The organism is Hyphomicrobium sulfonivorans, from assembly GCF_013306565.1.
GTDB classification, from domain to species: Bacteria; Pseudomonadota; Alphaproteobacteria; order Rhizobiales; family Hyphomicrobiaceae; genus Hyphomicrobium_A; species Hyphomicrobium_A sulfonivorans.
Genome location: NZ_PZPO01000004.1, coordinates 514,987 through 572,657 on the forward strand (window position 1 = coordinate 514,987; position 57,671 = coordinate 572,657).

The 57,671-nt window shown below is 62.1% G+C and carries 48 protein-coding genes (2 of these 48 only partly in view); 19 read left to right on the top strand and 29 right to left on the bottom strand.

Features of this window, described 5'->3' with window-relative positions:
• Window positions 1-509: the end of a long-chain-fatty-acid--CoA ligase gene (locus tag C6Y62_RS10655; protein ID WP_246274567.1), read on the top strand. It extends 1,219 nt beyond the left edge of the window; the window shows 509 of its 1,728 coding nt (coding positions 1,220-1,728); the start codon falls outside the window, past its left edge; the stop codon is at window positions 507-509.
• 60 nt (window positions 510-569) lie between these two features.
• On the opposite strand, the gene C6Y62_RS10660 is transcribed toward C6Y62_RS10655, so the two are convergent.
• The 7 genes from C6Y62_RS10660 to C6Y62_RS10690 all read right to left on the bottom strand — a co-directional run bounded on the left by C6Y62_RS10660 (window position 570) and on the right by C6Y62_RS10690 (window position 11,414).
• Window positions 570-1,472, bottom strand: a complete 903-nt coding sequence (locus tag C6Y62_RS10660) for an NAD(P)/FAD-dependent oxidoreductase (RefSeq protein ID WP_173953888.1) — start codon at window positions 1,470-1,472, stop codon at window positions 570-572.
• A complete protein-coding gene (locus C6Y62_RS10665; RefSeq protein ID WP_173953889.1) occupies window positions 1,462-1,932 on the bottom strand; it encodes an RrF2 family transcriptional regulator in 471 nt (156 codons plus the stop codon). The genes C6Y62_RS10660 and C6Y62_RS10665 overlap by 11 nt, the downstream gene beginning before the upstream one ends.
• A gap of 114 nt (window positions 1,933-2,046) precedes the next feature.
• Window positions 2,047-3,588 (bottom strand): diguanylate cyclase domain-containing protein, encoded by a 1,542-nt coding sequence (locus C6Y62_RS10670; RefSeq protein ID WP_173953890.1) that lies wholly within the window; start codon window positions 3,586-3,588, stop codon window positions 2,047-2,049.
• Between the two features lie 250 nt (window positions 3,589-3,838).
• Entirely contained in the window at window positions 3,839-5,158 is a 1,320-nt protein-coding gene (locus tag C6Y62_RS10675) for an SAM-dependent methyltransferase (RefSeq protein WP_068458934.1), read from the bottom strand.
• A gap of 277 nt (window positions 5,159-5,435) precedes the next feature.
• Window positions 5,436-6,740, bottom strand: a complete 1,305-nt coding sequence (locus C6Y62_RS10680; RefSeq protein WP_173953891.1) for an acetyl-CoA C-acetyltransferase — start codon at window positions 6,738-6,740, stop codon at window positions 5,436-5,438.
• Between the two features lie 16 nt (window positions 6,741-6,756).
• Window positions 6,757-8,757, bottom strand: coding sequence for a 3-hydroxyacyl-CoA dehydrogenase NAD-binding domain-containing protein (locus C6Y62_RS10685; RefSeq protein ID WP_173953892.1), 2,001 nt, complete (start codon window positions 8,755-8,757; stop codon window positions 6,757-6,759).
• A 113-nt stretch (window positions 8,758-8,870) separates the two neighbouring features.
• A complete protein-coding gene (locus C6Y62_RS10690) occupies window positions 8,871-11,414 on the bottom strand; it encodes an acyl-CoA dehydrogenase (RefSeq protein ID WP_173953893.1) in 2,544 nt (847 codons plus the stop codon).
• Between the two features lie 781 nt (window positions 11,415-12,195).
• On the opposite strand from C6Y62_RS10690, the gene C6Y62_RS10695 reads away from it, so the two are divergent.
• On the top strand, window positions 12,196-13,425 hold the full coding sequence (locus tag C6Y62_RS10695; protein ID WP_068458937.1) for a pyridoxal-phosphate-dependent aminotransferase family protein: 1,230 nt from the start codon (window positions 12,196-12,198) through the stop codon (window positions 13,423-13,425).
• Window positions 13,426-13,789: 364 nt separating this feature from the next.
• Here C6Y62_RS10695 and C6Y62_RS10700 read toward each other — a convergent pair whose 3' ends face one another.
• Window positions 13,790-15,085: an NAD(P)/FAD-dependent oxidoreductase gene (locus C6Y62_RS10700; protein WP_338074476.1), complete on the bottom strand. Its 1,296-nt coding sequence runs from the start codon at window positions 15,083-15,085 to the stop codon at window positions 13,790-13,792.
• Window positions 15,086-15,321: 236 nt separating this feature from the next.
• Here C6Y62_RS10700 and C6Y62_RS10705 point away from each other — a divergent pair, with 236 nt between their 5' ends.
• Both C6Y62_RS10705 and soxZ read left to right on the top strand, forming a co-directional pair.
• Window positions 15,322-15,792: a thiosulfate oxidation carrier protein SoxY gene (locus tag C6Y62_RS10705; RefSeq protein ID WP_173953895.1), complete on the top strand. Its 471-nt coding sequence runs from the start codon at window positions 15,322-15,324 to the stop codon at window positions 15,790-15,792.
• Window positions 15,793-15,805: 13 nt separating this feature from the next.
• Window positions 15,806-16,129 carry a thiosulfate oxidation carrier complex protein SoxZ gene (gene soxZ / locus C6Y62_RS10710; RefSeq protein WP_173953896.1) on the top strand — a complete coding sequence of 108 codons (324 nt, stop codon included), beginning with the start codon at window positions 15,806-15,808 and terminating at the stop codon, window positions 16,127-16,129.
• 13 nt (window positions 16,130-16,142) lie between these two features.
• Here soxZ and C6Y62_RS10715 read toward each other — a convergent pair whose 3' ends face one another.
• A complete protein-coding gene (locus C6Y62_RS10715) occupies window positions 16,143-16,916 on the bottom strand; it encodes a hypothetical protein (protein ID WP_173953897.1) in 774 nt (257 codons plus the stop codon).
• 292 nt (window positions 16,917-17,208) lie between these two features.
• Here C6Y62_RS10715 and C6Y62_RS10720 point away from each other — a divergent pair, with 292 nt between their 5' ends.
• Window positions 17,209-17,649, top strand: coding sequence for a pseudoazurin (locus C6Y62_RS10720; protein ID WP_068459169.1), 441 nt, complete (start codon window positions 17,209-17,211; stop codon window positions 17,647-17,649).
• Between the two features lie 162 nt (window positions 17,650-17,811).
• Here C6Y62_RS10720 and C6Y62_RS10725 read toward each other — a convergent pair whose 3' ends face one another.
• Both C6Y62_RS10725 and C6Y62_RS10730 read right to left on the bottom strand, forming a co-directional pair.
• A complete protein-coding gene (locus tag C6Y62_RS10725) occupies window positions 17,812-19,752 on the bottom strand; it encodes an ABCB family ABC transporter ATP-binding protein/permease (RefSeq protein ID WP_173953898.1) in 1,941 nt (646 codons plus the stop codon).
• A gap of 256 nt (window positions 19,753-20,008) precedes the next feature.
• On the bottom strand, window positions 20,009-22,753 hold the full coding sequence (locus tag C6Y62_RS10730; protein WP_173953899.1) for a hypothetical protein: 2,745 nt from the start codon (window positions 22,751-22,753) through the stop codon (window positions 20,009-20,011).
• Between the two features lie 236 nt (window positions 22,754-22,989).
• Here C6Y62_RS10730 and C6Y62_RS10735 point away from each other — a divergent pair, with 236 nt between their 5' ends.
• A complete protein-coding gene (locus tag C6Y62_RS10735; protein WP_173953900.1) occupies window positions 22,990-23,622 on the top strand; it encodes an LOG family protein in 633 nt (210 codons plus the stop codon).
• A 47-nt stretch (window positions 23,623-23,669) separates the two neighbouring features.
• Here C6Y62_RS10735 and C6Y62_RS10740 read toward each other — a convergent pair whose 3' ends face one another.
• Together C6Y62_RS10740 and C6Y62_RS10745 are read right to left on the bottom strand one after the other, a co-directional pair.
• Complete coding sequence (locus tag C6Y62_RS10740) at window positions 23,670-24,227, bottom strand: disulfide bond formation protein B (protein WP_210258037.1); 558 nt, start codon at window positions 24,225-24,227, stop codon at window positions 23,670-23,672.
• Between the two features lie 120 nt (window positions 24,228-24,347).
• Window positions 24,348-24,506: a DUF5993 family protein gene (locus C6Y62_RS10745; RefSeq protein ID WP_173953901.1), complete on the bottom strand. Its 159-nt coding sequence runs from the start codon at window positions 24,504-24,506 to the stop codon at window positions 24,348-24,350.
• A 160-nt stretch (window positions 24,507-24,666) separates the two neighbouring features.
• On the opposite strand from C6Y62_RS10745, the gene C6Y62_RS10750 reads away from it, so the two are divergent.
• Entirely contained in the window at window positions 24,667-25,650 is a 984-nt protein-coding gene (locus tag C6Y62_RS10750) for a zinc metalloprotease HtpX (protein ID WP_173953902.1), read from the top strand.
• Window positions 25,651-25,767: 117 nt separating this feature from the next.
• A complete protein-coding gene (meaB, locus tag C6Y62_RS10755; protein ID WP_246274569.1) occupies window positions 25,768-26,736 on the top strand; it encodes a methylmalonyl Co-A mutase-associated GTPase MeaB in 969 nt (322 codons plus the stop codon).
• Between the two features lie 91 nt (window positions 26,737-26,827).
• On the opposite strand, the gene C6Y62_RS10760 is transcribed toward meaB, so the two are convergent.
• On the bottom strand, window positions 26,828-27,124 hold the full coding sequence (locus tag C6Y62_RS10760) for a hypothetical protein (RefSeq protein ID WP_068459145.1): 297 nt from the start codon (window positions 27,122-27,124) through the stop codon (window positions 26,828-26,830).
• Between the two features lie 223 nt (window positions 27,125-27,347).
• Here C6Y62_RS10760 and C6Y62_RS10765 point away from each other — a divergent pair, with 223 nt between their 5' ends.
• Window positions 27,348-28,871 carry a peptide MFS transporter gene (locus C6Y62_RS10765; protein ID WP_173953904.1) on the top strand — a complete coding sequence of 508 codons (1,524 nt, stop codon included), beginning with the start codon at window positions 27,348-27,350 and terminating at the stop codon, window positions 28,869-28,871.
• Between the two features lie 53 nt (window positions 28,872-28,924).
• Here the strand turns inward: C6Y62_RS10765 and cimA are convergent, their stop codons facing one another.
• The 4 genes from cimA to cysS are packed head-to-tail and all read right to left on the bottom strand — an operon-like array spanning window position 28,925 to window position 32,605.
• Window positions 28,925-30,559: a citramalate synthase gene (cimA, locus tag C6Y62_RS10770; RefSeq protein ID WP_173953905.1), complete on the bottom strand. Its 1,635-nt coding sequence runs from the start codon at window positions 30,557-30,559 to the stop codon at window positions 28,925-28,927.
• 4 nt (window positions 30,560-30,563) lie between these two features.
• Entirely contained in the window at window positions 30,564-31,058 is a 495-nt protein-coding gene (locus tag C6Y62_RS10775; RefSeq protein ID WP_173953906.1) for a GNAT family N-acetyltransferase, read from the bottom strand.
• A 9-nt stretch (window positions 31,059-31,067) separates the two neighbouring features.
• Window positions 31,068-31,190: a hypothetical protein gene (locus C6Y62_RS16635; protein ID WP_272481811.1), complete on the bottom strand. Its 123-nt coding sequence runs from the start codon at window positions 31,188-31,190 to the stop codon at window positions 31,068-31,070.
• Entirely contained in the window at window positions 31,187-32,605 is a 1,419-nt protein-coding gene (cysS, locus tag C6Y62_RS10780; protein ID WP_173953907.1) for a cysteine--tRNA ligase, read from the bottom strand. The genes C6Y62_RS16635 and cysS overlap by 4 nt, the downstream gene beginning before the upstream one ends.
• A gap of 363 nt (window positions 32,606-32,968) precedes the next feature.
• Here cysS and C6Y62_RS10785 point away from each other — a divergent pair, with 363 nt between their 5' ends.
• From C6Y62_RS10785 to ada, 3 genes are all read left to right on the top strand, one after another.
• On the top strand, window positions 32,969-34,075 hold the full coding sequence (locus tag C6Y62_RS10785; RefSeq protein WP_173953908.1) for a DUF2865 domain-containing protein: 1,107 nt from the start codon (window positions 32,969-32,971) through the stop codon (window positions 34,073-34,075).
• Window positions 34,076-34,161: 86 nt separating this feature from the next.
• The gene (locus C6Y62_RS10790; RefSeq protein ID WP_173953909.1) at window positions 34,162-34,704 is read left to right on the top strand and encodes a GNAT family N-acetyltransferase; all 543 of its coding nucleotides are present in this window, start codon (window positions 34,162-34,164) and stop codon (window positions 34,702-34,704) included.
• Between the two features lie 167 nt (window positions 34,705-34,871).
• Window positions 34,872-35,948: a bifunctional DNA-binding transcriptional regulator/O6-methylguanine-DNA methyltransferase Ada gene (ada, locus tag C6Y62_RS10795; protein ID WP_173953910.1), complete on the top strand. Its 1,077-nt coding sequence runs from the start codon at window positions 34,872-34,874 to the stop codon at window positions 35,946-35,948.
• A gap of 230 nt (window positions 35,949-36,178) precedes the next feature.
• Here the strand turns inward: ada and dksA are convergent, their stop codons facing one another.
• Window positions 36,179-36,616: an RNA polymerase-binding protein DksA gene (gene dksA, locus C6Y62_RS16750; RefSeq protein WP_068459166.1), complete on the bottom strand. Its 438-nt coding sequence runs from the start codon at window positions 36,614-36,616 to the stop codon at window positions 36,179-36,181.
• A gap of 671 nt (window positions 36,617-37,287) precedes the next feature.
• On the opposite strand from dksA, the gene C6Y62_RS10805 reads away from it, so the two are divergent.
• The gene (locus tag C6Y62_RS10805; protein ID WP_068459137.1) at window positions 37,288-38,133 is read left to right on the top strand and encodes an AAA family ATPase; all 846 of its coding nucleotides are present in this window, start codon (window positions 37,288-37,290) and stop codon (window positions 38,131-38,133) included.
• Between the two features lie 314 nt (window positions 38,134-38,447).
• Here the strand turns inward: C6Y62_RS10805 and C6Y62_RS10810 are convergent, their stop codons facing one another.
• On the bottom strand, window positions 38,448-39,251 hold the full coding sequence (locus tag C6Y62_RS10810; RefSeq protein WP_068459136.1) for a DUF2189 domain-containing protein: 804 nt from the start codon (window positions 39,249-39,251) through the stop codon (window positions 38,448-38,450).
• A gap of 155 nt (window positions 39,252-39,406) precedes the next feature.
• On the opposite strand from C6Y62_RS10810, the gene C6Y62_RS10815 reads away from it, so the two are divergent.
• The 3 genes from C6Y62_RS10815 (at window position 39,407) to C6Y62_RS10825 (ending at window position 43,241) form a co-directional block, all read left to right on the top strand.
• Entirely contained in the window at window positions 39,407-40,153 is a 747-nt protein-coding gene (locus tag C6Y62_RS10815; protein WP_173953911.1) for a hypothetical protein, read from the top strand.
• Between the two features lie 542 nt (window positions 40,154-40,695).
• Window positions 40,696-42,174: a YcjX family GTP-binding protein gene (locus C6Y62_RS10820; protein WP_246274573.1), complete on the top strand. Its 1,479-nt coding sequence runs from the start codon at window positions 40,696-40,698 to the stop codon at window positions 42,172-42,174.
• Window positions 42,171-43,241: a YcjF family protein gene (locus C6Y62_RS10825; protein ID WP_173953912.1), complete on the top strand. Its 1,071-nt coding sequence runs from the start codon at window positions 42,171-42,173 to the stop codon at window positions 43,239-43,241. Before C6Y62_RS10820 ends, C6Y62_RS10825 begins: the two co-directional genes overlap by 4 nt.
• A gap of 57 nt (window positions 43,242-43,298) precedes the next feature.
• On the opposite strand, the gene mdoH is transcribed toward C6Y62_RS10825, so the two are convergent.
• Together mdoH and C6Y62_RS10835 are read right to left on the bottom strand one after the other, a co-directional pair.
• Window positions 43,299-45,251: a glucans biosynthesis glucosyltransferase MdoH gene (gene mdoH, locus C6Y62_RS10830; protein ID WP_245281774.1), complete on the bottom strand. Its 1,953-nt coding sequence runs from the start codon at window positions 45,249-45,251 to the stop codon at window positions 43,299-43,301.
• Complete coding sequence (locus C6Y62_RS10835) at window positions 45,248-46,705, bottom strand: OpgD/OpgG family glucan biosynthesis protein (protein WP_338074356.1); 1,458 nt, start codon at window positions 46,703-46,705, stop codon at window positions 45,248-45,250. The genes mdoH and C6Y62_RS10835 overlap by 4 nt, the downstream gene beginning before the upstream one ends.
• A gap of 912 nt (window positions 46,706-47,617) precedes the next feature.
• Between C6Y62_RS10835 and C6Y62_RS10840 the strand changes: the two genes are divergently transcribed.
• A complete protein-coding gene (locus C6Y62_RS10840) occupies window positions 47,618-48,874 on the top strand; it encodes a porin (protein ID WP_173953915.1) in 1,257 nt (418 codons plus the stop codon).
• A gap of 1,398 nt (window positions 48,875-50,272) precedes the next feature.
• Here the strand turns inward: C6Y62_RS10840 and C6Y62_RS10845 are convergent.
• From C6Y62_RS10845 to C6Y62_RS10865, 5 genes are all read right to left on the bottom strand, one after another.
• Window positions 50,273-50,590 carry a hypothetical protein gene (locus tag C6Y62_RS10845; protein WP_173953568.1) on the bottom strand — a complete coding sequence of 106 codons (318 nt, stop codon included), beginning with the start codon at window positions 50,588-50,590 and terminating at the stop codon, window positions 50,273-50,275.
• A gap of 424 nt (window positions 50,591-51,014) precedes the next feature.
• Window positions 51,015-51,245, bottom strand: coding sequence for a hypothetical protein (locus tag C6Y62_RS10850; protein WP_173953916.1), 231 nt, complete (start codon window positions 51,243-51,245; stop codon window positions 51,015-51,017).
• A gap of 89 nt (window positions 51,246-51,334) precedes the next feature.
• Window positions 51,335-52,315: a KPN_02809 family neutral zinc metallopeptidase gene (ypfJ, locus tag C6Y62_RS10855; RefSeq protein ID WP_173953917.1), complete on the bottom strand. Its 981-nt coding sequence runs from the start codon at window positions 52,313-52,315 to the stop codon at window positions 51,335-51,337.
• Window positions 52,316-52,565: 250 nt separating this feature from the next.
• The gene (locus C6Y62_RS10860; RefSeq protein WP_173953918.1) at window positions 52,566-54,041 is read right to left on the bottom strand and encodes a malonyl-CoA decarboxylase; all 1,476 of its coding nucleotides are present in this window, start codon (window positions 54,039-54,041) and stop codon (window positions 52,566-52,568) included.
• A gap of 123 nt (window positions 54,042-54,164) precedes the next feature.
• A complete protein-coding gene (locus C6Y62_RS10865; RefSeq protein ID WP_173953919.1) occupies window positions 54,165-54,467 on the bottom strand; it encodes a putative quinol monooxygenase in 303 nt (100 codons plus the stop codon).
• Window positions 54,468-54,556: 89 nt separating this feature from the next.
• Between C6Y62_RS10865 and C6Y62_RS10870 the strand changes: the two genes are divergently transcribed.
• Window positions 54,557-55,051 carry a hypothetical protein gene (locus C6Y62_RS10870; protein ID WP_173953920.1) on the top strand — a complete coding sequence of 165 codons (495 nt, stop codon included), beginning with the start codon at window positions 54,557-54,559 and terminating at the stop codon, window positions 55,049-55,051.
• 91 nt (window positions 55,052-55,142) lie between these two features.
• Here C6Y62_RS10870 and C6Y62_RS10875 read toward each other — a convergent pair whose 3' ends face one another.
• Window positions 55,143-56,894: an outer membrane beta-barrel protein gene (locus C6Y62_RS10875; RefSeq protein WP_173953921.1), complete on the bottom strand. Its 1,752-nt coding sequence runs from the start codon at window positions 56,892-56,894 to the stop codon at window positions 55,143-55,145.
• Window positions 56,895-57,023: 129 nt separating this feature from the next.
• On the opposite strand from C6Y62_RS10875, the gene C6Y62_RS10880 reads away from it, so the two are divergent.
• Window positions 57,024-57,503, top strand: a complete 480-nt coding sequence (locus C6Y62_RS10880; RefSeq protein ID WP_173953922.1) for a lysozyme inhibitor LprI family protein — start codon at window positions 57,024-57,026, stop codon at window positions 57,501-57,503.
• 8 nt (window positions 57,504-57,511) lie between these two features.
• Here the strand turns inward: C6Y62_RS10880 and efp are convergent, their stop codons facing one another.
• Window positions 57,512-57,671, bottom strand: the 3' end of a protein-coding gene (efp, locus tag C6Y62_RS10885; protein ID WP_068459164.1) for an elongation factor P. It continues 410 nt past the right edge of the window; only the last 160 of its 570 coding nucleotides appear in the window; its start codon lies off the right edge, out of view; the stop codon is at window positions 57,512-57,514.

A 57,671-nucleotide genomic window follows, 5' to 3' on the forward strand; every position in this document is an offset into this window, starting at 1 on the left:
TGAATAACCCGGAACTGGAAGTGCCACTGGGGGAAAAAGGCGAGATCTGCGTCAAGGGTCCGCAGGTGATGAAGGGCTATTACAAGCGCCCCGAGGATACCGCAGCCCAGATGGTGGGCGAGTACCTGCGCACGGGCGACGTCGCGTGCATGGACGCCGACGGCTTCTTCTATATCAAGGACCGCATCAAGGATCTCATCATCTCCTCAGGCTTCAACGTCTATCCGCGCCGGGTGGAAGAAGCGCTTTATGAACACCCGGCGGTGGCGGAAGTGACCGTCATCGGCATAAGGGACAAAAAGCGCGGTGAGGCGCCCAAGGCGTTCGTGCGCCTGAAAACCGACACCACGGTCACGGTGGCGGAGCTGATGGAACACCTGCAGGCCCGCATTTCCAAGATCGAGCTGCCGGCGGAAATCGAGTTCCGCGCCGAATTGCCAAAGACCCTGATCGGCAAGCTGTCAAAGAAAGAGCTCAAGGCCGAGGAAGACGCCAAGGCGCTTGCATAACTACGCGGGCACTCGCCGTTTTCCGCGCGGGGGTGTGCCCTAGGCTAAGCGCGCGTGAACTCAGGCCGGAAACACCAGAGATCGGTGCACCGCCACCCCCGCCGTGACGCCATCGGCGCTGGCCCATGTCACGCTGTGCATCGGTCGTGCAATATCGCCCGCAGCCCAAACGCCGGGCACGCTCGTCTGCTTCCACTCGTCAGTTTTGATGAACGGGCCCACCATGCCCTCTTCCATCGCGCAGCCAATCTGATCGGCAATCGGGCTGTTGAGGTGGGTGCGCGCGCCGATATAGAGGGCATTTACGGCGCTGAGTGAGCCATCTTCCAGCTCGATCGCCTCAAGGCCCGTGCCCTCACCGCGCAACAGCCGGACAGGCACCTCCACAACGGCCACATTGCGCGCGGCAAGCTGCTGCCGGGCTACCTCATCGAGCGCATGGCCGTTGAGATAAAGCGTTGTCGGTCCCCACTCGGCGATCAGCATCGCCTGATGCACCGAGAGCGGCGACGCATAGAGCACGCCCAGACGCTGGCCGCTGAATTCAAAGCCATGGCAATAGGGGCAATGCAGCACCGTTCGCCCCCAGCGCGGCGACAGGCCTTCAATCACTGGCAGTTCATCCGAAATGCCGAATGCAAGCACCAGCGTTCTGGCGGTGAGCCGTTCGCCATTGTCGAGCGTTACAGCGAAGCCCGCGCCGTCCGTAGCCGATTGCGCCGCATCAACCTTGCCGGAAACAAACGACACCGTTGGATAAGCGGCCACCTGCGATCGACCGATATCGAGCATTCCGCCCGGCGCGCTGCCATCATGGCCGAAAAATCCATGCGAGTGTTCGGCAAACCGATTGCGTGGCGCACCGGCGTCAACGATGCACACGTTGCGACGCGCCCGCGCCAGATACATGGCAGCCGACAGGCCGGCAAAACTGCCGCCGACAATGATCGCATCATGCATCATGGCTGTGCATTCCCTTACTGTGCGTGCTCTTGCGGCGCGCGCGCATCGATTTGTGAAAATCATCGCTGAGCATCTGCAGCGTCACCGCGCCGAAGCGTTCAAGCAAAAGCGCTTCCGCCTCATCGAACACCTTGCCCAGCGCGCGGTTCACGGCCTGCTCGACGAGGCATTCCGGCTCATCCGATCGGTTGCCGATAGCGAGCAGCGACGGCCGATCAAGCGCGTCGTAGATGTCCCGCAGCGTTACGGCTGAAAAATCACAGGCGATGCGCCAGCCGCCGCCATGACCTTTTTCGGAACGCACGTATCCGGCTTCGCGCAGCCCAGCCATCACGCGGCGGACGACGACAGGGTTGGTCTCCATCGCCCTCGCCAGCGTCTCCGAGGTCGACGGGCCGTCGTGCTCCGCCATGTGCAGCAGAACATGCAGAACCCCGGACAATCGGCTGTCGCATCTCATGTAATGTTATTAGTTACATACTGGCCGGCATGTCAACCGCGCTCATCAGAGCGCTACGCGCTACAACGATTGCTGCGAGAAACGATTTAGCCGATCGGGCCATCAAACCATCGATCAGGCCCGCATGCCGGCCTTCTGGTCCACCAGTCTGGAGTACAGGCAATGCCCGGAGCGATCCTGGGCTTTGACCGCGTACATCGCTTCGTCGGCGGCCTTGAGCAGCCCCTCCGCGGTGACTGCATCTTTCGGGAACACGCTGATGCCGACACTGGCACCCACATTGATCAAGTCATCTGCAATGATATACGGCCGGGTCAATTCATCCAGCAGCCTTTCGGCCATGGCGATCAGAACGGCTTCGTCGCCGACTTCCGGCAACAGAATGACGAACTCGTCGCCGCCGACACGCGCGATGGTATCGCTCTGCCGCGTGGCACCGCGCAATCTATCGGCGACAGTTTCCAGCAACGCGTCGCCAACCGCGTGCCCCTTGCTGTCGTTGATATTCTTGAAGCCATCGAGATCAATGTAAAATACAGCCAACCTCAGCGGGCGCGGCCCCGCCAGCACCTCGTCTATACGCTCATCGAACAGCTTGCGATTGCCCAGCCCGGTGAGAATGTCATGCGTCGCCGCGTGCCGCAGTTCCTGCACCGCCGCGCGCGACGCGCTGTCGTTGCGCATGATGTTCACCGCGCCAATGACAGAACCGTCGCTGTCGAGGATCGGCGCCACCGTATTCAGTATCGGCACCTCGTTGCCATCGGCGCGTACCAGCAGAGCTGTCTCCAGCGCCGGCATGCTGTCGTTGGCGCTTTTGGGCAGCAACGCGTCGGCCGGAAGTGGCGAGCGATCCTCGCTATCCAACAGTGTCACGATATCCGTAACGCGGCGACCGATCGCCTGCTGACGCGGACAGTCGGTGAGCCATTCCGCAGCCTGGTTGAACAGCGTGATGTTGCCGTCGCTGTCGACACGCACCACAGCTTCAGCAATAGAATCCAGTGTCCTCTGCGCCAGCTCCTTCTCGATGGAGAGCTGTGCTTCAGCCGTCTGCCGCCGACGCAGTTCGCGCACAGCACCCAGCGCAGCAAGAGCGCTGATCAGCAGGCCGAGGAACATCGCAACGCCGACATTCCAGGCGGCTTTCGCAAATTCGGCATCGGAAGCCTGCTGCCGCAGGCTGAGCAACGCGTTTTCCCGGTTTCTGAACACCTCAGACGCGTTGTCGAAATCGTTCCAGGCCTGACGGCGCTCGACACGGTTGCCGCCGCCGGCCGATTCAATCTCCACCAGCCGCAGATACTCATTCAGAGAATTGCGAATGTCGGCCAGACGGCCCCGTTGCTCGGGATCGTCATCGGTTAGCTGGTAAAGCCGGTCGACAAGCGCGGCACTTGCTCTGCGGGCCGATATAACTTCGCCGCTGCAAGACAGCTTCCCCATTCCGATGCAGTCGTTGTCAGCGAGTTCGCCCGCTGTCTCCATCAGCGCATTCACGGTTGCGATGACGTCGCCCGTATGGCGTACCCATTCGAATGAGGCGCGCGAGGCTTCGATCGAGCGATACGAAGCCACCGCAGCAACCATCAAGATCACCAGAGCACAGGCGAACGCTAGCGCCAACCGTTGTAGGGGCGTCGCTTTGGAGAGCATATCCGTGCTCCGAAACAAAACTCCGCTCAAGATCGCACGGTTTCGCTGACAAGACCTTGCGCGTCAGGTGCAATTTTGATGGTTAACGGGCTTTATTGCGCGCGCCATCAGCACTTCTAGACCATGCGATCCATTGGTTTTTCGATTGGTCCCATTTTCTTGCGACGAGCCGGTGCCCACTTTTCCGGAAGCACTCTCTTTACCCGTGCTTCTTATCGGAAAACCGGTGCCCACTTTTCCGGAAGCACTTCTAGCGATAGAGATCGGCGCGGGTCGGCGGCACAGCGGGCGGACGCTTGGCATTCTTCGACACCAGCGTCTGATAGATGCGCAGTGTGCCGCGCGAAAATGCCAGCGAGACACCCGCGAGATAGGCCACCCAGATCCGATATTTTTCCTCGCTGACGTGCTTGAGCGCTTCCTCGCGGTTGGCAGTCAGACGCTCGCACCACAGCTTGCATGTGCGCGCGTAGTGCAGACGCCACGCTTCGATATCCAGCACTTCAAATCCGGCGCGCTCCATCGCAACGGCCGATCGGCCGATGTCGTCCAGTTCGCCACCGGGGAAGATGTACTTCGCAATCGCCTTCTGCTCCGGCCGCATGCCGCGCTTGAACCAACCCTGCTTGGGTGCGCGCCGCGAAATGGCGTGATTGAGAAAAAGCCCTTCCGGCGCCAGCAGCGACTGCATCTTGCGCATGTAAACGGGAATGTTCTTCAGGCCGATATGCTCGTACATGCCGATGGAGGCGATCTTGTCGAACTGGCCTTCCATCATCGAATAATCTTTCAGCTCGACGGTGACGCGATCCTCAAGCCCAAGACGCTTGATCTTCTCCTTCGCGAACGCGAGCTGCTCCTCCGATAGCGTGATGCCATGCGCGGTGACGCCATAGTTCTTCGCTGCATGGCAGATCAGGCCACCCCAGCCGCAGCCGATATCGAGGAAGCGGTCCCCCGGCTTCAGCCTCAGTTTGCGGCAGATCATCTCCAGCTTGTCGCGCTGTGCCTGGGCGACGTCATTTTCCCAATCCGTGTAATAGGCGCAGGAATAGACCATCTCCGGATCGAGAAAGAGCGCGTAAAAGTCGTTCGACAGGTCGTAGTGAAACTGGATGTAATCCTTGTTGTCCGCTGTCTTGCGGCGACGTCCGGTGATCTCGCCTTCAAAGCCCTGATTGTCGGCAGCGTCTTCGGTGCGCGCCAGCAGGAACGGCGACAGCCGGCGCGCCAGCTTCAGCGCATCACGACCCTTCAGCTTCACCGAGCGGCCATCGCGATTGAGCTGGCTACCCAGATCGATCAACGTGCCACCGGAAAAGTCGATGCCCTTGTCGACATAGTGACGGATGAAATTGTCGAGTGTCGGCCAGCGCAGCAGCGACCCGATAACACCGGCATCGGCAATCGAAAGCTCGAACGGGCCAGTGACATTGGCGCCGAGCGGCGTCACCGAGCCATCCCACAGCCGCAGCGAGGCATTGAGGTCGAGCGTTCCGGCAAGCTCACGGGCCAGTGCCTTTGCCGCTGCGAGTTGCTTCGCCGCTTTCGCGCTCTTGTCCTTAGCCATGCCGGATGCGTACCCCGTGTTGCTGCGCCACGCCCGTAGTGCTTCTGGAAAAAGTGAAAACCGGTTTTCCGGTGAGAAGCACGACAGGACAAATGGTTAGTGCCGCTCCCGTGTTTTATCAGCACGGATCGGCACTAGGGTGCTCGCATACCTGCCCGCCCCTGTCGAGGGGGCGAGGCGCAGCGCGGCGGTTTCCGCGCCTTTCTCCCCATCCGGGTTATCCGGCCATACCGCCTGACTGGCATCGCGGCGTCGGCTGCCGGCGTTGGCGCTCCGATCAGGCAGCCTGATGGATCTCGGCCGCGTCTTTCGATTCGAGAATCGCCGCCACACCCATGCCGCCCGCGGTGCAGATGGAAATGAGCCCGCGACCATGGTGACCTGCCAGCAGCTTGGCCATGTTGCCGACAATGCGCGCGCCGGTGGCGGCAAACGGATGCCCCAGCGCAATCGACGAGCCGTGCACGTTGATCTTGGCCGGATCGATCGCGCCCATCGCTTCCGGGCGGCCCAGCACTTCCTTGCAGTAGGTCGGGTCTTCCCACGCCTTCAGCGTCGCCAGCACCTGCGCCGCGAACGCCTCGTGGATCTCGTAGAAATCGAAATCCTGCAGCTTCAGCCCGGCGCGATCCAGCATGCGTGAAACCGCAATGGTCGGCGCCATCAGCAGCCCATCGCCAGCGACGAAATCGTTGGCCGCCGACTGCGAATAGGTCAGATACGCCGCCACCGGCAGGCCGTGCTTTTCCGCCCAGTCCTCTGACGCCAGCAGCACCGCCGCAGCGCCATCGGTGAGAGGCGTGGAGTTGCCCGCCGTCAGCGTGCCCTTGCCGGATTTGTCGAACGACGCTTTCAGACTGGAAAGCTTGTCGATGCTGGCATCGGCGCGAATGTTGTTGTCCCGGAACACACCGGCAAACGGCGTGACGATGTCGTCCATGTAGCCGCTGCGATAGGCCTCGGCCGCCTTCAGATGGCTTTCAAGCGCAAACCGGTCCTGCGCATCGCGCGTGATGCCCCATTCGCGCGCCATCATCTCGGCGTGTTCGCCCATCGACAGACCCGTGCGCGGCTCGGCATTGGCGGGTGCCTGCGGCACCAGTTCGCCCGGCGCAAATCCCTTGAACGTCTTCAGCTTGTCCATGAAGGTTTTGCGTTGCGCCGCCTGCGTCAGTCGCTTCGCCAGCTTCTTTGAAACAACGATCGGCGCATCCGATGTCGTGTCCGAGCCGACAGCGATGGCGCAGTCGATATCGCCGGTCGCGATCTTGGCGGCGCTGCCGAGCGCGGCCTGCAAGCTGGTGCCGCAGGCCTGCATCATGGTGATACCCGGCGTTGACGGCGCCAGCGCCGTGCTGAGCACTGCCTCGCGCGTAAGATTGAAATCCTTCGAGTGCGTGATGACGGCGCCACCCACCACTTCATCGATGTGCTGACCCTTGAGGCCATAGCGATCGATCAGAGCGTTGAGCGCTCCCGTCATCAGATCGAGATTTGTCAGGTCGGCATAGAACGTGTTCGAGCGGCAAAACGGAATACGCGCTCCGCCAATCACCGCCACGCGTCGCATGAAACGCTGCATCGTGCTGCCTCCCCGCTCACTGTTCCGCCACGGCTGCCGATGGCAGCGCATGTTCCGCCTGATAGTGCAGCGGACCGCCACGGAACGGCGCGAAGCCGGTTCCGAAAATGACGCCTGCATCGACCAGATCGGCACTGGCGACAATGCCGTCGTCGAGGCTCTTCTGGGCTTCAGCGATCAGCGGCGCGACCAGCTCACGGCCGAGGCGCTCCATCTCGACCCTATCGAACACGCGGTCGCCTTTCAGCGGCTTGCGGTCCTTCCAGACATAAAATCCTTCGCCTGACTTCTTGCCCAGCTTGCCCGCCGCGACCAGCCGATCCAGTTGCGAGCCTTCCGACGAGAAACCGAGAATGCGGGCAACGTGCGCGCACACATCGAGACCCACGGTATCGGCCAATTCAATCGGCCCCATCGGCATGCCGAATGTGCGCGCCGCTTCGTCGATGCGCTCCTTGTCCTCGCCCTGCTCAATCAACTTCATCGCGCCGAACATGTACGGCGTCAGCACGCGATTGACGAGGAAGCCGGGCACGCTCTTGGTGATGAGCGGAAACTTGTCGATGGCGGTGACGAACGCAGCGCCACGGCTTACTTCGTCCTCGCGCGATTGCTCACCGCGCACCACTTCCACCAGCGGCATCATCGCCACCGGATTGAAGAAGTGCAGGCCGATGAGCCGCCCCGGATCGGGCAACCCCGCAGCAATGTCCTCGATTTGCAGCGATGACGTGTTCGTCGCCAGCAGCGCACCGGGCTTCAGCCTGTTTGCAACTTCGGCCAGCACCGTCCGTTTGATGTCGAGCTTTTCAACGATGGCCTCGATCACCACGTCGGCGCGCGCAACACCCTCGCCATTCGGATCAGCAATCAGACGCGCCTTCGCGGCATCGCGCTGTGGCTTGGTCTTGAACTTGCGCGCGAACAGTTTGCCCTGGGCTGCGATGCCCTTCGCAATCTGCTCCGGCGAAACGTCCTGCAGCGTCACTTCCATGCCGCGCGCCACGCACCAGCCTGCAATGTCCGCGCCCATCGTGCCCGCACCGATGACATGCGCACGCAATGGCTTCCACGCCAGCTTCTTCGGCGCCTGCCCCTTAAGCAGTTCCGACAGCTTGAACACGCGGCGCAGATTGCGCGACTGATCGGAAACCATCAGCGGCGCGAACGCGCGCGTTTCCGCCGCCTTCATCGCCTCTTCATTGCCGCCATGGCGCTCGAAAAGTTCAATCAGCCGATAGGGCGCGGGATAATGATCCTCGCGCACTTTCTTGGCCACTTCACCGCGCATGCGCTTGGCCAGAAATTCGCGCGCCGGCCATTTCGTCAGCGCCTGCTTGGCAAAGCCTGCCGGTTTGGATTTGCGCCCGCGCAAAATTGCCTTGCGCGCCGCCCAGGGCAGTGCACCGCGACTGTCTACCAGCTGATCAACAAAGCCACCAGCACGCGCGGCAGAAGCGGACAGCATCTTGCCGGTCAGCATCGCCTGCATGGCTGCAATCGGACCCGCCTGGCGGATGGAACGGGCCGTGCCGTTGAAGCCGGGGAAGATGCCGAGCTTCACCTCAGGGAAGCCAAGCTTGGTGCCCGCGTCACGGGTGGCGATGCGATAGTGGCACGCCAGCGCCAGTTCGAGACCGCCGCCCAGACAAAAGCCATTGATGGCGCACACCACGGGCACCGGCAGACGTTCGAGCCGATCGAACAGCGCCGTCACCGGACGCAGCCGCTCATACACATCGCTTTCGGTTTTCATCTCCGCGAATTCGCGGATATCGGCGCCGACAATGAAGCCGCGCGGCTTGGCCGAGATGATCACCAGCCCGACGATGTTCTTGTCGCGCGCGCCGTCCTCGACGGCGGCAACGATGCGCCCAAGCTCCTCAAGCGGGCGGCGGCCGAGCGCGTTCTGGCTTTCACCCTCGCGGTCAAACTCGGCCCACGCGATGCCCCATTCGTCGACGGAAAAGCGCCAATCTTCAAGATCGGTGAGCGGATGGAATTTGGCCTTGAACATCTCGTGACCTGCCCTCTCACATCTGACCCACGTGCGCACCCGGCAGCGCAGGCCTACATTGGTCTCACGTCAAACGCCCAAACGTCATCGCGCGTCGCAACGGTTACGACGCCCTATTCCGCCGCAGCCTCAAAGCCCCGTCCGTGTCCGTTGCCGTTACCGTTTCCCGCGCCTGTGCCATTGGAGCCGCTGCGGCTGCTGCCGTTGCTGAACGGCGAACCGGAGCGATAGTTGGGCTTCAATGCGGCGGGATCGAAGTTGTCGACAGCAATCACGCGGGCGATCAACGCTTCGAGATCGCGCAACTGCTGACCTTCGCTTTCAGTCACCGCGCCTCTCTCGATCGCCTCACCGATCCAGTCGACGCCGTGATAGCGGTGGACGAGGCCGTCGCGCACCGCGCGATCCAGCTTCTTCTCCGCCTGCTCAGCGGCAATCGCCTTCTTCAGCGCAACTTCGAGCAGTCCGGTCGGATCATCGGGATCGTGCGACACATAGATGTAGCGCGTCAGCCGGTCGCGAACGTCCTGCGACCCCAACACAAGCTGCACGGCGCGCTGGCCCAGCTCATCCGGCGCCGGACGATAGCGTGCGCCGAGCGGAAACACCGCTGCGCGCATCGCCCAGCGCACCGACGCCACCGGGAAATTGTCGATGGCACCGCGCATCGCTTCCTGGAAACGATAAAGCCCGTTCATGGCAGCGAGATCGACGAACGTGCGATCAACCGAGAGCCTGCCGTCGTCCTCAAAGCGCTTCAGCACGCAGGCAAGGATGTAAAGTTCCGACAGCGCATCGGCGAGACGGCCCGAAATCTTCTGGCGCGTCTTCAGTCGGCCGCCGAGCGTCGTGATGGTGAGATCGGCCACGAACGCGAAGCTGCGGGATGCGCGGCCAAGGTGGCGATACCAGTTCGCGGTATCGAAGGATTTTTCCGGTGCCGGCACAAACATCGAACCGGTGATGCCGTGCAGGAACGCGCCCGCACCATTCGCGAATGTATAGGCCGCATGGCTTGAGAAGGCGCGGTCGAACTCTTCCAGCCCGCGCGCTTCGTTCTGATCCTGCGCCGCCTTGATCTCATCGACGAGATAGGGATGCGAACGCAACGCGCCCTGTGCAAACGTGATCAGCGTGCGCGTCAGGATATTGGCGCCTTCGACCGTGATGCCAATCGGAACCATCTGATAGGCCGATTGCAGATAGTTCGATGGGCCATCGCAGATCGCGCGGCCGCCGTGGATGTCGAACGCATCGTTGACCGAGCGGCGCATACGCTCCGTCGTCTGATATTTCATCAGCGCCGATAGCACCGATGGCCGTTCGCCGCGCGAAACCATCGCCGCCGTCACCGCGCGTGCAGCTTCGCTGGCGTAGGCGGTTTCGATCATGCGGGCGAGCGGCTCCTCAACGCCTTCCATGCGGGCGATCGGCAAACCGAACTGCCGGCGCAGGCGCGCATAGGCCGTGGTGAACCGCAGCATCGCCTTCGATCCCGCCGTCGCCACCGATGGCAGCGAAATTGCGCGGCCCGCCGACAAACACTCCATCAGCATGCGCCAGCCCTGCCCGGCCATCGCTTCGCCGCCGATGATCCAGTCCGCAGGAATGACAACGTTGCGGCCCCACGTCGGACCATTAGGGAATGCTGCACCCGATGGCAGATGGCGGCGGCCGATCTGCACGCCCGGATGATCTGCCGGGATCATCGCAACCGTGATGCCGGGCTCGGTGCCTTTGCCCAACAGGTTGTCCGGATCGAGCAGACGGAACGCAAGCCCGAGCAGCGTCGCCTTGGGCGCAAGTGTGATGTAGCGCTTGTCCCACGACAGGCGGATGGCGGGCTTGCCATCATCACCGCGGAACACGGTGCCGATATCGCGCATGGTCGCGGCATCGGAGCCCGACGTCGGGCCGGTCAGCGCGAAGCATGGAATGTCGTCACCCCGTGCCAGTCGCGGCAGGTAATGTTCTTTCTGTTCGTCGGTGCCGTATTTTTCGATCAGCTCACCGGGGCCGAGCGAGTTCGGAACCATAACGATGATGACGGCGTCAGGAGAACGCGATGCAATCTTGCCGATGATCAGCGACTGCGCCTGCGCGGAAAATCCAAGACCGCCGTGCGCCTTTGAAATCAGCATGCCCAGGAAGCCGTGGCGTTTGGCGAAATCCCAGATCTCTTCGGGAATGTCGCGCTGCTGATGGCGCGCTTTCCAGTTGTCGATCAGACCGCACAGCTCTTCGGTCGGCCCGTCGAGAAACGCCTGCTCCTCCGGCGTCAACATCACCGACGGCATGGCGCGCAGCTTGTTCCAGTGCGGCTCGCCGGAAAACAGCTCCGCGTCGAAGCCAACGGTGCCCGCTTCAAGCGCCTGTGTTTCGGTTTCGGATACCTTCGGCAGCGTGCCACGCACGCGCTCGAACAGCGGCCCGGTCACCCGCGCGCGGCGCAACGATGGAATTGCGAGCGCGGCAAAACTTGCAGCAGCAAACCAAAGCAGCGCGCCAAACAAACCCGCCGAACCATTGAAGGCGTCGGACTGCCAGAGCAGCGCTGCGATGGCGAGCGCAGCCGACCATGCCCACAGCGCAGGCTTGTACAGGCCAAGCACCAGAATGGCGCCGAGCAGCGCAACGCAAAACATAAGCCCGACCATAACCCCTTACGCCTCCATACGGATCTTGACGCCCTGTCTGCGGCGGCTCTGTTAAATTAGGGCCACGGCTGTTGCATTGGCGTTAAGCTCAATCCGGGCTTGCCGTCCGTCCTCAATCGAGGCGCCGATGGCTGAGCCAGAACCCTGATATCGCCCCCATATTACGGCACTCCGCCACCGCGTCTCAGCATGCGCGCCAACCTGTGGACAGCCTGTGGAAAACCCCGCGCATGACCTGTGGAGGGGTACGGCGCTCCTCAAACGCTCCAAGCGTCGAAAAAACAGTTCACCGTCTTCAACGCGCCAACGCTGCAAATGGATTGGCACCGGCCAACCGGGCGACGCATTGGCAGATGACCCGAAGCGGATTGCGGACGCACACTCTCTGGCAACAGCATTGGCGCATCGATCTCCACGCACAGTTGCAACATCAAAACCGTCACCGGCTGTTGATTTCACATGCGCGGTCTTGCCTCGTGGGACGGGATGGGTTCCGATGACTACAATGGGCCGCACGCTGCAAGGCGCGGTCGAATGTACCGCTGAACCGGCGGCGCTTATACGAAACCGAGGGCTACCCCCTCGGGTAGTCTTGTGACCTCTGCGAACCATTCGTGCTGCAGGTGCGAAGGGTAACGGATTTACATTGGGTCGCACCGTAAGGGCGGTTTCAAGCCTTGCCGCCGGGGCCTTCTCTGCCCTAACTTCCCCGCGTCGTACCATTCACTGCCAGCCCGGGCCTGATGCGCGCGTTCGCTATCGCGCCCTCGGAGGAATATTGATGACGATCTATCCTACTCTTGAAATCCCTGAGACCCTCGCCGCCGGCCCTGGCCCCGGCAACACCGATCCGCGCGTGCTTGAGCGCTTCGCCAAGACCGGCGTCGCCGACCACATGCAGAAGGACGTGGTGCGCGGCATGCTTGAGGCGAAGGAGATGCTTCGCGATCTCTGGGGCACCAAGAACGTTTATACTTATGGCGTTGCCGGCACCGGTTTCTCGGGCCTTGACTGCGTTCTTTCGCTGATCCTTCCGGGCGACACGGTCGTTGCATTCCCGAACGGCACGTTCTCGGGCATCGACAGCCTCACCATCCGCATGAAGGCTGCCACCGCTGAAGAACTGGCCGCCAACCCGCTGAACCCGAACGCCTCCAGCGTCACCATCGTTGAGACCCCGCACGGCAAGCCGGTCACCGGCGAGCTGGTTGACAAGGTTCTCGCCGAGAAGAAGCCGAAGTGGGCATTCATGGCGCACTGGGAAACCGGTTCTGGCCGCATCAACGACCTCAAGGGCTTCTCTGACGCTTGCGTCAAGAATGGCGTGATGGGCATCGTTGACGCCGTTTCGAGCCTTGGCGTTGCCGACTTCAACATCGACGACTATCCGGGTGTTGTCGCCTGGGCTTCGTGTCCGCAGAAGGGCGTGCTGGCTCTGCCGCTCACCTATGCGCCTGTCAGCTTCACCGACAAGGCCATCGAGCAGGTCAAGGCTCGCGGCTGCCCGTCGTACGTCCACCACCCGATCCTGAATGCCCGCCACTGGGGCATCATCGACGGCAAGGACGTGCCGAACGCTGCCTACCATCAGACGCATTCTTGCTACGCCGTTGCCTCGTTCCACGAAGCGCTGCGCATCATCCTCAGCCATGGCCGCGCCAACAAGGCTGCTGATTATGCCTACCACGAGAAGGCTCTGCGCCAGGCCGTCGAGGCTCTGGGTTGCGAAGTCACCTCGGACATGACGAGCCTCGTCGTTCTCAACCTGCCGGGCGATCTGGCCGGTAAGGAGAAGGACCTCGTTGCTGGCGCCCGCGCCAAGGGCTTCGGCATCTGGCCGACCCTGTCCGAGCCGGTACAGGTCCGCATCGGCATCCTGAACCAGCTCTCGCAGCAGCAGATCGAAGAAATCGTCAGCCGCTTTGCTGACGCCATGATCGAGATGGGCGCGAAGGTCGACAAGGCTGCCGTGCTCGGCGGTCTGAAGTCCTACTACGCAAAGGCTGCTTAATCGAAAGCAGCTCAGACAGCCTCCAGGCCGTCTGTTGCGTCAAATAAAAAGCCCGGGTTGCTTCGGCAGCCCGGGTTTTTTCATGCTTTCACTGCCTCGTGACACGATACTTGTGGATGAAGTCGTCACGCGTCCGCTGCAAACGGCCATTGCGCCGCAGCAATTATTGTCGTGCATCAGGCAGCCGCCACAGCCCCATTGGGGTAGGTGCCGCACGCCCTGCTCTGGTCAACTCCGGCGTCAGAAAGCCCCTGGACCACGCCTAGAGTGCTTCCGGAAAAGTGGGAACCGGTTTTCCGATAAGAAGCACGACAAAACAAACGGCTAGAGTCTTTCCGCGATTCAACGAAACGCCTGAAAGGCTCTAAAGCTGGCGCATCAGCGCCGTTCGATCGTTCAGCGCCTCGGCGATGATGTCGTGATACCAGGCCAGGCTTTCGTCGTAATTGCGCCGCCGCAGTTGCGCGCTCTCGCCCGGCAGCGAAACAAACGCATCCCGCGCTTGCAGATACGGCCTGCCGTCCCGCTGGCCGGGCTCGTAGTCAGCGCCGATCTTGATCGTGTCAGCTTCGGCAATCAGCGACCAGCAGGTGTTGCGATACCGGGCCAGAACTGCACGGTCGCCATTGATCGCCGCCAGAATATCGCCCGCCACGACACGGCCGTGGCTGTTGGCCGAATAGGCCGACTTCGGCATGTCGTTGGCAATCGTCGCATCGCCGATGACGTAAATGCCCTCCGCCTGCGCCGACATGAAATTCTGCGGTTGGATCGGACACCAGCCTGAAGCATCCGCACACCCCGCATCAATCGCAACCTGCCCCGCGGTTTGCGGAGGAATGACATTCACCACCGCGCCGCGCACCTTCAGGCCCGATGCCGTTTCAACCGTCATCTCCTTCGGGTCAACGCGCACGACGTTGTTGTCATCAATCTCGTTGGTGAGGTTGAGATCGATGATCCCGTCGTAATACTTGCGGAACGCCTCTTCGAACGCGGCCTGCTTGGAAAAGTACGGCTTGGCATCGAACAGCAACAGCTTCGAGCGCGGCTTATGCGTCTTCAGATAATGCGCGATCATGCACGCGCGCTCATAAGGCCCCGGCGGACAGCGATAAGGATTTTTTGGCACCGTCATCACCACGACGCCGCCATCGTCCATCGCTTCGAGTTGCGCCATTAGCAGTTGCGTTTGCGGCCCGGCCGTCCACGCGTGCGGCATCACCGCATCCGCGACCTCGGCGGAGTAGCCTTCGATTGCGTCGTAGCGATACGAGATGCCGGGCGACAGCACGAGATAATCGTATGCGATGGCGCTGCCATCACCGACGCGCACGCGCTTTTGCGCCCGATCGATCGCATCGGCCTGTCCGGTAACGACATCGATGCCAATCTTGCGCAGCCCGTCGTAACCGTGTTGTAGCGACTGGAACGTACGAAAGCCGCCGAAGACATGATTTGAATTGAAGCACGACGTGTAGATGGCGCGCTTCTCTATCACGGTGACGTTTGTATCGGGCGCCTGCCGCTTGACGATATGGGCCACCGTGCCGCCGCCTGCTCCGCCGCCGACCACCACGATCCGTGGCTTGGCGCGCACAACGGCGGGGGCGGCCAGCACCTCCGCTGCCTGGCTGCCAAACGCGGCGCCAGCAATCACTTGCCCGAATTGCCTGCGATTTATCATCTGGTGGCGCCTTGTTCCCGGCCGTGCGTAGCCATATCGTAGGCTTAGAGTGCTTCCGGAAAAGTGGGAACCGGTTTTCCGGCAAGAAGCACGGCCAAACAAACGGCTGGAGCCTTTCCGCGATTCAACGAACCGCTGAAAGGCTCAGCGCGCGCGCATCGGCAACTGACCTGTTGTAGGAGCGAGCGCTGCACGGCACTGGAGCCGACATGCTGGATCGACGGACATTTCTGCTTTCAGCCAGCGCAGCGGCCGCCACTGTTGCCCTTGTCGAAAGCGCGACGGCGCAAAACACGCAGCCGCTGGCGGCGGAGTATTCCGCTGAGTTCAAGTCCGAGCTTGCCAAGGTGCTGCAGCAGGCAACACCGCTAGAAAGCGGCATTGTGCTCGATCTGCCCGAGAGCGTCGATAACGGCGAATACGTGCCGATCACGATTGACGTTGCAAGCCCGATGACCCCGGATGATCACGTCAAATCCGTGTATCTGCTGTCGACCGCAAATCCGCGCGCTCAGGTCGCGACGTTCCATTTCACGCCGCTATCTGGAAAGGCGCGCGTCACCAGCCGCATGCGGCTGGCGCAGACACAGGATGTCGTCGTTGTGGCAATGCTGAGCGGAGATCGCGTGCTGCTTACGCAGCGTCTCGTCGATGTCGGCGTTGGCGGCTGCGGTATCTGATCGGGAGGCAAGGATGCGAAAGCCACCGCGTATAAAGCTTCCCTCGCCAATTCATGCCGGCGCTATCATCGAGATCCGCACACTGGCAACGCACGTGATGGAAACCGGCAACCGCAAGGATGGCGCCGGCAACATCATCCCGCGCAATATCATTCATACCTTCACGGCCAGCTTCAACGACAGCGAAGTATTCTCTGCCGATCTCAATTCAGGGATTTCGCCTAACCCCTACATCGCGTTTTTTATGAAGGTGCCGGGATCGGGCACGCTTACGCTGTCATGGCAGGACGACAGCGGCACCACGACGGTTGAGAAGATTGCGATCAACGTCACCTGAACACGCAGCGCAGCTATGTGCGTGGTTTCGGCGGCGCTATCTGTTTCGGGGCCGCAGCATCCGAGCGTGGCGGAAAAAATCTCTCCAATCCCAGCCGCGCAGTCAAAGCGCGTGATCTTTCAGCCAACGACTTCATGCTAGCGCGCAGAAACTGCTTCAGCCCGTCATATGACGCGCGCAACGTCGGCATCCATCGCTGCCAACCGGCCCGCAGCGACCGCATCGTCCGCCACTTGATCACGCGGCCCACGCGCCAGACCCAGGACGCGCGCAACCAGGCGAACACACGGCCCTTCCACGGAATGAATTTGTTGTACGCATAGGCGAACCAGCCGATCTGCATCAGTGCCGGCTGCGTCAGCTCGAATATGCGCGCGATCAGCGCCGTCGAAATGATCTTGGCTAAAAAGATCACGATCAGCGCGACGATGAAATGGCCGGTGGCGAACATATAGACGCCGATCAGCTTGGCCGGGATCAGCACCACGCTCGGCACGGTGAACACCAGCAAAGCGCCATAGGGCGGCAACGCGGCGATGGAGCGCTCCAGGTGCGCCCACAGCGGAAAACGCGCGAGCCTTGCCAGCGCGGCGCTGAGCGGACGCCAGCCCCACTCCTCGAACACGACGATCAGCGCTGCGAGAACATTAAGCGCAAACAGCAGCGGCGGTCGCAGCAGCAGCCATACCTGCCTGATGCCGGCAACAAGCAAACGGACCACGCCAGTTAGTCCGCGCACCAATCGACGGAGCGTCTCTGTCAGTAATCTGTTAACCGAAAAACTCATGGGACTGATTTCCGTCAGGCCGCCCACCGACCGAGAACGACCATAGCCGCAGAGCCTAAGCGGACGGATAACAGCGCCATTGCCCGAATGGTCTTTTCTCGCCGCCAGCGACAATCCCGGTGTTCAACGGCCCCGTTTTCCTCTCATGCGCGAACGCAGCCAAAGCATTTCCACCGGCGCATAGCTCAATTGCATAGCATCTCGGCGGAAAGCATTGACGGACGCCTGACAGTTCTATACTCTTATGGTCAACAATAAAGACAACAACGCTACGACCACAAGGAACGCCCCAATGAGACTAGCAACTTTCGCAACGTTCGCCGCAGTCATCATCGGCTTGAGCGGTGCAGCACTGGCAGCAGAGCACGAGATTAAGGTCAAGAACGCAGACGGCAAGGGCAAGTTCATGGTGTTCGAGCCTGACTTCCTGCGCGTCGAGCCCGGCGACACAGTGAAGTTCGTCGTCGTCGACAAAAATCATAACGCCGAAGCCATTCCTCAGGTTTGGCCGGAAGGCGTCGAACAGCTCAAGGGCGAGTTCAATCAGGACGCTGAGTTCGTGGCTGAGAAGCCCGGTTACTACGGCATCAAGTGCCTTCCCCATTACGGCATGGGCATGACGGCGCTGATCGTAGCAGGCGAGCCGACCAATCAGGCTCAGCTCGATGCCTACAAGCCCGCAGGTGGCGCCAAGAAGCGTTGGGACGCGATCCTGGAAAACCTGAAGAAATAATTTCGGGCGGCTACCCGCTTCCCCCGAACGGTGCTGGCGACGATCCCTGGATGGCACCCGTGTCGTTGCCGCGCCCGTGCCGGCCGCTCCCCAGGCGGCCGGCATCTCTTTTTCCGGTCAGCGCTGCTTGAGTATGTCTCAGCGGCGCTGCCCGGAATTTTTTTAGCGTTTCATCAATCGAATATCTTCGCTGGTCAGGGCTCCGGCGCGCTCGGCATCTTCCAATGCGTGGGCCAGTTCCTCGCGGGCCTTTTCCGCCTCGCGCTGATGCGCCCACAATTCCGCGTAAAGGCCACCGCTGGAAATCAGCTCCGTATGGGTGCCCTGCTCCATCACGCGGCCTTTTTCCATCACCAGAATGCGATCCGCGTTGATGATCGTCGACAGCCGGTGCGCGATTACCAGCGACGTACGCTCGCGCGATACTTCATCCAGCGCTGCCTGAATGTCGCGCTCGGTATGGCTGTCGAGCGCGCTGGTCGCTTCATCCAGGATGAGAATCGGCGGCCCCTTGAGTATCGTCCGCGCAATAGCCACGCGCTGCTTTTCGCCGCCCGACAGCTTCAGGCCACGCTCGCCAACCTTCGTTTCATAGCCCTCCGGCAGAGAACGGATGAACGAATCGATCTGCGCCAGTTGCGCTGCCCGGTAGATCTCCTCATCCGGTGCATCGGGCCGGCCATATTTGATGTTGTAAAAGATGGTGTCATTGAACAGCACACTGTCCTGCGGCACCACGCCGATCGCTGCACGCAGGCTTTTCTGCGTCACGTCGCGAATGTTCTGACCGTCAATTGTGATCGCGCCGGACGTCACATCATAAAAGCGGAACATCAGACGCGCGAGCGTGGACTTGCCGGCGCCCGATGGCCCGACGATGGCCACCATCTTGCCAGCCGGCACCGTGAACGTGATGTCGTGCAGCACCTGCCGCTTGCCGGCGTCGTAAAAGAAATCTACGTGGTTGAAGCGAATCTCACCCCGACTGACAACAAGCGGCTTTGCTCCGGGGCGATCCTCGATTTCCGGCGCTTCGCCCAGCAGCGAGAACATCTGCTCCAGATCGACCAGGCCCTGCTTGATCTCGCGATAGACCATGCCGAGAAAATTGAGCGGCATATAAAGTTGGATCAACATCGCGTTGATCATCACAAACTCGCCGATGGTGTGCGTTCCCATCACCACGCCGCGTCCTGCCATCAGCATGCAGGCCGTCATACCCAGCGTGAAGATCAGCGTCTGGCCGGTATTGAGAATGGCGAGCCAGCGGAATGTCTTGATCGCGGCGCGCTCATAGCGCGCCATTGAATCGTCAAAGCGGCGCGCCTCCAGTTCCTCGTTGCCGAAGTGTTTGACGGTTTCAAAGTTGAGAAGGCTATCGACCGCCTTGGTGTTAGCTTCGGTGTCGCTGTCATTCATCTCACGGCGAACAGCAATACGCCGCTCGCTGGCCGCGAAGGTGAACCACATGTACGCGCCGACGGTCACGTACATGATCGCGACATAACGCCAGTCGAAGTAGTAGAGCAGCATGCCCGAGACGAGCAGCAGCTCCACCACCGTCGGCACTACGTTGAGGATGCCCATGCGGATGATGAGCTCGACACCGCGCGTCGCCCGTTCGATCACGCGCGAGAGGCCGCCTGTGCGCCGCTCCAGATGGAACCGCAACGACAACCTGTGCAGGTGCGCGAAGGTGCGGTTGTTGAGCGCGCGCACCGCGTTCTGCCCCACCTCGGTGAAGATAAGGTCGCGCACCTGATTGAGCGCCATCATCAGCACACGGCCGGTGCCGTAGGCCAGGATCAGCATCGCGATGCCAACGGCGACACTGTACATCCCGGAGCTGCCCGTGCCCGCCGCCTCGGCGAGCCGATCGGTGGCGTCCTTGTAGAATACCGGCACCGAAACGGTGACGATCTTGGCCAGCAGCAGAACCCCAAACGCCACCACCACACGCACACGTAAATCGCGTCGATCGGCGGGCCAGACCAAGGGCAGCAACCCACGTAGCGCATCCCAGTGGCTGGGGCGCCGGGTGAGATAGTCCTGGCCGTTGCGGGTATCGCTGGAGGCGGCGCCGGGCGCCGATGGAGATGACATTAGGGCTTATGAACCTTGATGTAGAAACGGCGCGAAAGGCGCGCGCATGCCGCCGCAACGGCGAGCCCGCCAGTCATCGGCGCAACTCGGGGGTGCGGGTGATTGCGCTAGCATAGCCGGTTTTTAGCCGGTGTCCGAGTGAGCGCGCGAATTGCGACCAGATGCGACGGGACGCAGCCCGCGGCCAACTACAGCATGCGCTGACGCACCTGATCGCGGCGCGCCAGTTCACGCCCCGACGAGAGGCGATTCCGGATCAGCCGCGATGGTTGCGACGGATCACGCGGGTGCTTTTATGCTTCGCCCCAACCTTGCGGTACTGGCGACGCTCAACCTTCACCACACGCGGCCCGACATAAGTTGCGCCCGCAGCCAGCCGCTGTTTGCGCGGCGTAGCTTTGGCACAAAGGCAGGCGCACTGGCGCACTCGGTAACCGCGCTTGAGCGCAGGCGCAGTACGAACAACCGATGACGCCTGCGCCAAACGGTGCTGGCGCTGGCGGTACGCATGCTTTGCGGGTTTGCCATGGTGCGAGCGCGCGATCTTCCGCCCTGACGAGCGAACCGCATAGGCCTTTTTACCGGCACTGCCGGTGGCATGGACGGGCACGCGCTTGCGCGACTTCTTCTTGGCGACAGGCGGGCTCACCTCTGCCGTCAGCACTTCCTTACGTGCCTTGGGCACGCCGGTCGCGGTTGAAGGCACGGCCGGCTTGCGTTCCGGAGCTTGCTGAGCCGCCGGCTTGGGCTTGCGCTCAGGCGCGGATGCCGTCTTGCGTTCAGGCTTCCCAGGCTTTGGCGCTGTAGCTGCTGGCTTCTGCGCAGGCGCGTCGACCTGCTTCGACGCCGTTGCACGCGCGGCTGGCTTCTTCTCAGGAGAGACCGGCGTTTTCTTTTCCGGCACCGTCACATCCGGGGATTTCGCCGATGTCTGCGCCTTCGCACCGTTTGATGCCGCCACATCCTTGGACGCGGGGCGAGCATTGTTGGAAGCACCTGACGCGTCTTCAGAGGCGCGGGACTCATCTTTAGAGGCGCGGGACGCGACATCCCCACCCTTCGAGTTGGCCGCAACCTTTGGCGCAGTCGCGATCGAGGAGTGCTCCATCACGACCGTCTCACCGGCGGGCACACCGGAGCGGGCCAGCTCCGACGCAGGCGGTACCGGCGAAAGATCCACGCCGCCCTTCGATGTCGTCGGCAACGGCGATGGCACCGGCGCTGTGTATGACCTGATCGTCTCGTCGGCTATCGAAGCGCCGTCGTTCTGCGCCGCTGGTGGAACCACCGCGGGTGCATCGCCGGACTTCGCCCGACCAGCCGCCGCAGCCGCTGGCACTTTCGCCTCGGCCAGAGCAACTTGCTGTTCGCGATCAGCCTTCGCGCGCGCCGCCGCGATCCGGCGCTCAGCTTCGGCCTCGATCTCTGCCTGCCGCTTGGCTTCCGCCTCGGCTTCGGCCACCGCAGCGCGTTCAGCCGCTTCTTCAGCCGCGCGCCGGGATTTGGCTTCAGCTTCTACAGCGGCCTTGCGGCGCGTTTCCGCTTCGGCTGCAAGCCGCTGCTCTTCAGCCTGCCGTTTGGCTTCCGCCTCTTTCCGGGCGCGCTCGGCCGCTTCAGCCGCAAGACGCTGCTGCTCCTCGGCCAGACGCTTTGCTTCGGCTTCCTGCGCGGCCTTGGCCTTCGCGGCAACATCGGCCAGGCGCTGCGCTTCGGATGCGCGCGCCTGCTCGGCAGCCTTGGCAATCCGCCGTGCTTCCTCTTCGCGCTTGACGCGCGCCTCTTCCGCAGCCGCAGCGGACAGCAAACGGCGCGCCTCCGCCTCTGTGCGTGCAATCTCAGCGGCGCGTTCGGCCTCGGCCTGCTCCGCCCGACGCTGCTCCTCCGCCGCACGCACGGCCTGAGCTTTCGTTTCAATCTCCGCCAGACGGCGCGCTTCCGATGCCTTCGCCAGATTGGTGGCGCGGGCAATGCGCTGTGCTTCCTGCTGACGCTTCGCGGTGGCATCTGCCTCAGCGGCCAGACGCTGCTTTGCCTCTTCCGCCGCCAGCTGCGCTTTTTCAGCCGCTGCACGCTGGGCTTCGGCGGCCGCATCCGCTGCGAGGCGTTGCGCCTCCGCTTCACGCGCAATCTTGTTCTTCGCCGTTACATCCGCCAGACGCCTTGCCTCGGATTCCCTGGCAAGGCTCGTCTGCTCCGTCAGCGCAACGGTTGCCGCTTCGCGCTTGGCCTTGCGCTCAGCCTCAGCGCGCCGCTTGCTGGCGCGATCGGCCACCAGTTCCTTCGGCATAGCGATAGCAGCGGGAGAACCGGCAGGTGCGGGAGCACCGCCGGCCGTATCGGCGCGGCTGACCTTAACCGGCGGTGCCTTCTGCTCCTCCGGCTGCGCAAATTCGCTCGGCTCGCCCGGCAGCAGTTCGCGCAGCGGCTTGACGATCTCGTTGCGATAACTGCGGTTGGCACGCGCCAGCCAGTCGCGCACCGATTCCACAAAGCCGCCCCAGCCATGCGGCTCAGGGCTCTCGCCGCCCGCAGACGCGTTTGCGTTCTCGGGGGCGCCGGTTGCAGCGGCTATGATCGTGCCGGTTGAAATGCCATTGCGTTCAAAGGTGGCGGCCCAGTTCTCGCCGCTGCGCAACTGGGCAACAACAACGCCGTCATAGGTTTTGGCCGAACGGGCCAGCCAGTCCCAGACCGGAGCCAGCGCAGTATCGATCGTGGTCTCGGGCGTGCTCGCGTCGCCGCCCTTGGGATTGGCATCAGAAGCCACAGTCTCAGCGGCAGCAGGCGCAGCAACAGCGTTTTTCTTTTGATCCGGGGCCAGAAGATCGGAAAACTCTTCCGAGGCAGCCTTGGCCAGATCCTCGGCCTGCTGACGGACACCGCTCGGCGTCGCTGGCTGGCGCTCTTCGGCCCAAGCCTCGACCGGGGCCAAAACCGGGGCAATGACGGAGTTGGCCATACCAAAGACGGCCAACGCGAAAACGATACGCTTACTCGACATGGAACGCCCGCACCCTACCCGCATAACCCCAGCGGGACCGCTATTTGTGGCGGTTCTCTGACGGCCGCCAAGTTTATCCAAATCATTAAGCACATGACGGGCGGTGAGCCAAACCGTCATCAAAAAATCGGATAATGGGTTGATGCTGTGCAACAGGTCGGCACTGCGAAAACGGCCCGACAATCACCATATGGGTCTATGTCGCCGGATCATCCGGCCCCAAAACGGACCTTTGAATGAGCACGAAGAATATCAACGGAAACAACGATTTCGCCGCAACCCCACGCAACGTCTGCGTCTATTGCGGCTCCGGCCCTGGCATCAACCCCGCCTATGTCGAAGCAGCACGCACGCTGGGTGCTGCCCTCGCCGCCAACGGCATCGGCCTTGTTTACGGCGGCGGCAGCCTTGGCCTGATGGGCGAAGTTGCTGCGACCACACTGAAGCATGGCGGCCGCGTCACCGGCATCATCCCCGGCTTCCTGATCGAACGCGAAGCCATGATGGACGACGTCGACGAGCTGATCGTCACCGACAACATGCATCAGCGCAAACAGCTCATGTTCGATCACTCGGATGCGTTCGTCGCCCTGCCCGGTGGCATCGGCACGCTTGAAGAACTGGTGGAGCAGCTGACGTGGGCGCAGCTCGGCCAGCACAAGAAGCCGATCATCGTCGCCAACATTGCGGGCTTCTGGACGCCATTCCTCAACCTGCTGTCGCACATGAAGTCCGACGCCTTCATCCGGGCCGGTCTCGACGTGCGCTTTACGGTTGTCGGCGAGGCCAGCCAGATCGTGCCAGCAGTGCTCGGCGCATGGGCGCCGCAGCGTGAAGCCACCGACGAAGCGATCCTCGCCAAGTTCTAGACGCGGATTGCAGACGGTCGGTTCGAAGGCCAGCCGCGCGGCACCTGTTACTGCAGCAGTTCGTAATGCACCGGATTGCCAGGGCACGATGCGAACCCACACTCAAGCAACACGCTGGCCGCATTGAGCGCGGTCAGCGCCATGACAAGCGCAACCGCGCCCATCTCGAACTGGCCGCGCCGAGGCGTTGCATCGGCTGCATCGGATCGCGAGAACTGGCCGCCGAAACACAGCATCACGGCGGCCGCAAAGATTCCCGCAACGAAAACGATGAATGCCCACGTGTAAAAATGATAGCCCATGAAGGCCGAGCCGAAGCCGGCATCGCCCGGCATGATGTGCAGCAGGATCTGCCGCGCGGCTACCGAAGCGCCCAGCAGCGCTGCAAACAGCACCAGCGCGTAATGCAGCGGCTTAGGCCCGAAACGGATGGTCAGGATGGGCCCCACGGCCATCGCCACGAACGCCACCCGCTGCAACAGACATAGCGGGCACGGCAGCTCATCGTAGGCAAGCTGCCAGTAAAACGCGACCAGCAGCACCGCCGAAATCGCATAAAGCGCCAACGCGTTCAGCCTCACAGCCTGTTGCGCACTGATGTCCATCGATCGGTCGTCTCCTGGAGTGCTTCCGGAAAAGTGGGTACCGGCTTTCCGATAAGAAGCACGGGTTGAGAGAGTGATTCCGGAAAAGTGGCGCCCGGTTTTCCGAAACGCTGAAAGGCTCTAGAACGAAAGCGGCAACTCGGTTGTGGCATGGCGCATGAACAGCGCCGTCGCGAAGATCAGCCCGGCGAAGAACACATACAGCGCCGTTGTTGGCTGATGCCGCCAGGCAAGCCACATCGCGAGACCGAAATTCAGGAACGCGATAAAAAATTCCACAGGTCGCTCTCCTGCTACAGTGATTGCCAGTTAGCGCCGCAGCGGCCGGAAACCGGCAACCGGGGCAATGCGTTTCCCCAGTTGGCTCACCAAATGCCGTCGCGGCACGATCACGTTTCAACCCAACACCCGAATCGGCGCCGGATTCTGACAACCAACGATGACCATCGACATAGAACATAGCGCGAGTCGTGCGGCGGACCGCAGTGCAACCGCCACGAACATTGCGCAGGCGGCGGCACTGTTGCTCGCCTTCGGTGCGTTGGTCGCGCTAGTGTTGTGGCCCTATCTCGGCATCGGCGCGCCGGTCGTCGGTGCGCTCGCCGCAGCCGGCATCGCTATGGCAGCTTTCTATGTGCCGCCGGAACTCATGATGCGCCTTTACGGAGCGCAGCCGTATCAGGCCGGCGATCTTGCCCAGCTGGATCGCATCGCTGCCGAGCTAGCCCGGCGCGGAGGTCTGCCGCAGGCGCCGCGGCTGTACATGGTGCCCAGCCTGCAGCTCAGCATCTTCTCGATGGGGCGCCCCGCCCACAGCGCAACCGCCTTCAGCGAAGGGCTGCTGCGCCAACTGACCTTGCGCGAGATCACCGCCATGCTCGCCCGGGAAGTTGCGCATACCCGTCGCGGCGATCCGGTGCTGTTCGGCATCGCCGATAACATCTCGCGCGTTGCTCAGGCGTTCTATTATGCCGGACTGGTATTGGCGGGCCTCAACCTGTTTCGCGCCATCAGCGGCGAGGAACCTGTGCCGTGGACGACGGTGCTGGTGCTGGTCGCCAGTCCGGTGCTGATGACGCTGGTGCAGCTTGCGCTGTCGCGCAGCCGCGAGTTTGCCATTGACCGCGCCGCGACGCTCCTGACCGGCGATCCGATGGGGCTGGCCTCAGCCATCGCGCGCTTTGACATTTTAGCCGGCTCACCGCTCGATGACCTGCTGCCGCCGGTTCCGGCACGCAAAGTGCCGCTGCCGTCCATGCTGCGTCTGCCGCCACCGACCGCGCAGCGCATCGCGTTGGTCAGCTCGTTCCAGCCGCCGCCGATACCGCCGCTCGACACCGCTGAAACGCCACGTATTTCTCTGGTCGGGGCCGGGCCGATAAAATTGCGGCCGCGCTACCGCTTTCCCGGCGTATGGTTCTGATGAACGACAAGAATTCAGGCCCCATGACAGCCCCAAACCTGCAACAGAAGCCATTGAGGCGCTTGGCCACGCTTGCCTCACCCGCCGATTTACGCTTATCAGCCGGGCATGGCTGAGATGATGACAAACCGGGCGCGCCAGCGCATCGAGACAGATACCGAAGCCGCTGCGCTGATCGAGAGCATGCGTTCCGGCCAGCGGCGCGCCACTGCACTGGTCATCACGGAGCTGGAACGGCTGTCCGCCGCCTCTCCACTGCTGCTGCGCGCGATGCAGCCGCACCTCGGCCACGCTCTCGTCGTCGGCTTCACCGGCCCGCCCGGCGCCGGCAAGTCGACGCTGGTCAACGCGGTGATCGCTGAGCTGCGCAAGGCCGGCAAGACCGTTGGCGTCATCGCCGTCGATCCATCCAGCCCCGTTTCCGGCGGCGCCATCCTCGGCGACCGCATTCGCATGACTGCCGCGCTGGACGATGACGGCGTGTTCGTGCGCTCGCTCGCCAGCCGCGGCTATCTCGGCGGTCTGTCGCCCGCGGCTGTTCGCATCATCGATGCGTTCGACGCAGCCGGCCGCGATGTCATCCTGCTCGAGACCGTAGGCACCGGCCAGAACGAGATCGACGTCGCTGAAGTGGCTGACGTGCGCATCGTCATTTCCGCACCGGGCCTTGGTGATGACATTCAGGCGATGAAATCGGGCCTGCTGGAAATCGCCGACATCATGGTCGTCAACAAGGGCGACCGGCCGGGCGCTGAAGAAACCATGCAGCAGTTGCTGGGCGCGCTTTCCATCCGCGCCTTGCGCAACACCAAAATTCCAGTGCTGAAAACCACAGCCACCAGCGGTGAAGGTGTCGCCGAACTGGTCGAAGCGATGAGCGCCGATGGTGCGGGCCAGAACGCCAGCGAGCCGCTGGCGCGGCGGCGGCGGCGTGCGCGCTATCTCATTGCCCGCGCGGCGGCCGATCTTGTCGCCGCACGCATTCGTGCAGGCGGCGCTGCCAAACTGGATACGTTCGCCGATCAGGTTTTGGGCGGATCGATCCCACCGGAAGAAGCAGCGCGTCAGCTACTCAAGGCGCTATAAAATTCACCGCTACCCTCACAAGCGGTTGCAAAAAGGGCGCCCATCACAGGCGCCCTTTCCGTTTTCACTGCAGCGGTGGCAGTGCCGGTGATCAATTGTCCACCTGGTCTTCTTCAAGCTCCACGATCCCTTGCGGCGTGCCCACAATCACACCTTCGGACTGATAGCCGACACCGTTCTCACGCGCGGTTGGAACGCGCGCCATTGGGTTGTCGCTCGCCGCCGGATCGGTCGGCGTTCCGGTCTGCGGAGCAGGGAACGTGTTGGCCGTCGAGTTCGGATCAGGGAATCCATCCTGTGCCAAAGCTGCGCCACTGGCGGCAGCCGCCGCAAGCATTGCGAACACAGACGTCGCGATAACGGATGATATGTTCAGGCGTCTTTGCATTGCAGACTTCCTCTTTCAACGATGCATATCGCCCCTCGCTCAACCGTCACTGCTCAACTGCAACCGACGCCCTACGATTGAGCACGCCAAGTCTGTCGCCCCGACTTGACACGACCAAGCGCAATCAGCACCGTTGGTTTGTGCGGTGTAAAACTGCAGCGTGTTTTTGATCGGCGGCTCGAAACGTTTTCGCCGCGACATCAGGGGGAGCATAAGCGCCGGCATGGCGAAGAATGGCGCATCCGCAAGGCGCGGGCTTTTCGGCGGACAGCCGCAAGGGTTATCGACGCTGTTTTTCACCGAACTGTGGGAACGATTTTCATATTATGGAATGCGCGCGCTGCTGACGCTGTTCATCGTCGCGCCCATCGCTGCCGGCGGTCTGGGGCTCTCAACTGTCGAAGCCGCGCGCATTTATGGCAATTACACCATGGCCGTTTATCTGTTGGCCATTCCTGGCGGTTTCATCGCCGACCGATATCTCGGCGCGCACCGCTCCGTGCTTATCGGCGGCAGCACCATCGCCCTGGGTCATTTCGCGCTGGCTGTACCAACGCTGTGGGGCTTCTATCTCGGGCTCTGTCTCGTTGCCCTGGGCACCGGCCTCTTCAAGCCCAACATCAGCGCGCTCGTCGGCCGCCTTTATGCGCCGGGCGATGATCGGCGCGATGCCGGCTTTTCCATTTTCTACATGGGTATCAACATCGGCGGCTTGCTGGCGCCGCTGGTCACCGGATTTCTGGCGCAGAGCGCGTGGCTCAAGCAATGGCTCGCCGCGAACGGCTTCGATCCCGCCAGCAGCTGGCACTGGGGCTTCGCCGCTGCGGGCATCGGCATGACCATCGGCCTCATGCTTTACGTGCGGCGCATATCAACGCTGGATCATAGTCTCACAGCTGCGCCATCTATGTCGCGCGAAACATCATCGCCATATATATCGCCTCACGATCATTCATCGCTGCGGCCTGCGTTGCTGGTCGCAGGCGGCACGCTCGCCATTCTTGTGCTGACGCTGCTGTCTGACCGGCCCGAGCTGCAATGGTTGCGCGGCCTGTTCCTGTTACTGCCCGCAGGCGCCTGCATCTTCTTCGCGATGCGCGGCACATTGGCGGCAAAACATCTGGCGGCAATGTTCGTGCTGTTCATTGCCTCCATGATCTTCTGGGGTATTTTCGAGCAGGCCGGCATCACCATCGCACTGTTCGCCCAGGAGCTGACCCGCAACGAAGTGCTGGGCTGGAGCTTCCCTGCTGCCTGGTATCAGTCGCTCAATCCGCTGTTCGTCATTCTGCTGGCGCCACTGTTTGCAACGTTGTGGCTGCGCCTCGGTTCGCGCCAGCCATCCAGCCCCGTCAAATTCGTGCTGGGGCTCTCGTTTCTTGCCGCATCGTTTCTGCTGATGGTGCCCGCCGCCATGCTCACCGCCGAGGGCCGCATCAGTCCGCTGTGGCTTGTCGGGCTGTTCTTCCTGCAAACCACGGGCGAACTTCTGCTCAGCCCGGTCGGCCTTTCCACCATGACCAGGCTTGCGCCGCCGCAACTCGTCGGACTGGTGCTGGGCGTATGGTTCCTGTCGATGGCTTGGGGTAACAAGATCGCCGGCATCCTCGGCGCGGGCTATGACTCCGCCGATCCATCCGCGCTTGCGGGCTTCTTCCTGCAACAGGCACTGATGGTCGGCGTCGCAATCGCGCTGCTGATTGCGCTGGTGCCATGGCTGAAATCGCTGATGCGCGACTTGCGCTAGCCGCCGTCGAAGCGAAGCATCGCATCACGATTTGCGGCAACGTCACGCGTGCTCTAAACCGCGCGCCCTACAGCCTGCTCGACTACGCGCGCGGCGTCCTTCATCAGCTTGTAGTTGATGGCGTCCAGCAGCGCTTCAAAGCTGGCGTCGATGATGTTGGGCGAAACGCCTACGGTAAACCAGCGCTCGCCCGTCACCGTATCGAGGCTTTCAACCAGCACCCGCGTCACAGCCTCGGTGCCGCCGGTCAGGATGCGCACCTTGTAATCAACCAGCTCGACGTTCTCGATGTGCTTCTGGAAGCGTCCGAGATCCTTGCGCAGCGCGCGATCCAGCGCATTCACCGGGCCGTTGCCTTCACCCACCGACCAGATCGGCTCGTCCGCACCGTCGATGGAAACCTTCACGATCGCTTCCGCCACCGTTACCAGATCGCCCTGTGCGTTGTGGCGGCGCTCCACCATCACGCGAAAACTGTCGACGGAGAAATAACGCGGCACCTCGCCCAGCATGCGACGCGCCAGCAGTTCGAATGACGCTTCGGCGGCTTCATAGGAATAGCCCGCCGCTTCGCGCGATTTTACTTCGTCCAGCACGCGCACCAGCACGGCTTCATCGCGATCGACCGGAATGCCCAGCTTCTCCATCGCCGCCAGAATGCTGGATTTCCCGCCCTGCTTCGAAACCAGCAGACGGCGGCGATTGCCGACGCTTTCCGGCGCAACATGCTCATACGTCTGCGGATCCTTCAGGATCGCTGAAGCATGAATGCCGGCCTTGGTTGCGAACGCGCTTTCGCCGACATACGGCGCATGGCGATCGGGATTGCGGTTCAGGATCTCATCCAGAATGCGGCTGGCGTGCGTGAGCTGACGCAAGCGCGCGGGCGTAACACCGGTTTCAAAGCGATCCGCAAACTCGCTCTTCAGCAGCAGCGTCGGGATAATGGAGGTGAGGTTGGCGTTGCCGCAGCGCTCACCGATGCCGTTCAGTGTGCCTTGAATCTGGCGCACGCCCGCGCGCACCGCCATCAGCGAATTGGCCACCGCATTTTCTGTGTCGTTGTGCGTGTGAATGCCCAGATGGCTGCCCGGCACCACCTTCGTCACGTCGGCAATGATGTGCTCGAATTCGTGCGGAAGCGTGCCGCCATTGGTATCGCACAGCACCACCCAGCGCGCGCCGGCTTCATAGGCGGTGCGGGCGACAGCAAGCGCATAGGCAGCGTTGCCCTTGTAGCCGTCAAAGAAATGCTCGCAGTCAATCATGGCTTCGCGGCCGCTGGCGACAATCGCCTCAACCGACTGCGCGATCGCTGCCAGGTTCTCATCGTTGCTGATGCCGAGCGCCACGCGCACGTGATAATCCCACGCCTTCGCAACGAGGCAGATCGCCGGGCACTTCGCGGCCATCACGGCCTGAAAGCCGCTGTCGTTGGAAACCGAGCGCCCCGCGCGCTTCACCATGCCGAAAGCGGTCAGCCGCGCAGTTTCCAGTGCCGGCGGATTTTCAAACAGGCGCGTGTCGGTGGCGTTCGCCCCCGGAAAGCCGCCTTCAACGTAATCAACGCCGAGATCATCCAGCACCGCAGCAATGCGGCGCTTCTCCTCAACGGAGAAGTCGATGCCGGTCGTCTGCGCGCCATCGCGCAGCGTTGTATCGAACAGGTACAGACGCTCTTTGCTCATACACTCAACTGTCGTTATCGACGGCGCCTAGGCGCTTCTTCATGGTGGTGTTGGCGAGCCACTGATCATCTCGCGGCACCATGTTTCGTTGCATCGCCTGATAGCCACGGTCCGCGAAAAACGCCTCCGCAGTATCGCTGGCCTCGACAGAGATTTCCTTGGTGCCCCGCCCCTGCGCAAGCCGCTCGACGGCTTCCGCCAACGCCGACCCAACCCCCTGTCCGGCATAGTGTGGATGGACGAATAACATCTCCACCGTGTCGTTGTTCTTAAGAGCCGCAAAGCCTGCGTGGCTACCACCGACCAACGCCACCAGAGTTGTCATGGAGGCAAGCTTCTTGGCAAACGCATCGGCGTCGGCCGCTGATCTGGCCCAAGCGATGCGCTGGTCCTCGTCGTAGTCGTCCGCAGTCAACTCCTCGATCGACTGTGCGAAAAGCTCGCGCAGCGCCGGCGTGTCGGCGGGCAGAAAGGGACGAAGCGGGATTGAGGATGCCATAGCGAACGATCAGAGATAACCGAACGCCTGCGCGGCCAGCCAGAACGCCAGCAGCGCGATGCCGATCTTCACCAGTGTGTAAATCAGCCAGTGGCGTGGCTCGGGCGTATCCTTGCGCCAGTCGTCGCTCATCGTGCCAGCTCCCAGGTTGTTACGATTTCGCCCGTCGCCGTGTCCTTGGCGTCTTTCAGGATAACACCAGAAGCTGCAAGTTCGTCGCGAATACGGTCAGCTTCCTTGAAGTTTTTCGCTTTACGCGCCTCGCCGCGCTGCGCCACCAAAGTGTTAACGCGCACTGCGAGATCGGGATCGGTCACCTCAACCAGATCAGCGCTCTGCACCGGCGCATGCCAGCGCGCAACATCGAAGCCCATCAATGCGGCGGAAGCCAGCCACTTCTCACCGCTTGCACTGTCGCCGCTGCGCGCATCCTTCGCCAGCTCGTGCAGCCGGGCGATGGCCAATGGTGTGTTAAGATCATCCTTCAGCGCATCGAGAACCGCGCCATCGGGCATGCAATCCTTCTGCAGTGCGCCGCCGATGCGATCGCTGATCTCGCCCCAGCGATCCAGCGTCGCCTTCGATTCCTCCAGCGCCTTGCGTGTCCAGTCGATCGGTTGGCGGTAATGCGTGCGCAGCATGTTGAAGCGCACAACCTCGCCGGACCACTCCTGCAGCAGATCGTGAATGGTGATGAAGTTGCCGAGCGACTTCGACATCTTCTCGCCTTCAACCTGCAGAAAGCCGTTGTGCAACCAGTAACGCGCCATCACCTGCGAGCCATGCGCGCAGCGCGACTGCGCGATCTCGTTCTCGTGGTGCGGAAACACCAGATCGATGCCGCCGCCGTGGATGTCGAACACATCGCCCAGATGCTTGCCCGCCATTGCCGAGCACTCGATATGCCAGCCCGGTCGCCCCGGTTCGGCGATGCCTGCGGGCGATGGCCATGACGGCTCGCCGGGCTTCGATGGCTTCCACAGCACGAAGTCCATCGGGTCTTTCTTGTAGGGCGCCACCTCAACGCGGGCACCCGCGGCCATCTCGTCCAGCGTGCGGTTGGAAAGCTTGCCGTAATCCGGCATCGAAGGCACATCGAACAGCACATGCCCTTCGGCCGCATAGGCGTGACCGTTGGCGATCAGCGCCTCGATCAGCGTCTTCATTTCCTCGATGTGTTCAGTCGCGCGCGGCTCCACGGTCGGCGGCAGCACGCCCAGCGCGGCGATGTCCTCGTGGAACTGCTTCGCCGTCCGCTCCGTCAGCTCGCGGATCGAGATGCCTTCATCCGCCGCCCGCGCATTGATCTTGTCGTCGACGTCCGTGATGTTGCGCACATACTTGACGTGATCGGCGCCGTAGACGTGACGCAACAGCCGGAACAGCACGTCGAACACGATCACCGGGCGCGCGTTGCCGATGTGGGCATAATCATAGACGGTCGGCCCGCACACATACATGCGCACGTTCTGCGCATCGAGCGGAACGAATTCCTCCTTGCGGCGGGTCAGCGTGTTGTACAGTCTCAGTGATTGCAGCTCGGCCATAGTGGTCCCTGATCTCGTCGGGAGCCGCTGACGGGGACGATTTCTCTGTCAGAATTTGGCCAAAGAAGCGCGCCGCGCGCCAGCGGGGATGTGCTAGCTCAGAATAAAAATCGGTGCCGCACAACAGGCCGGCGGCGTTTGACGCAGCATGCGCTTCATGCCCGCCGTTATGCGCAAACTCACGTTCCTTCGTCAAGCCAGGCCAGGGTAATGCATGGATCGGCCGCTGTTTTCCCCAGTCGGTAAGCCGCGGGCCGCCCAAATTGCTCCGCATTGACCCCCTAGCCCGTGGTGGTCATAGTCGCCCCGATTGCGCACAGCGGGCCGCAAGCTTCGCTGAGCCACGGCAGGACAGAAATCACGATGGTTAAGGCAAATGCTCGACGTAAGGCCTTTGGTGCTGCGATCCTGTCGGCAGCGCTCCTGACGGCTTGGTCGGCTGTTGTGGCGCCTGCCACGGCGCAGGACTGGTGGCCTTGGTCAAGCTCCGAGCCGGAACGGCCGCCGATTCCTGACGAACCTGTTTACCGCGAACCGCCGCCTCCGCGCGGCGGCCCATCGCCCGATTATTACGGCGCGCAGCCGCCGCCTGATCGGCAGCCGCCGCCGTCTGCCCCTGCCGTCAACTGGTCGACCAAGAACCCGATCTGCCTCCAGCTCGAACAGCGGCTGGTGCAGGACGGCCAGTCTTCCAGCGGCATGCGCTCCCGCCTGCCCGCCATTGAGGCTGAAATCGACCAGATGGACCGCACCTACCGGCAGGCCGAATCCGACCTCGAGCGCGGCAAGTGCTACGAATACTTCCTGTTCTCCAAATCGATCCGCCGCACCCGCGCCTGTATTGATCTAGCTCAGCAGCGCCAGCAGGCGGAGCAGCGGCTGTCGGAACTGGAGGCCCAGCGTCAGCAGATCGCCAATTCCGGCGTGCGTTCCTATCGCGAGGAGATCGTGCGCGAGCTGGCGCGGAACAATTGCGGCAACAACTATGTGCAGGAAGCACGACGTTACGATCAGGGCTCTTCGTCGGTCTGGCAGGATGAGGACGTCGGCAATTTCGGCAATCGCTGGGGAGGCTATGGCGGCCAGTCAGGCGCCACTTACCGCACGGTGTGCGTGCGCCTGTGCGACGGCTATTACTTCCCGGTGAGCTTCTCGACCCTGCCGAGCCATTTCGATCAGGATGCCGAAGCCTGTCAGTCACGCTGCGCAGCGCCAGCCGAGCTCTATTATTATCAGAACCCCGGTTCCAGCATGGACCAGTCGGTGTCGTTCAGCTCTCAGGAACCATACACACGTTTGCGGACCGCATTCCGCTACCGCAAGGAGTTGGTAAAGGGCTGCTCGTGTAAGGAAGCGGAATACGTGCCGCCCGAAGGGAAGGCCAACCCAGCCAAAAGCGCCGGCGCTGCCGGTAGCCTCGCCACCGGTTGGGAAGCCCGCTCGGAAGCGGAAGCGCAAAGGCAACAATAGCAGAGAGCGTCCGGGCTTTATTGCTCCCAGCCGCTCCGGTCTTCACTCACCTGTCGCGTGACGGAGGCCGCCACGAAAGCCGGATCATGCATCCCTCCGCGCCCGCCGCACAGCTTGTCGACATGCTGGAGATCAGACCTCTCAGCGTCGACTGCCTTGCCACCGCCCGCTATGTCATCGCCAGCGCTATCAAGCGGCATGCGGCTGCCGCCTACACCCAGGCGCAACTGCACGCGCTCATGGATTTCGTCCAGAGCCCACATTACAGCGATCTCCTCTATGCCGGCCGCAGCTATGGCGCGTTCATCGGCGCCGAAATGGTGGCCGTTGCATCCTGGAGTGCCAGCGCAGCCCCCAGCCCGACCGCTCGCCTGATCGGCGTATTCGTGCAGCCGCTATTTGGCGCCAGCGGCATCGGCGCCCGGCTGCTCGCCCACATCGAGGAAGAAGCCCGCGCCGCCGGATTCCGCGCCCTCGATATTGGCGCCCTGCCCGGCGCCGTCGGGTTTCTGGAAGCTTCGGGCTATCAGCAGATCGGACCGCGTCCACTGGGCCTGCCCTCCGGCCAGCAGATCCCCGTTGTCGAGATGCGCAAACTCGGGTTGGCCCGCCACACGGTAATGCACTGACGCATTTCGCCTGCAGATCCGGCGCGCCATTGCCAGCGTCTGGATAGACAGCGCGCAACCCGCATTTGATTTGACCGCAAGAAACGGAGTGTGCCCTCCGCCGCGATGCACTAGCTTCCCAAGAGCCTTAAAAAGCGCCCGCTTGGCACTCGCAAGACGCAGGATCGATGCAGACTGCCGCACAAACCGCTGATGACTACTGGCACGCCGTTGAAACCCGCGACCGCTCCTTCGACGGCAAATTCTTTTATTCCGTCGCGACCACGGGCATCTATTGCCGACCTTCATGTCCGGCCCGGCGCCCCAATCGCCGCAACATTGCATTCCATGCCAGCAGCGCAGCCGCCGAAAAAGCCGGTTACCGCCCCTGCAAACGGTGCAAGCCCGACGAACTCTCACTGCATGATTGCCACGCAGCACAGATGGCCGACATCTGCCGTCTGATTGAAACCGCTGAGCAGCAGCCTTCGCTGGCATCACTGGCGCGCGCCGCAGGCCTCAGCCCCCACCACTTTCATCGCGTATTCAAAGCCACCGTCGGCGTCACGCCCAAAGCCTATGCCGTTGCCGTCCGTCAGCAGCGCGTGCGCAATACGCTGCTGCAAGGCACATCCATCACTGAAGCTGTTCAAGCTGCCGGTTTTGAATCCAGCGGCCGCTTCTATGCCAACTCCGGAGCCATCATCGGCATGAAACCGAATGACTACCGCACCGGCGGAACCGACGTTGATATGCGTTTCGCCGTTGGAGAATGCTGGCTGGGGTCGATCCTCGTTGCCGCCAGCGACAAGGGCATTACCGCAATCCTTTTGGGCGATGATCCCGAAGCGCTGATCCATGATCTGGAACGCCGGTTTCCCAGCGCCAAGCTCATCGGCGGCGATGCACGCTTCGAAGCTGTGATGGCGAAGGTTGTCGGGCTGGTGGAAGCACCGCAATCAGGCATCGATCTGCCGCTCGATGTCCGCGGCACCGCATTCCAGCATCTCGTGTGGCAGGCACTGCGCGAAATCCCGCCTGGCTCAACCGCAACCTATAGCGAAATTGCAGCGACAATCGGCATGCCAAAGGCGGTTCGCGCTGTCGCCACCGCGTGTGCAGCTAACAGCGTCGCGATAGCTATTCCCTGTCACCGCGTGATCCGCACCGATGGCGCGCTGTCGGGTTATCGCTGGGGCATCGATCGCAAGCGCAAACTTCTGGATCGCGAGCGCAAACTTCTGGATCGCGAGCGCAAACCGTAACACTCGCCGCGCTCATTCTGTCGTCTGCTGCTTTAATCGCTCACGTTCGCCTGCACGCCCACTGGCTCAACCCACGCATAGCAGCGATCTCAAAACAAAAAACGAGGCGCTTCGGCATCCACCGCAGCGCCTCGTTTCAATTTATTCGCTGTTCGTCGATGCGCCCGCGGCTGTCTCAGTCACTCAGACCAGCAACCGCGATCCATCAAACCATCACCGCGAATTTCCGATCAGTCCTCGCGGTAGACCTTCTCGCGGCGCTCGTGCCGCTCCTGCGCTTCAACCGACAGCGTCGCAATCGGCCGTGCATCCAGACGCTTCAGGCCGATGGGCTCGCCGGTATCTTCGCAATACCCGTACGAGCCGTCATCGATGCGCGCGATTGCAGCGTCGATCTTAGCGACCAGCTTGCGTTGACGATCACGGGCACGCAGCTCAAGCGCGCGGTCCGTTTCCGACGTGGCGCGGTCGGCCAGATCGGCATGCTGGGTCGATTCCTCGTGCAGTCCCACCAGCGTCTCGCGGGTCTGACGGATGATCTCGTCCTTCCAATTGAGCAGCTTCTGGCGGAAGTACGCCCGATGTTGCTCGTTCATGAACGGCTCGTCCTCCGAAGGCTTGTAATCCGGAGGCAGCACAATCGACGTTGTCTTGGCGCGTGCCGTCATTTTTCTCCCCGCAACATTCTGCTCAACCATCACCGGCTCAGTACTGCCGGAACTGCCGCCGATCATCGGCGCTTTGTCGGACGTCCTCCCCTTGGCCGCAACCTTGGACGTAGTGTTCTGATCGGGACTGGCCTTCTTAGTCGCTGCTTTTTTTGCGCCCGATTGTTTTCCTGAAGCACCCGGTTGAAGTTCTGCCCCGCTGGGCTTGGCGGGCCCTCTTTTCGGGGCACCCTTCTTGACGCTGTCCGCGCCGCTGGCTGCCGCTCTCGCCTTGGCAACGGCAGCACTGTCTCGCTTCGCGGCAGTTTTCAAAGCCGCTCTGCCGGCCGCTGCCTTGGCAGGCCGACCCTTAGCCTTCTTCAGCTCTTTTGCGCCTTGCTTGCTCATCAGGCCTCCGGGAGGCTGGTAGAGACGGCCGATCTAGCATCGGACCGACAACAAGCTGCATTTCGGCGCCTCTATTGGCGGCAGTGCGGCGATCTGTCAAGACGTTCTGCCACCGCACCTAAGCTTAAGTGGTCGCAATAGAAATAGCGGCCTTATTATACCGCCGATTCTCAATGGGCTAAGGGCCAAAAGCCACCTGGGAGCATACCTCCCTTCCGGTCCAGGTCCGCCTGACACGCAGCCGGCGTATCGACGCCGCCCCACCAGAAGGGCAATATTCCGCGATGAAGTTCGAAGGCACGCGCCGCTACGTGGCCACCGACGACCTCAAGGTAGCCGTCAACGCCGCCATCACCCTGGGCCGCCCGCTGCTCATCAAGGGCGAACCGGGCACCGGTAAGACCGCGCTGGCCATCGAGGTTGCCGAAGCCCTCGGCGTGCCGATCATCGAATGGCACATTAAATCCACCACCAAGGCGCAGCAGGGCCTTTACGAGTACGACGCCGTTTCGCGCCTGCGCGACAGCCAGCTCGGCGATGAGCGCGTCAAGAACATCGGCAACTACATCAAGCGCGGCAAGCTGTGGGAAGCGTTCGTGCACGACGGCCGCCCCGTGCTGCTGATCGACGAGATCGACAAGGCCGACATCGAGTTCCCCAACGACCTGTTGCAGGAACTCGATCGCATGGAGTTCTTCGTCTACGAGACCGGCGAGACGGTGAAGGCCCACAACCGCCCCATCGTCATCATCACGTCCAACAACGAGAAGGAACTGCCGGACGCATTCCTGCGCCGCTGCTTCTTCCACTACATCAAGTTCCCCGACGCCGACACGATGCAGCAGATCGTCGACGTACACTTCCCCGGCCTCAAGGGCCGACTGGTGTCGGAAGCGATGCGCATCTTCTATGACATCCGCGACATGGCCGGCATCAAGAAGAAGCCATCGACGTCGGAACTGCTCGACTGGCTGAAGCTGCTGCTCAACGAGGATGTTTCGCCCGAGACGCTGCGCGAGCATGAAGCGCGCAAGGTCATCCCGCCACTCGCCGGTGCGCTGCTCAAGAACGAGCAGGATCTGCACCTGTTCGAGCGCATTGCGTTCATGGCGCGGCGGCGCGGAGAATAGCCCCACAGCCACCTGCGCGACGACGCGCACGGCTGCACGCCGGCTCCACCGCGAGCCCTATTCAACTGGCTGTTCCGCTGAGATTATAGTGACACCACCGCCAATTGAATAACGTTCGGTGCGATATTTCCTGCCAATTCGCACCGGAGAACGACGTTGCCTCCGGCGGCAGGCCGAGGGGTACCGTTGTTCGCGAACGATCTGACCGGCTCGACGCGATTCAACGCCCACGTCCTGCGCGTCGGCGTGAACTACCATTTCGACTAAGCAGTTTGTTGCCACAGGCAAACGGATCGAAACGCCGTTCGCACCCGTCAGATGTCATCCACAACCGTCAGCGCGCGGAAGGCATGCCACGTCGCGTGCCCCAGCAACGGCAGAATGATCGCAAGCCCAAGAAACAGCGTCAGCAGACCGATCATCATGTGACCGGCGATCAGCGCCGCCCACAGCAGCATCGGGCCAATGTTAGCCGCCGCCGCACGCACGCTGGTCGCCATCGCAGTGACGGTATCAACGTCCTTCGCCAGCAGCAGCGGCGCGCCGATGCTTGAAATGCTGAACACCATCGCCGCCAGAGCCGCACCCAGAATGGTGCCCGCGAACAGCAGCGCCAAACCGGCGTTGGTGAACAACGCCGTGTGCACAAACTGGCTTGGGTCCGGCACCGCCACCTCGCCCAGAAAAAGGCTGAGCAGCAAAAACGCCAGCTGAACCCATGCAAAAAAGGCCAGAAACAGCGCAACGCCGAACAGCGACAGCCGGCCGATGGCCGAGCGTATTCCCACCACCACCGCACGCAGCGTAACGCGCTGCCCTTTCTCCCGCAGGCGGCTCATCTCATAAAGGCCCGCCGCCAGCACCGGTGAGATCAGCACGAAGCCCGCGCCCAGCACGGGCACCAGCGACACCAGCTCCTGCCGTTCGAGCAACCAGTAGAGCAGCCAACCACCCGCTGTGAAAATGATGCCATAGCCGATGCTTAGAACCGGGTTGGCGCACAGGTCGCGCCAGCCCGCGGCCAGCCAGGCCCAGGGGGCATCAAGCGCCACTCGGCGCACCGGGAAACCAAGCGGATGCGCCGCTGCGTCAGGTCGGGAAAGGTCTTCGCCTGCCATGGAAAACGTGCTCCTTCCGCTCATTCTCCTAACGGCAGCGCTCGGGCTGCAACTCTGTTACATAGCGTGATCCTGGCCGCCACGCAGCCGCCGAATTCTGTACGCGTGGATAACCGCCAGCAAAGTGGGCGCTCCGCCCGGTGGGGAAACAAACTATGACGACGACTGACCGTGCGGTGCAGCGCGACGAGCAATCCCGCGCAAATCTCACCGCAGCAATGGGTTATGGCGGCTGGCAGGCGACAATTCTTTCAGCCTTCGCACTCGCACTGTCGGCCTACTCGCTATACGAGACAAGTTTCAAGACAGCCGAGATCGAGGTCTTCATTCCACCAGTCATTCAGTATGCGCGCGATGGCGGCGGCGACACCGAGCTGTTTTCCATTCCCATCACGGTGACGAATTCGGGCGCGCGCACCGGCACCATCCTGTCGCTGCAGCTCACGGCCGAGAACCTCAAGACCAACCAGAAGAAGCAGTTCTACAGCGCCTTCCTCGGCGAGCATCAAGTCAACGCCGATGCGCCCAACCGCTCGTTTGCGCCGCTGTCGATCGCGGGCCGCGAAACCTTCAGCGACACAATCCGCTTCTATCCCGATGGCGACGTGTTTCCGAAGGTGATCGACGACGCGGGCGACGTCCGCTTCACGCTGAACCTTGTCACCGCGCAGGCCCGCCGTCCGGACTTCATCGACAAGCTGTTCACCAATGCCGTCGAGCCCGTCGTCTTCGAGCGCACGCTGCCCTGGTATTCCGATCAGATGCTCAGCATGCGTCGCCAGGCCATCTCGATGCCCGAGCGCAAGCGCGCTGATGGCCAGTCAGGCGCTGCGGCCACACCCGCATCCGAACCCGCTCCGGTCGTCCAGGATGCTGTGGATGGGGCGGCGCCATCGCCATAGAGCGCCATTGCGAATCCTTAAGGTGCATTGCACGCCCCGATGGTCTCCAATGCAGCTATGGGATCAGCCGTCGCTCAACATGAACAGCGGCTGCAAGCGCACTTCAGGGGGCATTCAGCGTACCGGGTCCACAGTCATCGGATCAGGTTCACCCGCAAGTCACGCATCACGGAGGCGCCCATGGCAGAGTTCATTCGCAGCGGCCTTATCATCCTTATGGGATTGACGGTTATGGCTGCCGGTGTGCTCGTCATATTCTACGGCTGATTTCTACGGCACGGCGTTTAATCTCTTCGCTGCAAAGCCCGCGCAAACTTTAACGCTTCGCTCGCGCGCACCTCAGGTTGCAGCAGCGCGTTAACGCCCAATACCTTGTCGGCACGCCCACTTCGCACTAGATCTCATCGCTTCTGGGCTTATCTGTCCGAAGTGTGAATCATCGGCCACACCATTAAGCTGGAAGCCCTATCCTGACGATCAGGTAACGCGCTTCGCAGCCGGGTGATCAAGCACTGGCCGATGGTGCTGCCGCGAGGTTCAACTTGCCGACATCAAAATCCGATCCGGAATCCAGCACCCCGCCCAGCACAAACACATGGGCCTGGAACCGCGCCGGTGCCGCGTTCACGGATATGATGACGCCAACGTTGCGGCTCGGCGTCACCGGACTGTCGCGCGCCGGCAAAACCATTTTCATCACCGCGCTGATCCGCACGCTTTTGTCGGGCGGACGCATGCCGTTTTTTCTGCCGGAAGCGGAAGGACGCATCGAGCGCGCCTATCTGGAACCGCAGCCCGACGATCAGGTGCCGCGCTTCGATTATGAAGGGCATCTGGCAGCGCTGGCGCGCGATCCCGCCGACTGGCCTGAAAGCACGCGCCGCCTCAGCCAGCTTCGCGTCACGATCGAGTTCCGTTCCGAAAGCAGCCTGCGCCGCGCGTTCGGCGTTTCCAAGCTGCACGTCGACATCGTCGATTACCCCGGCGAGTGGCTGATCGATCTGCCGCTGCTCAACATGGACTATACCGCCTGGTGCGCGGAAGCTGTTGCGCAGGCCGTTGCCCCGCGACGTCAGGCGCACTCGAAAGCGTGGCGCGAGTTTCTTGCCACCGTCGATCCCTATGCCCCGCACGATGAGCAGCTTGCCCTGCGCGGCGCGGAACTGTTCGCCGACTATCTGAAAGCCGCCCGCGCTGAAGATCACGTGCTGCACACCACCGGGCCGGGCCGCTTCCTCATGCCGGGTGAACTGGCCGGATCGCCGCTGCTCACCTTCTGTCCGCTCAATCTCGATCCGTCGATCCCATACGGCCGCAACACGAATGCCGGCATGATGGCGCGCCGCTTCGAGAGCTACAAAAATCACGCCGTGAAACCGTTCTTCCGCGATCACTTCTCGCGCCTCGACCGCCAGATCGTGCTCGTCGATGTGCTCGGCCCGCTGAACGAAGGCGGCGACGCGGTTGTCGATCTGGAACACGCGCTGTCATCGGTGCTGAGCGTGTTCAAGATCGGTTCCGGCAGCTGGTTCAGCGCGCTGTTCACGCGCCGCATCGACAAACTGCTGTTCGCCGCCACCAAAGCCGATCACATCCACGCCTCCAGTCACGATCGCCTCGAAGCCATCCTGCGCGTCATCATCGATCGCGCGATGGGCCGTGCCGTCGACAGCGGCGCCGAAGTGGGTGTGCAGGCGCTGGCGTCGTTGCGTGCCACGCGTGAAGCCGATGCCAAGGTCGATGGCGAACTGCTGCCCTGCATCGTCGGCGTTCCGATGCCCGGCGAACGCATCGGCAATCAGGTGTTCAACGGCCGCACCGAGGCCGCCATTTTCCCCGGCGATCTGCCCGCCAACCCGCGCGATGCGCTGAAACCTGACGCAGCGCCCGCCGGCCTGCACTTTGTGCGCTTCCGGCCGCCGCGCCTGTTGCCGCCGGGCGCTGACGGCGAATCTCCGCCGCTGCCGCACATCCGCTTGGATCGCGCCCTCGACTTCCTGCTTTCGGATTGGCTCGCATGACGATAGAATCGGACAGCCGCCGCCCGCGCGCCTTTACCACCGATGATCCCGCCCTGCGCATCACGCCCGAACAGGCATCCGCGTCGCAAGGCGAAACGTCATCCCGCAGCGCCCGGGCGCGTGGTCAACGCGCCTCGTCCCAATCCACGCCGCCACCGCGCCCCACCGCCGTCAACATCAGCCGCGGCTTCCGCTGGGGCGCCATCCTGCTATCGGCCATCGGCGGCCTGATCGCGCTCGCCACCGTCACCTGGTTCACCAGCTACGTCGAAGTTGCGCTAGCACGGCAGGACTGGATCGGCTGGCTGGCGCTGGCCCTCCTAACCACAGCGGGCATCGCCGTTGTCGTCATCATCCTGCGCGAGATCATCGGCATGCTGCGCCTGTCGCGGCTCACCGCGATGCGCCAGGAAGTCACCCACGCGCTGCACGATAAAAACATCGACGCCGAACGCCGTGCCATCCGACACCTGAAGCGCATTCTCAGCGCGCGACCCGATATGCAATGGCCTCTTGCCCGCTTCGCCGAGCATGAGCGCGCGGTGATGCCTGCGGGCGATCTGCTTTCCCTCGCCGACCGCGATCTGATGATGCCCATCGATCAGGAAGCGCGCCGCACCGTCCTCGCCGCCGCCAAGCGCATCGGCATGGTCACCGCCATCAGCCCGATGCCGTGGATCGCCATGCTGTATGTGCTGATCGAAAACCTGCGCATGCTGCGCGCCATCGCCGGGCTTTATGGCGGACGCCCCGGCACACTCGGCGCGCTGCGTCTCGGCCGCATGGTCATCGGCCATATCATCGCCACCGGCGGCGTCGCACTCACCGACGATCTGCTCGGCCAGTTCCTCGGGCAGGATCTGTTGCGGCGGCTCTCGCGTCGTCTGGGTGAAGGTGCGTTCAACGGCGCGCTCACCGCCCGCGTCGGCGCCGCTGCGGTGGAGGTGTGCCGGCCGCTGCCGTTCATTTCCGCGCCGCCCGTCCGCGCGCGTGACATGCTGGCCGAAGCGTTCCGCCGCAATACCACTGCGGCGCCATCCGCAGATGACGCCGCCAGCAAGTCCTGAATTATCGATACCCGTCGGCTTGTCGTGGCAGCCGCCGCAACAGCGACGGCCCGCTTATCAAGCCGCGCGAATGATCGGCACCACCTTGCCGTCAATGGCGCGGTTCGCGATCTGCATCGCCCACTCATCACCGGCGCGGCGCGCGCTTTCCACGATCGCCGGCTCTTTGCGGCCGTCACGGGTCGACAGCAGCGAACGCAGTATCCGCGGGGCCTTGCGCGACGTCAGCCAGCTCACCGGCGCCGCCAGCACCAGACCTAAGATAACCGGCGACATCCACGCCAGCACCAGCGCCGAAGCCTCGTAGCACAGCACCGCCATCACAACGCCGATCGCCATGTGCCAGCGGTGATAACGCAGCGCCGACACAAACGAGAGCCCTTCACCATCACGGCTCTGCGGACGCCAGCCGGAGTCAAAGCCGAACAGCACCTGGAACACTGCAACAGTCTGCGTCACCATCAGAATGGGCGAGATCAGGATCGAGAACAGCGTTTCCGTCACCACACCGGCCACGGCCCGCATCCGGCCCCGACGTTCGCGCGCCGCGTAAGCCCGCTTGATCTCCAGCGCCAGCCCTAGAAACTTCGGCATCAGCACAATCGCCATCGTGGCAAAGAACAGCCGCAGCGCCGCGCCCGGGTCCGTGACTGGCCACACCGGGAATAGCGTCTTCTCGTCGATGAAGTAGCTCGGGATCATCTGCTGACCCTGCAACGCCAGTACGATACCGACGACCAGCGACGACGCCCACACCAGCGACATCAGATAGGATGTAGCGCCCATCAGCAGATGCAGGCGGCCCATCGTGGTGATGTTCGAGGTGAACACGATGCCAAGATGCTGCAGGTTGCCCTGCGCCCAGCGCCGGTCGCGCGCCACCACGTCGGGCAGCGTCGGCGGCTGGCCCTCGTAGCTGCCCTCGATGGTCGGCACCATGTGCACGCCCCAGTCGGCGCGGGCCAGCAGCACCGCCTCAACAAAGTCATGGCTCTGAATATCGCCGCCAAAAGGCGCCCGTCCCGGCAGCGTTGGCAGGCCCGCAGCCGAAGCGAAGGCCACCGTGCGGATTATGGCGTTGTGGCCCCAGTAGTTGCCCTGGTCGCGATGCCAGAACGCCAGTCCGGCGGCCACCAGCGGCCCGTAAACATTAGAAGCAAACTGCGTCAGATATTGCAGTAGCGTCGAGGCGCCGGTCAGGCGCGGCACGGTCTGGATCAGGCCAGCGGTCTGCTCGCGCTCCATCGCCAGCGCCAACCGCACCAGCGTCATGCCAGACATCACGCTGTCGCCGTCCAGCACCACGAAGTGCGCATAGCCACCGCCGAAACGGCGCACCCAGTCCTTGATGTTGCCGGCCTTGCGCGCGTGGTTGTCACGACGGCGGCGGTAATAAACCGGAATGATATCGCTCAGGCGATGGCGCAGCGCGCGATAGGCGCTCTCCTCGGCAGCGCCCGCGCCATTGCCGCTCTCATCGCGCGTATCCGAAACGATGAAAACGTCGAATGCCTTTGCCGCGCCCATCGCCTGCAGCTCAAGCGCGATGGCCTGAATGGTGCCGGCTATCCGGGCTGGATCTTCATGGTACACCGGGAACAGCAGCGCAGTTCGGGTCGTCATCTCCGGGCCCGGCTGCGGCAGATCCAGGGTGTCGGCTTTCTCGCCGCCAAACAGCGGAATGAAGCCGAGCGCAGCATTCAGCGAGCCCAGCGCGATCCAGCCGAATGCAATTGTCGACAGCACCAGAAACAGCATCTGCAACGGCGTCGCCTGCTCAACCGCCAGCACGCCGTAGAGCTCATAGGCAAATGCCGCCGTCAGCAGTAGCGCGCCGGTGAACACAGCCGCCCGCGGGATCCAATAGCCGCGACGCTGCCGAGGCTTCGCGCCGCGCGCCTTGAAATCCTGATCGGGCATGTCGAGCGGCACTTCCGGCGGCAGCAGCTCAGGGCTGCTGACATCAGGCAAGCGTCCAATTTTTTCGCCCGCCACAGTGATCTCGCTCATGAACTGGTCCATCGATAAAGCCATGTCTCAGAGATCTGCTGATCTCCGAGCTTTAGTGCCAAACGAAGTTCACAAAGATCGGTTCCGGCCGGATCGAGTTCAAAACTCACCCGAAGGCCTTTAATTTCTGGGTTTTCGTGCACGGCCACATCCGAAATCGTGCCGGGATTCGCCGACACGACTGCGACAGGCATCTGCGAGCGGTTTTGCAGCGCCGGTCCGATGAAATCGACGATGAACTTCGTCGTGCCATCGGTCTTGCCGCGCCCCACTCGCGTGGCCGCCGTCAACGCACCGCTCCATGCCACCGGCAGCGAGTTCGTCCAGTGCATCCGGTAGCCGAATGTAAACGGCACGCCGGCTTCCAGTTCTTTGGTCGGCTTCCAGTAGGCCACGATGTTGTCGTGGATCTCTTCGCCGGTTGGAATTTCGATCAATTCAACATAACCCGAGCCCCAACGGCCTTTGGGTTCGATCCAGACGGTCGGGCGCTTCTCATACCGCGCTTCCAGATCCTCATAGGAATGGAACGAGCGTGCACGCTGGCACAGGCCGAAGCCCTTCACGTTCTTGTCCAGGAAGGCGCTGGTCTGCAAACGGCGCGGGTTGGTCAGCGGGCGCCAGATGCACTCATTGTTACCGTTGAAGATCGCCAGACCGTCGCTGTCGTGAACCGCAGGCCGGAAGTCATCGCGGATACGGTGGTGTCCGGGTCCATGCAGGAACATGCTCGTCAGCGGGCCAAGACCGACATGCTTCAGCGCGCGGCGCGGATAGAGCGTCGCTTCTACGTCCACAATCGTGGATTCGCCGGGCTCAGCCACGAAACGATAAGCCCCTGTCACGGACTCGCTGTCGAGCAACGCGTGCACAATTATGGAGCGTTCACCCGGCTGCGGCTTCTCGATCCAGAAGGCGCGGAACAGCGGAAATTCTTCACCACCTGGGCGGGCGGTGTTGATCGCCAGACCGCGGGCCGAAAGACCATAGAGCTGCTCGCGTCCCACCGCGCGAAAATAGCTCGCGCCCTGGAACACCAGATACTCGTCGAAATAGTCGGGCCGATTGATGGGGCCATGCACCCGGAAGCCGGAGAAGCCGTAGGGCGCGCCCTCACCAGCGTCCTTCACTAGCGGCCCGATGGAAAACAGATTGCTGTCCGCCTTCAGGCGCCGGGCTGTGCCGCCGTCGACAAGCCAGAGCTCGACCGGCGTGTTGTAAAGCCAGCCCATCGGCAGCAGTTGCAGCTCAAAATCGATGGGGTCGCCCCGCCAGATCGCCTGATCGGTGCGGAAGCGAATATCGCGAAACTGATCATAAGAAAGTTGATTGAATGCTTCCGGCAGCGTCATGGCCGGACTTGCAAATTCGCTGGCTGCCAGTTCCTTCGCGATCGACTTCACCAGATCGCCGGTGAACGCCGTCGTAGCATCCGTCAGTGGTGCCGCCTCCACGTGGGAGATCTCGCCCCGCAGTACCGCCCCGAGGACCGCGAAGGCGCCCGCCGACAACAGGACCGATCTCCGGTCCAACCGCGTCGCTTCCATTCTTCGTCTGCTTTCCGTGTCAGAATGCGCTCTCTCGGTCACAACGCACGTCGCACCGATCCCGTTGCCTCTGTTGGGAAAAAACACGCCAAAATTAAAGCGTGAGTTTTACCTACAGCGACTTAACAGCCCCTATGCGTGTAAACGCGACTTAACATGCCGCAGTGTTTTGTGCCGATGAGTGTTCGCCTGCGTACCCTGCGAGCGGAATAGCCGGGCTTCGATCAAGGCCGTGCGATCGCAATATTCAGCAGTGCTTATCGCCGTGCTTCAACCCAAAGTGGCCGCGACTCCCGCAGGATAGCGCAATCCTCGGCGCTCTTTTTGCGCTGCATCAGGATAATGTAACCGCCGTATTTCGGCAAGCACGTGACACCTGCGAAGGGCTGCTTCCAAGTCACCTGGCATGCGACGCGTCGGCACAGGGCTTCTCACTTCGATCTGCTCCCCTCTTGCCGACAACATGAACGGCGTAATGACGTTGCCGGACGAACTGCAAATCCACAAACTTTGGCGCAACGACCGTTGCACAAAATAGCCACATTCCAGAAATGCACTAATATTTCAGCGCCTTAAGGCCACGAGCCGTGTCGTGGCCGCCGGGCCACATACCCACCGGATTCCACGGCTTTTCGCGCTCAAGGCGTTTCATCTCGCGTAAATCTCTGATTAAGCTTCTGCCCCGAGCGGTGATTCGGTTTGTCGACCTCCACCGCGCGCAAAGAACGAAGTAAACGATAGGTTGCGTTGGGTTTCGTAGGGAGTAGGCGGCTTCTGTGTGTGGCGTCGCCGATAAAGTAAGCAGACGGGAGTAGGTCAATGAGAAAGTCTAGTCTAGGTGCCCTCGTGGCAGCAGGCCTGCTGGCTGGTGGTCTTTCCACCGGTAGCGCCTCGGCCGCAGATCTTGGCGGCAATTGCTGCGCCGATCTTGAAGAACGTATCGCCGAACTCGAAGCGACGACCGCACGTAAGGGCAACCGCAAGGTTTCGCTGACCGTGTCCGGTTGGGTTGGCCAGCAGGTCATGTGGTGGGACGACGGTTACGAGTCCAACACCTACGTTGGCGACCTCGGCGCCACGCTGTCCTCGCACTTCAAGTTTACTGGCCAGGCCACGATTTCTCCGGGCTGGTATGCCGGTTATGTGCTGCACGTCGAAGCGCGCAACAACAACTCGCTCGGCCTGTCGCAGGACTACGGCACTCCCGGCGCTGTTGCTGACGGCGTCCACCTGCTGCAGTCGTTCTGGTTCGTAAAGAGCGACCAGCTCGGTAAGCTCAGCGTCGGCCTGCAGTCGCAAGCTTCGGACAACACCGCCATTCTCGTTGACGGTTCGGGCTCGCTCGTTCCCGCCAACTGGGTCGCGTTCGACTACGCCAACTTCACCATCCGCAATTCAGCAGGCCCCGGAAACACCGGCGTGCGCTGGATCGGCGTAGGCGGCTGCGTCGGCGGCGGCGCCATCGGCGACTGCAACGGCGCAACTCAGAACGTTGTCCGTTACGACTCGCCAACATTCGGCGGTTTCTCGGTCTCGGCCTCTTGGGGTGAGGACGATATGTGGGATGTGGCCGCCCGTTACGCGGGTGAACACGCCGGCTTCAAGGTTGCTGTAGCCGCTGCCTACAACGAGAACAGCACCGAGCTTTGGCTTGGCCCGACGGCAGGTGACACCTTCCAGTACTTCCAGATCGGTGGTTACATCGAGCACGTGCCGACCGGCGTGTTCGTCTACGGTGCCTACGGCAATGCTCAGTACGATCTGGCTGCCGGTGAGTCTGAGACCTACTACGTCAAGGCTGGTCTGCGTGAGCGCTGGTCTGCTCTCGGCCACACCGTTCTGTACGGTGAGTACGAGAACAATAAGGCCGATGGTCTTGCATTCGTGCAGCAGCCGATCGGCGGCGCGGCAACCTCCAGTGACTTCGATCTCTGGGGTCTCGGTGTAGTCCAGGAAATCGACGCCGCTGCCATGTCGGTGTGGGTCTCCTACCGTCACGTCGAGTACAACGACAACTCGGCCATCAACTACGAAGACTTCCAGTACGTGAAGGCCGGTGCGCTGATCAACTTCTGATCTGAGCACGGAGCCATCACCATCTGACTTAAGCGGAAGCCGCCCCTCACCGGGCGGCTTCTTGCTTTTAAGTCGGCCCTGTTTTTAACACCGGCGCTGCTCACTTCAGCGAAAGCAGGCAATCGTCCGGTCGGCCGCGCACCCACGTTGACACTCAACGCTTTCCGGGCAGCATCATCCGCGCACTCTAATCGCTTGCCGCCAACGATTGCTCACAGGAGCACGGCACTCACCACATCCAACCTGGCCCTCGGTCGATCGCCCCATGCCGGTGAGTGGCGGCTTTTGCTCGATGTCACCCACCCCGCGCATCAGCACCTGCGCTACGGGACACGCCGCTCTGCAGCCGGCGCTAGGACAACCGTCCGCTCCTTGAACAGGAGCGTTTGACGCCTGACGGGTTTCTCAATAGTGACCGGATCTCACCATCCGCCGCGAATGCAGTATCACCCCGCAAGACCAGACTTCGTCCCGCCCGCCTGTCCGCCGTGCTGTGAAACTGCGCAATGCTAAGCGCTGTTTTCGAAGTTGCGGAATGACACCCGCTCTAAATCATCGGACTCCCGCGCCGGCAGGCGGGAGGTCTCAGTCACGCATCGAACAGCACTTACACAACTTCAGCTGGCGTCAGGATGCGCATCCCTGCACCGAATGCCAGTGCGGTGTTCGAAAGCTGCCCTGCTCGTCGAGCTGAGGTTTTGAAGGTTGGCCGAAGATACAGAAACGGTGGATGCGCAATGTCCTTTGACGGATATAAGCCGACCGGCAGGGCCAAACTTCGTCCCATCGCTTCCGCTCAGCGCCTTCAGTCGCTTCGGCGCGAACTACATTCGCCCGCGGACAACCTCGCAGAGAGCGTCTATAGCGCAGAACCACTTTGTCGGCTGCAGCTGCAAACGCGACACCGACTGTGAAGCTTGAAGCTTCAAGCCCTCTGAAGACGCCCCTCAACCCCGTCAAAATCTATAACGCGCGTTTCGCGGCAGGCAGCACTCTCTCGCAGCACCGCTCCCGCTAAAATGCAGGTGGTCATGCGCTCCGCTCGTCAGCGGGAAGTTCTATTCAGCATGGCCACAGAGGTGAAACCGCAAGGGCATTTGCTTCAAAGGTGCAGCAAACGGTCCATGCAGCCGACGCGAGCTTCACCCCAACAAGCGCGCGCAAGCGTCTCGGACGGTGGCCTCAGCGGCGCTGCTAGCTGCGTTGGAGATGCCCGCGAGGTGGCTGTGATGGCGGCGGTCGCGCCTTTTATTGCGAACACTTCCAGCAGCGGGCCGGCCTCGCGCTCAAGAATTGCCGCCAACACAAAATGAAAAGAGCTCCCGCGTGTAGCGAACACGCGAGAGCTCATCATTGTTTTCAACTCAACACGGCACGCCGGCCGAAGCCGTTCCGATGTCACGCCAGCGCAAGCGCGAAAGCGTCATGCCTGCCGCTGAGATTGTGCTCGAGGTTGTGACTGGAGCTGCGCCCGCGGCTGCTGCGTTCGCGCTGCCGTGCATTGGATGCCGCGTGCACGCTGGCACGCGCCCGGCGCACGCCGTGCAAATCGTCGGCCGCCCGTTGCGCGGCGGAGGCCGTCGCAAAACGCTTGCCGTCAAGCGACTGGAAGGCGCCAATTGCGGAGTGGAAGCGGAAAGAGGCCTCGCCTTCTTCACGCACGACGATGCCAACGGCGTCGCTTCCGATCTCGATGATATAGGCTTGTGAGGACATAAGTACTCCTTGCGCCGGCCTATCTACCGGCGCTCCTTTTGCATGTTTTGATGTCAGTTATTTGTCGCTAGGCCGAATTTGCCCAAATGCCTCAGCAACACATGCAACAGGAGGAACCGGCCCATACGTGAGCCAGCGGAGTGCGGTTATTTGACGAATGTGCGACACTTGCCATCGTTGTTCTCCTTCGAGCAGAGCCGTGCAGATCCTGCACAGCGTCTTAGCGTTTGGTTTCGCGGCGCAAACTTGCTCTGCAAATCACCGCGGCTGACCGAAGCGTTGGCCAACGCGTTCATAGATGGGTGCAGGCCCTTCAAAGGTCAAATAGGAAGAACTGCAAAACATATGAGCCTCTGTCAGAGCATCCATATTTGGCGAGGAAACGGCCTGTGCCCCAAGCGGTTCCAAACATATATCAGCATCGTCAAAGGCCCGGATAATTGGGCTTTTTGAGCGCCACGTAAAAACGGCGAGCTAAAATAATTCCAAAACTGCGGTCACCGCTTTCTCTGCTGGTTGGCAGCCCGGTCAGTACCGGCGGACTGAGATTGACACAAAACCAGGCGAGTAATGCCGCGGCCAGACAAAAGCTCAGCAGCGATAAAAATCCCCAAGAACCGACCTGCGGCCCAAGGCGCGGCAAAACGAAAGCCAATGCTTCGCCTCCCCTGAATACGCAAACGGCGCAGCTCCCGAGGAACTACGCCGTTCGCTGAACGAAACCGTTCGGAACGCTGATTAAAACTACAGCGCGTTGGTATTGAAAGTATCGCACTGGCTGATATCGCCAGCATCGAGGCCACGCTTAAACCAGCGCACGCGCTGCTCCGAGCTGCCGTGCGTGAAGGCATCGGGCACCACTGTACCCTGCGTGCGCCGCTGGATCATGTCATCACCAATCTGGCTCGCCGCATTGAGGCCCTCTTCCACGTCACCCGGCTGCAGCCGGTTCTTGACCTGATCGTTGAGGTTCGCCCACACGCCCGCAAGACAATCGGCCTGCAACTCCATGCGCACCTGAACGGCGTTGGCCTCGCGCTCGCTCATCGACATTTTCATCTCCTGCACCTTGTCCGCGATGCCGAGAAGCTTCTGCACGTGGTGACCCACCTCGTGCGCAATCACATAGGCCTGCGCAAAGTCTCCGGGTGCGTTGAAGCGCTTTTTCATCATGTCGTAGAACGATAGGTCGATGTAGATCTTGCGATCCAGCGGACAGTAGAACGGTCCCATCTGAGCCATACCCGTGCCGCACGCGGTTCGCGTGGCGCCGGAGAACAGCACCATCTGCGGCTCGGAGTAGTTACGGCCGAAGCTGGAGAACACCTGCTTCCACACATCCTCAGTGTCCGCCAGAACCTGCGACACGAAACGCTTCATGTCGTCCTGGCCGCTAACCTGCGTACCGCCGGGCAGACCCGGAATATTCGGCCCGCGCTCGGCTTGTCGCGTGGGAACCTGACGGCTGGATTCTGGCATCTGCGGCACCTGCGGGAATTGCCCGCCGCCGCTGAGAAGATCGAGCGGATTGACGCCCAGCAGCATCAGGATGCCGCCGATGATCAGAATGGTCCAGATGCTGCCACCGCCTCCACCGCCAATCGGGATGCGGATGCGATTGCCGCCTGAGCCGCCGGGAAAGCCGCCAGGGAAACGAAAGCCCCCGCGCTCGCCGCGCCGGTCTTCAACGTTCCGGCTTTCGCGATCGTCGTCTCCGTAGCGCATCGTCTTCTCCAGCCAAGTTGCAAATATCTCTGGCGTTAGTTGCGGCAGCCTCTCGGCCTTGCGGCGGTCCATTGTGCCCGCTGCGGCAGAGCGGTGACAAGGGCCGGTAGAACTACGGCCGACGCAATCCGCAGGTTGCATTGGCCGTTCTTAAGATTGCCTCCATGGCACACCGCTTCCGCACCACCTCCGCGCAGCGGTTCTGCCGCCGTATCTCGAGATTTGGCTAAATCCCAAAACATCTGCCAATTTAAGGGACGGCCTTCTCAGACATTGCCGGCGCACGCCCATCCGAGGCATTGCCCGCGCCCTCCGGAGCTGGCAGCGCGGGCTGTGCTCCAGCACCATCGGCGTGACCCAGCGGAACCTTTGGCTTCAGCTTCAGCATGGCGCGCACCGCCCGCGAGGCCGCAATCACACCGCCGTTGGCATAGTCCTCGTGATTGCGTTCGATCTCCTTGGGATCGTAGCGATAGTTGACCATGATCCCGAAGGCATCGCGCAGCCCCTTGTCGGAGGTGTCGGCCAGGTAGTTGATGCGGTCCAGCCGCGCGCCGTTGCCCAGATGGAAGCGCGCCACCGGGTCCACCGGCCGCCCGTCAACTCCCTTTGCGTTGAGATAATACTGCGCGGCCAGCGACAGCATCGAAGCCTCTATCGCTTCGGCTGCCTCAGTGTCGCCGTTGACGGTCGCCGGCCAGTCAGATGCACCAACCGCAGCCAGAAGCGCGCGCGCCTCGGCAGCAACGTCGCGTTCTTCATTGTCGCCCTGCTCGGCGGAGCGCGCAGCCGCCCGCAGCCACGACGCAAACTTCGGCGCCGGAGACAGCGTGACGAAATTTTTCAGGCTCGGCTGCTCGCGCATCAGCTCTTCAACCACCTGCTTCAGCAGGAAGCTGCCAAAGGTGATGCCCTTCAGCCCCTCCTGGCAGTTGGAGATCGAATAGAAAATCGCAGCCGTCGGCGCTTTGGAATCCGGCTCCGCGTGCGGCTCTTCAAGAACCTGCTCGATGGCATCGGGCACATCGCGCATCAGCGCCACCTCGACGAACACCAGCGGCTCATCGACCAGCGAGGGATGGAAGAACGCGAAGCAGCGGCGATCCGCCGGGTCGAGGCGTCGGCGCAGGTCGTCCCAACCCTGAATCTCGTGCACCGCCTCATAGCGGATGATCTTCTCCAGGATCACCGCGGGCGTATTCCAGTCGATGCGACGCAGAACCAGAAAGCCGCGATTGAACCAGACATAAAACAGCCGCCGCAGATCGGCATCGACGCCCATCAGCTCTGGATCAGCGGGCAGAACGCGCAGCAGGTCGTGGCGCATGGCGACGATCTCAGGCGTCGCACCAGGGGCAAGATGCAGTCGACGGAAAAACTCAGTGCGCGGGCTTTCCAGTGCTTTCTGCAGGCGCGACAGCTCCAGCGGCGATGGCGCATCAAGATAAGCTCGGGCGGCATCTGCGACGCGTGCCGGGTTCGGTTGCATGCCGGACGCCAGGAACTTGAAAAAGCGCGTGCGACCCTCGCCGTCGAGTTCGGCATAGCGATCGAGCAATGCCCGGGCCACCGCAACACCGGAAGCTTCGCCACGCCCCGAAGTCAGCGCGCGCGCCAGCCCATTGATGTCAGCGTCACCCTCGACACCGAACAGCGACTTCGGCAGCAAACTGCGCCCCTGCTCGGCGATTGACCCAAACAGCTCCTGCAGAAACGTGACGTTCAAGGGAAGTCCTTCCTAGGTCATGTGTGCTCGGCAAACGCTCCCGAGACACCAATGCATACGGCTATCGTATGCCGCCGGCATCACAACGGTTTGAAACAGGAATGGGTTTCTGAGCGCCCGCCTTCAAGGTCCGCCCAGAATTGCGACACTTTCATAGGTCAGCACGCGCCGCGACTTCACCCACGGGTCGCTGAGCAGCCTGAAGTCGGCGTAATGAGGCAATTCCCGATGGGCGCGATAGGCCGCCTCGTCCTCGTAGACCTGATAGAGCAGAAACGCGCTGCCCTCGATCGGATCGACACTGACGTCATACCGCCGGCACCCTTCCTCGCGCTCGATGCTCAGCTTGCCATGGCGACGCAAGGCATCCCGCAACTCTGTCTGCCGCCCAACATGGGCCTCTAGGAAAACGACAACCACATACATCCGGCACCCCCTCCTGAAGTTCGGACACCCGTTAACCATTCGTAAACCTCTTAGCATGACATTTCGTTAACCAACCTCAAGAGGAATACATGGATACGCTGGCAGTCTTTGACCGGACGCCGACGGGGCTTTCCGAAGCGAAGAACGATACCGGCCGCACAGCGTTCTGCGGCCCTTATGTTCTTTCGGCGATTACCGGTTATCCGATCTCGAAAATCGAAGACATTATCCGCACGCACCGGCTGCACCCGGACGGCACGCCTGTGAAGGGCACCGGTTCGGAGGACGTCGCGGCCGCGCTCGCGCACTTCGGCTACGGCATGACGCTGAAAGAGACGTACATGACGAAGCCGCGCAAGGAGCGTCCAACGCTCTGGACGTGGATGCAGAAGCCGCGCAACGTCTGGAAGCACTACATCCTGGCCGTTCACAAGGGCAAGGAAGGGCACTGGATTCTCGTGAAGGGTGTGAAGATGTGCGACACCTACACCGAAGGTCGGTGGACGTTCGTCGTCGACGGGCCTCATCGCGGTGCGCGCATCATGGAAGTGTTCGAGGTCGGGCGAAAGCACGACTACGCCTGAAGCCTGTTGCTATGATCGCATACGAAAAACGGCGCCATCCAAATGGACGGCGCCGTTTTCTTTAGCCGCGGATTGCCCGCACCGACTTATGTCAGTCGAAGCGGTAGGTCAGTTCGCCGAGAATACCGATCCGCTCTGAATCGAGTTTCGCATTCTGATGGCGCTGCGGAGCTGGAACAGGGTTCGGCGCGTCATAGGTTCTGCGGAAACTGCCTGCCTTCGTGAACGTGCCCCAGTAGCGGGCACCAACACCCAGGCTGATGTTCTCGGTCACATCGTAGGACAGCATCGCCTCGATCTGAGCGCCGGTACCGTAGCCGGTCAAAGGATTGATGCTGGCGATGGCGGGCGTGTTGCCGAAGTAATGGTGATCGCGTCCCGTCACATGCACATAGGGCAGATAGGCCGCTTCGGCGCTGACCTTCAGGCCGGGCACGAGATAAAACTCGCCCGCAGCGCCCAGGCGCATCGACTGCCAGCGCGCCTCCTGATCGATGATCGCGTGTCCGGTTCCTGCAACCGGTCCGCCCTCAGCCGCTGAGCACGGGCCAATCGCGTTGGCGGTCTGCCGGCAACCGTAGGCGCTGATCTCTTCTTTGTAGAAGTTGTATCCAACAAACGCGCCGAACCGATAATTCGCCGTGCGCCAGAAGTCGTAACCGACGTCGATCGTACCGTAGAGCGGAACATCGCCGGATGCTGAGCTAAGCGTGTTCGTATAGGGCACCACACCGACGTTGCCCGGGCCCGGGATGCCGAAGTCCTCGTCGTTCATCTTGCCGCCGTGGATGCCACCGCCGCCAATGAAGCCCTTGGCGAACAGATTCCATGGCGCCGAAACACGGCCGAACGCTTCGCCGGTGCTGGCTTCAATGCCGCCGTAGGTCAGGCGCGAGATCGAGGTTGTCGGATCCGCTGTGCCCTTGAACAGACCGAGGTCGTACTTGTGCCGCCCCCAGCTGTACCAGTAGCGGCCGCCGAGATCGAAGGTGAAGCCGTTCAGCGCCATCGTCGACTGGCGGACCGGTGCTTCCGCGACGCCATCGGCCAGAACGCCGTTGCCGAAGCGATAGTTGAGGCCGATCTTGAACAGATGCATTTCCTGGGAAACGCTGCCCTGCCGCGCCGGAACAGTGGCTGTAATCGCGCCAGCATTATCCACGAACGCGCTTGGCATCAGGGTAACGGAACTGGTGCCGAAGTTCAGGTAGTCATATTCGGCGGCGAGCGACCAGTTGCCGGTCAGCGCGTATTCGGTTCCTGCGCCCAGCGTCCAGCCCCAGCGCTGCAGGCTTTCCGTGCGCGAACCAATGGGGTTGCCGCCGGCGCCCAATGTGGCGTCATTGATTGCCGTGTGCAGTTCGCCGCTCATCCAGGCAGCGCCGGCTTTACCGTAGATCAGGCCACGGCCCGCCTCGCCCACCGTCACGCCAAGCTTGCCGGTCAGCGTTCCGAAGGCATCCGTTTCCACGCGGCAGGTGGAGTTCATGAAGGAGCCCGAGAGCGCCGAGCAGGTGCCGGTGCCAGCATCGTCGGGGAAGCTTACGTCCGCCTCCAGCCCATAGACCATGTTGCCGGATTGAAAGCTGTAGCCGATCTGGACGCCGGCAAGCGGCGCCGGGCTGATCAGCGGATTACCGAACGTCGAGGGGCCGGCGGAATCGGAAACGTCCGTCAGGATCGCGCCACCGCCAAGGTGCGCACCGACATAAAGGCCGCTCCAGGTGAACGGCGCCCCGGCTCCGGCGGCAACCGCCATCTCGTCCGCCAACGCCGTGCCCGGTAGCGTGCAAGCTAAAATGCAGGCTGCCATATGCAGACGGGCCCGGCTCAGCGATGTCATTGGTATCTCCGCGAATGATGAGAGCGGACGCCACTATGTGTTTATCTTCTCTTGCTAGATGATTCGCGGAATAGCTTTCAATCAGCCGCTGGCAGCCTGGCGGCGTGTACAGCGGAGAATTGAACCGGCATGTCATGGATCAAAGCGTTTTGCGTTGTAGGTGGCATCGCCCTTCTCTCGCCTGTTGCCAGCGCAGCCTCAGACGACGCCTCAACGATCACGACCTGCTTGCGTGAGATGGAGCAGTCCCAGAAGGACGCGCACGCCTGCATCGGCCGCGTGTCTGACCCGTGCAGCGAGACGCCCGAGGGCCAGTCGACGCCGGGCACGGTCGCGTGCACGATGCGCGAAACGGAAGTTTGGGATAAGCTGCTGAATGAAGAGTACAAGCGCCTGCTGGCGCTCGTCGGCGCTGAAACCGCCAACGATGTGCGCAAGGCGCAGCGCATCTGGCTGACGGCGCGCGACGCTGACTGCCGCGTGCCATATCAATTCTATAATGGCGGAACGATCGTGCAGATACTGGGCGCTCAGTGCGAGCGCGACCACACCGCCAACCGCGCCATTCTCATCCAGTCATGGCGCGGTATGGCTGAGGGTAAAGAGTAGCGAAGGCGTCAGTCCTTCGCGCGCTCGACGTACGAGCCGTCGGCCGTCATGACGACAACGCGCGTGCCCGCTCCGATATGCGGCGGCACCATCACGCGTGCGCCATTGGAAAGCTTAGCCGGCTTATAGGAAGACGAGGCGGTCTGACCCTTCACCACCGGATCCGCT

Excerpts from the sequence above, each read along its gene's own strand:
- mdoH (WP_245281774.1), bottom strand. The coding sequence starts at position 45,251 with ATGAGCGAGATCACTGTGGCGGGCGAAAAAATTGGACGCTTGCCTGAT.
- C6Y62_RS16635 (WP_272481811.1), bottom strand. The coding sequence starts at position 31,190 with ATGAGCGACGACTGGCGCAAGGATACGCCCGAGCCACGCCACTGGCTG.
- C6Y62_RS10810 (WP_068459136.1), bottom strand. The coding sequence starts at position 39,251 with ATGGCAGGCGAAGACCTTTCCCGACCTGACGCAGCGGCGCATCCGCTT.
- C6Y62_RS10665 (WP_173953889.1), bottom strand. The coding sequence starts at position 1,932 with ATGAGATGCGACAGCCGATTGTCCGGGGTTCTGCATGTTCTGCTGCAC.
- C6Y62_RS10840 (WP_173953915.1), top strand. The coding sequence starts at position 47,618 with ATGAGAAAGTCTAGTCTAGGTGCCCTCGTGGCAGCAGGCCTGCTGGCT.
- C6Y62_RS10880 (WP_173953922.1), top strand. The coding sequence starts at position 57,024 with ATGTCATGGATCAAAGCGTTTTGCGTTGTAGGTGGCATCGCCCTTCTC.
- C6Y62_RS10680 (WP_173953891.1), bottom strand. The coding sequence starts at position 6,740 with ATGCAGCGTTTCATGCGACGCGTGGCGGTGATTGGCGGAGCGCGTATT.
- C6Y62_RS10695 (WP_068458937.1), top strand. The coding sequence starts at position 12,196 with ATGACGATCTATCCTACTCTTGAAATCCCTGAGACCCTCGCCGCCGGC.
- C6Y62_RS10740 (WP_210258037.1), bottom strand. The coding sequence starts at position 24,227 with ATGGACATCAGTGCGCAACAGGCTGTGAGGCTGAACGCGTTGGCGCTT.
- soxZ (WP_173953896.1), top strand. The coding sequence starts at position 15,806 with ATGCGAAAGCCACCGCGTATAAAGCTTCCCTCGCCAATTCATGCCGGC.
- C6Y62_RS10690 (WP_173953893.1), bottom strand. The coding sequence starts at position 11,414 with ATGGTCGGGCTTATGTTTTGCGTTGCGCTGCTCGGCGCCATTCTGGTG.
- C6Y62_RS10730 (WP_173953899.1), bottom strand. The coding sequence starts at position 22,753 with ATGTCGAGTAAGCGTATCGTTTTCGCGTTGGCCGTCTTTGGTATGGCC.
- C6Y62_RS10785 (WP_173953908.1), top strand. The coding sequence starts at position 32,969 with ATGGTTAAGGCAAATGCTCGACGTAAGGCCTTTGGTGCTGCGATCCTG.
- C6Y62_RS10720 (WP_068459169.1), top strand. The coding sequence starts at position 17,209 with ATGAGACTAGCAACTTTCGCAACGTTCGCCGCAGTCATCATCGGCTTG.
- C6Y62_RS10765 (WP_173953904.1), top strand. The coding sequence starts at position 27,348 with ATGGCGAAGAATGGCGCATCCGCAAGGCGCGGGCTTTTCGGCGGACAG.
- C6Y62_RS10845 (WP_173953568.1), bottom strand. The coding sequence starts at position 50,590 with ATGTCCTCACAAGCCTATATCATCGAGATCGGAAGCGACGCCGTTGGC.
- meaB (WP_246274569.1), top strand. The coding sequence starts at position 25,768 with ATGATGACAAACCGGGCGCGCCAGCGCATCGAGACAGATACCGAAGCC.
- cysS (WP_173953907.1), bottom strand. The coding sequence starts at position 32,605 with ATGGCCGAGCTGCAATCACTGAGACTGTACAACACGCTGACCCGCCGC.
- ypfJ (WP_173953917.1), bottom strand. The coding sequence starts at position 52,315 with ATGCGCTACGGAGACGACGATCGCGAAAGCCGGAACGTTGAAGACCGG.
- C6Y62_RS10685 (WP_173953892.1), bottom strand. The coding sequence starts at position 8,757 with ATGTTCAAGGCCAAATTCCATCCGCTCACCGATCTTGAAGATTGGCGC.
- C6Y62_RS10815 (WP_173953911.1), top strand. The coding sequence starts at position 39,407 with ATGACGACGACTGACCGTGCGGTGCAGCGCGACGAGCAATCCCGCGCA.
- C6Y62_RS10675 (WP_068458934.1), bottom strand. The coding sequence starts at position 5,158 with ATGGCTAAGGACAAGAGCGCGAAAGCGGCGAAGCAACTCGCAGCGGCA.
- cimA (WP_173953905.1), bottom strand. The coding sequence starts at position 30,559 with ATGAGCAAAGAGCGTCTGTACCTGTTCGATACAACGCTGCGCGATGGC.
- C6Y62_RS10715 (WP_173953897.1), bottom strand. The coding sequence starts at position 16,916 with ATGAGTTTTTCGGTTAACAGATTACTGACAGAGACGCTCCGTCGATTG.
- C6Y62_RS10705 (WP_173953895.1), top strand. The coding sequence starts at position 15,322 with ATGCTGGATCGACGGACATTTCTGCTTTCAGCCAGCGCAGCGGCCGCC.
- C6Y62_RS10660 (WP_173953888.1), bottom strand. The coding sequence starts at position 1,472 with ATGATGCATGATGCGATCATTGTCGGCGGCAGTTTTGCCGGCCTGTCG.
- C6Y62_RS10725 (WP_173953898.1), bottom strand. The coding sequence starts at position 19,752 with ATGTCATCTCCATCGGCGCCCGGCGCCGCCTCCAGCGATACCCGCAAC.
- C6Y62_RS10790 (WP_173953909.1), top strand. The coding sequence starts at position 34,162 with ATGCATCCCTCCGCGCCCGCCGCACAGCTTGTCGACATGCTGGAGATC.
- C6Y62_RS10875 (WP_173953921.1), bottom strand. The coding sequence starts at position 56,894 with ATGACATCGCTGAGCCGGGCCCGTCTGCATATGGCAGCCTGCATTTTA.
- C6Y62_RS10750 (WP_173953902.1), top strand. The coding sequence starts at position 24,667 with ATGACCATCGACATAGAACATAGCGCGAGTCGTGCGGCGGACCGCAGT.
- C6Y62_RS10825 (WP_173953912.1), top strand. The coding sequence starts at position 42,171 with ATGACGATAGAATCGGACAGCCGCCGCCCGCGCGCCTTTACCACCGAT.
- dksA (WP_068459166.1), bottom strand. The coding sequence starts at position 36,616 with ATGACGGCACGCGCCAAGACAACGTCGATTGTGCTGCCTCCGGATTAC.
- C6Y62_RS10775 (WP_173953906.1), bottom strand. The coding sequence starts at position 31,058 with ATGGCATCCTCAATCCCGCTTCGTCCCTTTCTGCCCGCCGACACGCCG.
- C6Y62_RS10760 (WP_068459145.1), bottom strand. The coding sequence starts at position 27,124 with ATGCAAAGACGCCTGAACATATCATCCGTTATCGCGACGTCTGTGTTC.
- C6Y62_RS10870 (WP_173953920.1), top strand. The coding sequence starts at position 54,557 with ATGGATACGCTGGCAGTCTTTGACCGGACGCCGACGGGGCTTTCCGAA.
- ada (WP_173953910.1), top strand. The coding sequence starts at position 34,872 with ATGCAGACTGCCGCACAAACCGCTGATGACTACTGGCACGCCGTTGAA.
- C6Y62_RS10735 (WP_173953900.1), top strand. The coding sequence starts at position 22,990 with ATGAGCACGAAGAATATCAACGGAAACAACGATTTCGCCGCAACCCCA.
- C6Y62_RS10865 (WP_173953919.1), bottom strand. The coding sequence starts at position 54,467 with ATGTATGTGGTTGTCGTTTTCCTAGAGGCCCATGTTGGGCGGCAGACA.
- C6Y62_RS10670 (WP_173953890.1), bottom strand. The coding sequence starts at position 3,588 with ATGCTCTCCAAAGCGACGCCCCTACAACGGTTGGCGCTAGCGTTCGCC.
- C6Y62_RS10805 (WP_068459137.1), top strand. The coding sequence starts at position 37,288 with ATGAAGTTCGAAGGCACGCGCCGCTACGTGGCCACCGACGACCTCAAG.